At 71.1% G+C, this 57,518-nt stretch carries 48 protein-coding genes, 2 tRNA genes and 1 pseudogene; 20 read left to right on the top strand and 31 right to left on the bottom strand.

All coding sequences use genetic code 11. From position 1 onward, the window contains the following. Window positions 1–106: 106 nt before the first annotated feature. Window positions 107–922: an exodeoxyribonuclease III gene (locus AB0I83_RS20280; RefSeq protein WP_363305592.1), complete on the bottom strand. Its 816-nt coding sequence runs from the start codon at window positions 920–922 to the stop codon at window positions 107–109. A gap of 49 nt (window positions 923–971) precedes the next feature. Here AB0I83_RS20280 and AB0I83_RS20275 point away from each other — a divergent pair, with 49 nt between their 5' ends. Beyond that, entirely contained in the window at window positions 972–1,484 is a 513-nt protein-coding gene (locus AB0I83_RS20275) for a GNAT family N-acetyltransferase (RefSeq protein WP_356535164.1), read from the top strand. 10 nt (window positions 1,485–1,494) lie between these two features. Here AB0I83_RS20275 and AB0I83_RS20270 read toward each other — a convergent pair whose 3' ends face one another. From AB0I83_RS20270 to galU, 8 genes are all read right to left on the bottom strand, one after another. Beyond that, the gene (locus AB0I83_RS20270; protein ID WP_356841702.1) at window positions 1,495–2,280 is read right to left on the bottom strand and encodes an SAM-dependent methyltransferase; all 786 of its coding nucleotides are present in this window, start codon (window positions 2,278–2,280) and stop codon (window positions 1,495–1,497) included. Window positions 2,281–2,647: 367 nt separating this feature from the next. Further along, a tRNA-Ala gene (locus tag AB0I83_RS20265) sits at window positions 2,648–2,721 on the bottom strand. An 87-nt stretch (window positions 2,722–2,808) separates the two neighbouring features. Beyond that, a complete protein-coding gene (gene glpR / locus AB0I83_RS20260; protein WP_363305591.1) occupies window positions 2,809–3,930 on the bottom strand; it encodes a gephyrin-like molybdotransferase receptor GlpR in 1,122 nt (373 codons plus the stop codon). Window positions 3,931–4,054: 124 nt separating this feature from the next. After that, window positions 4,055–4,675 carry a GNAT family protein gene (locus tag AB0I83_RS20255; RefSeq protein ID WP_356535161.1) on the bottom strand — a complete coding sequence of 207 codons (621 nt, stop codon included), beginning with the start codon at window positions 4,673–4,675 and terminating at the stop codon, window positions 4,055–4,057. A 17-nt stretch (window positions 4,676–4,692) separates the two neighbouring features. Beyond that, window positions 4,693–5,217, bottom strand: coding sequence for a MogA/MoaB family molybdenum cofactor biosynthesis protein (locus AB0I83_RS20250; protein ID WP_363305590.1), 525 nt, complete (start codon window positions 5,215–5,217; stop codon window positions 4,693–4,695). Beyond that, window positions 5,214–5,714 (bottom strand): cyclic pyranopterin monophosphate synthase MoaC, encoded by a 501-nt coding sequence (gene moaC, locus AB0I83_RS20245; protein WP_356535159.1) that lies wholly within the window; start codon window positions 5,712–5,714, stop codon window positions 5,214–5,216. Before moaC ends, AB0I83_RS20250 begins: the two co-directional genes overlap by 4 nt. Before the next feature lie 125 nt (window positions 5,715–5,839). After that, a complete protein-coding gene (gene glp / locus AB0I83_RS20240) occupies window positions 5,840–7,150 on the bottom strand; it encodes a gephyrin-like molybdotransferase Glp (RefSeq protein WP_363305589.1) in 1,311 nt (436 codons plus the stop codon). Window positions 7,151–7,154: 4 nt separating this feature from the next. Then, on the bottom strand, window positions 7,155–8,057 hold the full coding sequence (gene galU, locus AB0I83_RS20235; protein ID WP_356535157.1) for a UTP--glucose-1-phosphate uridylyltransferase GalU: 903 nt from the start codon (window positions 8,055–8,057) through the stop codon (window positions 7,155–7,157). A gap of 106 nt (window positions 8,058–8,163) precedes the next feature. Here galU and AB0I83_RS20230 point away from each other — a divergent pair, with 106 nt between their 5' ends. Next, window positions 8,164–8,763, top strand: a complete 600-nt coding sequence (locus tag AB0I83_RS20230; protein WP_363305588.1) for a 5-formyltetrahydrofolate cyclo-ligase — start codon at window positions 8,164–8,166, stop codon at window positions 8,761–8,763. Here AB0I83_RS20230 and AB0I83_RS20225 read toward each other — a convergent pair. Continuing rightward, a complete protein-coding gene (locus tag AB0I83_RS20225; RefSeq protein WP_363305587.1) occupies window positions 8,760–11,504 on the bottom strand; it encodes a penicillin acylase family protein in 2,745 nt (914 codons plus the stop codon). The two genes, AB0I83_RS20230 and AB0I83_RS20225, sit on opposite strands and share 4 nt — an antisense overlap. A 244-nt stretch (window positions 11,505–11,748) precedes the next feature. Here AB0I83_RS20225 and AB0I83_RS20220 point away from each other — a divergent pair, with 244 nt between their 5' ends. The 6 genes from AB0I83_RS20220 (at window position 11,749) to AB0I83_RS20195 (ending at window position 17,849) form a co-directional block, all read left to right on the top strand. Continuing rightward, on the top strand, window positions 11,749–13,323 hold the full coding sequence (locus AB0I83_RS20220; RefSeq protein ID WP_363305677.1) for a potassium/proton antiporter: 1,575 nt from the start codon (window positions 11,749–11,751) through the stop codon (window positions 13,321–13,323). Between the two features lie 315 nt (window positions 13,324–13,638). Beyond that, window positions 13,639–14,919, top strand: coding sequence for an MFS transporter (locus AB0I83_RS20215; RefSeq protein WP_356535154.1), 1,281 nt, complete (start codon window positions 13,639–13,641; stop codon window positions 14,917–14,919). Between the two features lie 66 nt (window positions 14,920–14,985). Continuing rightward, window positions 14,986–15,345: an FmdB family zinc ribbon protein gene (locus AB0I83_RS20210; protein ID WP_363305586.1), complete on the top strand. Its 360-nt coding sequence runs from the start codon at window positions 14,986–14,988 to the stop codon at window positions 15,343–15,345. Between the two features lie 89 nt (window positions 15,346–15,434). After that, window positions 15,435–16,283 carry an S-methyl-5'-thioadenosine phosphorylase gene (locus AB0I83_RS20205; RefSeq protein WP_363305585.1) on the top strand — a complete coding sequence of 283 codons (849 nt, stop codon included), beginning with the start codon at window positions 15,435–15,437 and terminating at the stop codon, window positions 16,281–16,283. 421 nt (window positions 16,284–16,704) lie between these two features. Then, the gene (locus tag AB0I83_RS20200; RefSeq protein ID WP_363305584.1) at window positions 16,705–17,268 is read left to right on the top strand and encodes an RcpC/CpaB family pilus assembly protein; all 564 of its coding nucleotides are present in this window, start codon (window positions 16,705–16,707) and stop codon (window positions 17,266–17,268) included. A 116-nt stretch (window positions 17,269–17,384) separates the two neighbouring features. Next, entirely contained in the window at window positions 17,385–17,849 is a 465-nt protein-coding gene (locus tag AB0I83_RS20195; protein WP_363305583.1) for an MscL family protein, read from the top strand. A 68-nt stretch (window positions 17,850–17,917) separates the two neighbouring features. Here the strand turns inward: AB0I83_RS20195 and AB0I83_RS20190 are convergent, their stop codons facing one another. The 3 genes and pseudogenes from AB0I83_RS20190 to AB0I83_RS20180 all read right to left on the bottom strand — a co-directional run. Beyond that, entirely contained in the window at window positions 17,918–18,142 is a 225-nt protein-coding gene (locus AB0I83_RS20190) for a hypothetical protein (protein WP_363305582.1), read from the bottom strand. 22 nt (window positions 18,143–18,164) lie between these two features. Beyond that, a complete protein-coding gene (locus AB0I83_RS20185; RefSeq protein WP_363305581.1) occupies window positions 18,165–18,563 on the bottom strand; it encodes a hypothetical protein in 399 nt (132 codons plus the stop codon). Next, window positions 18,560–18,709, bottom strand: a pseudogene (locus AB0I83_RS20180) ((2Fe-2S)-binding protein); the annotation flags it as partial. The pseudogene AB0I83_RS20180 and the gene AB0I83_RS20185, both read right to left, overlap by 4 nt. A gap of 436 nt (window positions 18,710–19,145) precedes the next feature. Here AB0I83_RS20180 and AB0I83_RS20175 point away from each other — a divergent pair. Then, window positions 19,146–19,895 (top strand): DUF6227 family protein, encoded by a 750-nt coding sequence (locus AB0I83_RS20175; RefSeq protein WP_363305580.1) that lies wholly within the window; start codon window positions 19,146–19,148, stop codon window positions 19,893–19,895. Window positions 19,896–20,312: 417 nt separating this feature from the next. Here the strand turns inward: AB0I83_RS20175 and AB0I83_RS20170 are convergent, their stop codons facing one another. Continuing rightward, window positions 20,313–21,314, bottom strand: coding sequence for a sigma-70 family RNA polymerase sigma factor (locus tag AB0I83_RS20170; RefSeq protein ID WP_363305579.1), 1,002 nt, complete (start codon window positions 21,312–21,314; stop codon window positions 20,313–20,315). Window positions 21,315–21,461: 147 nt separating this feature from the next. Here AB0I83_RS20170 and AB0I83_RS20165 point away from each other — a divergent pair, with 147 nt between their 5' ends. After that, entirely contained in the window at window positions 21,462–22,043 is a 582-nt protein-coding gene (locus tag AB0I83_RS20165) for an N-acetyltransferase family protein (RefSeq protein WP_363305676.1), read from the top strand. On the opposite strand, the gene AB0I83_RS20160 is transcribed toward AB0I83_RS20165, so the two are convergent. Then, on the bottom strand, window positions 21,991–22,773 hold the full coding sequence (locus AB0I83_RS20160; protein ID WP_356841714.1) for a class III extradiol ring-cleavage dioxygenase: 783 nt from the start codon (window positions 22,771–22,773) through the stop codon (window positions 21,991–21,993). The two genes, AB0I83_RS20165 and AB0I83_RS20160, sit on opposite strands and share 53 nt — an antisense overlap. Window positions 22,774–22,956: 183 nt before the next feature. Here AB0I83_RS20160 and AB0I83_RS20155 point away from each other — a divergent pair, with 183 nt between their 5' ends. After that, window positions 22,957–23,469 carry a MarR family transcriptional regulator gene (locus AB0I83_RS20155; protein WP_363305578.1) on the top strand — a complete coding sequence of 171 codons (513 nt, stop codon included), beginning with the start codon at window positions 22,957–22,959 and terminating at the stop codon, window positions 23,467–23,469. A gap of 106 nt (window positions 23,470–23,575) precedes the next feature. Here AB0I83_RS20155 and AB0I83_RS20150 read toward each other — a convergent pair whose 3' ends face one another. Continuing rightward, window positions 23,576–25,105, bottom strand: a complete 1,530-nt coding sequence (locus AB0I83_RS20150; RefSeq protein WP_356535139.1) for an MFS transporter — start codon at window positions 25,103–25,105, stop codon at window positions 23,576–23,578. A gap of 303 nt (window positions 25,106–25,408) precedes the next feature. After that, a complete protein-coding gene (locus tag AB0I83_RS20145) occupies window positions 25,409–26,071 on the bottom strand; it encodes a TetR/AcrR family transcriptional regulator (protein WP_363305577.1) in 663 nt (220 codons plus the stop codon). 261 nt (window positions 26,072–26,332) lie between these two features. Here AB0I83_RS20145 and AB0I83_RS20140 point away from each other — a divergent pair, with 261 nt between their 5' ends. Beyond that, the gene (locus tag AB0I83_RS20140) at window positions 26,333–27,610 is read left to right on the top strand and encodes a M6 family metalloprotease domain-containing protein (protein WP_363305576.1); all 1,278 of its coding nucleotides are present in this window, start codon (window positions 26,333–26,335) and stop codon (window positions 27,608–27,610) included. 132 nt (window positions 27,611–27,742) lie between these two features. Here AB0I83_RS20140 and AB0I83_RS20135 read toward each other — a convergent pair whose 3' ends face one another. Beyond that, on the bottom strand, window positions 27,743–29,398 hold the full coding sequence (locus tag AB0I83_RS20135) for a class I adenylate-forming enzyme family protein (RefSeq protein ID WP_363305675.1): 1,656 nt from the start codon (window positions 29,396–29,398) through the stop codon (window positions 27,743–27,745). 496 nt (window positions 29,399–29,894) lie between these two features. Between AB0I83_RS20135 and AB0I83_RS20130 the strand changes: the two genes are divergently transcribed. After that, window positions 29,895–29,970, top strand: a tRNA-Arg gene (locus tag AB0I83_RS20130). 380 nt (window positions 29,971–30,350) lie between these two features. Here the strand turns inward: AB0I83_RS20130 and AB0I83_RS20125 are convergent. The 6 genes from AB0I83_RS20125 to AB0I83_RS20100 all read right to left on the bottom strand — a co-directional run bounded on the left by AB0I83_RS20125 (window position 30,351) and on the right by AB0I83_RS20100 (window position 38,371). Next, window positions 30,351–30,536, bottom strand: a complete 186-nt coding sequence (locus tag AB0I83_RS20125; protein WP_363305575.1) for a hypothetical protein — start codon at window positions 30,534–30,536, stop codon at window positions 30,351–30,353. A gap of 179 nt (window positions 30,537–30,715) precedes the next feature. Continuing rightward, entirely contained in the window at window positions 30,716–30,961 is a 246-nt protein-coding gene (locus AB0I83_RS20120) for a hypothetical protein (protein WP_356535135.1), read from the bottom strand. 506 nt (window positions 30,962–31,467) lie between these two features. Beyond that, window positions 31,468–32,364 carry an aminoglycoside phosphotransferase family protein gene (locus tag AB0I83_RS20115; protein ID WP_363305674.1) on the bottom strand — a complete coding sequence of 299 codons (897 nt, stop codon included), beginning with the start codon at window positions 32,362–32,364 and terminating at the stop codon, window positions 31,468–31,470. A 245-nt stretch (window positions 32,365–32,609) separates the two neighbouring features. Further along, window positions 32,610–33,530, bottom strand: coding sequence for an adhesin (locus AB0I83_RS20110; RefSeq protein ID WP_363305574.1), 921 nt, complete (start codon window positions 33,528–33,530; stop codon window positions 32,610–32,612). 71 nt (window positions 33,531–33,601) lie between these two features. Continuing rightward, window positions 33,602–35,422, bottom strand: coding sequence for an MFS transporter (locus AB0I83_RS20105; protein ID WP_363305572.1), 1,821 nt, complete (start codon window positions 35,420–35,422; stop codon window positions 33,602–33,604). 231 nt (window positions 35,423–35,653) lie between these two features. Beyond that, on the bottom strand, window positions 35,654–38,371 hold the full coding sequence (locus AB0I83_RS20100) for a D-alanyl-D-alanine carboxypeptidase (RefSeq protein ID WP_363305571.1): 2,718 nt from the start codon (window positions 38,369–38,371) through the stop codon (window positions 35,654–35,656). Between the two features lie 195 nt (window positions 38,372–38,566). On the opposite strand from AB0I83_RS20100, the gene AB0I83_RS20095 reads away from it, so the two are divergent. From AB0I83_RS20095 to AB0I83_RS20080, 4 genes are all read left to right on the top strand, one after another. After that, window positions 38,567–39,286, top strand: coding sequence for a GPP34 family phosphoprotein (locus tag AB0I83_RS20095; protein ID WP_363305569.1), 720 nt, complete (start codon window positions 38,567–38,569; stop codon window positions 39,284–39,286). A 218-nt stretch (window positions 39,287–39,504) separates the two neighbouring features. Continuing rightward, the gene (locus tag AB0I83_RS20090; RefSeq protein ID WP_356842942.1) at window positions 39,505–40,386 is read left to right on the top strand and encodes a helix-turn-helix transcriptional regulator; all 882 of its coding nucleotides are present in this window, start codon (window positions 39,505–39,507) and stop codon (window positions 40,384–40,386) included. A gap of 246 nt (window positions 40,387–40,632) precedes the next feature. Beyond that, window positions 40,633–40,839, top strand: coding sequence for a DUF397 domain-containing protein (locus AB0I83_RS20085; RefSeq protein WP_363305568.1), 207 nt, complete (start codon window positions 40,633–40,635; stop codon window positions 40,837–40,839). A 541-nt stretch (window positions 40,840–41,380) separates the two neighbouring features. Further along, the gene (locus tag AB0I83_RS20080; RefSeq protein ID WP_363305567.1) at window positions 41,381–42,964 is read left to right on the top strand and encodes a sodium:solute symporter family protein; all 1,584 of its coding nucleotides are present in this window, start codon (window positions 41,381–41,383) and stop codon (window positions 42,962–42,964) included. A gap of 180 nt (window positions 42,965–43,144) precedes the next feature. On the opposite strand, the gene AB0I83_RS20075 is transcribed toward AB0I83_RS20080, so the two are convergent. Together AB0I83_RS20075 and AB0I83_RS20070 are read right to left on the bottom strand one after the other, a co-directional pair. Next, window positions 43,145–44,260, bottom strand: a complete 1,116-nt coding sequence (locus tag AB0I83_RS20075) for an ADP-ribosylglycohydrolase family protein (protein ID WP_356535127.1) — start codon at window positions 44,258–44,260, stop codon at window positions 43,145–43,147. Between the two features lie 324 nt (window positions 44,261–44,584). Beyond that, on the bottom strand, window positions 44,585–47,161 hold the full coding sequence (locus tag AB0I83_RS20070) for a bifunctional FO biosynthesis protein CofGH (RefSeq protein ID WP_363305566.1): 2,577 nt from the start codon (window positions 47,159–47,161) through the stop codon (window positions 44,585–44,587). A 120-nt stretch (window positions 47,162–47,281) separates the two neighbouring features. Here AB0I83_RS20070 and AB0I83_RS20065 point away from each other — a divergent pair, with 120 nt between their 5' ends. Then, complete coding sequence (locus AB0I83_RS20065; RefSeq protein ID WP_356842995.1) at window positions 47,282–47,974, top strand: HAD family hydrolase; 693 nt, start codon at window positions 47,282–47,284, stop codon at window positions 47,972–47,974. An 85-nt stretch (window positions 47,975–48,059) separates the two neighbouring features. Here the strand turns inward: AB0I83_RS20065 and AB0I83_RS20060 are convergent, their stop codons facing one another. The 4 genes from AB0I83_RS20060 to AB0I83_RS20045 all read right to left on the bottom strand — a co-directional run bounded on the left by AB0I83_RS20060 (window position 48,060) and on the right by AB0I83_RS20045 (window position 54,321). Beyond that, window positions 48,060–49,544, bottom strand: a complete 1,485-nt coding sequence (locus tag AB0I83_RS20060; protein ID WP_356535125.1) for a penicillin-binding transpeptidase domain-containing protein — start codon at window positions 49,542–49,544, stop codon at window positions 48,060–48,062. Window positions 49,545–49,668: 124 nt separating this feature from the next. Beyond that, window positions 49,669–50,514 (bottom strand): LLM class F420-dependent oxidoreductase, encoded by an 846-nt coding sequence (locus tag AB0I83_RS20055; protein WP_356535124.1) that lies wholly within the window; start codon window positions 50,512–50,514, stop codon window positions 49,669–49,671. Between the two features lie 370 nt (window positions 50,515–50,884). Beyond that, the gene (locus AB0I83_RS20050) at window positions 50,885–52,804 is read right to left on the bottom strand and encodes an AMP-dependent synthetase/ligase (RefSeq protein ID WP_363305565.1); all 1,920 of its coding nucleotides are present in this window, start codon (window positions 52,802–52,804) and stop codon (window positions 50,885–50,887) included. 239 nt (window positions 52,805–53,043) lie between these two features. Next, window positions 53,044–54,321, bottom strand: coding sequence for an acetyl-CoA C-acetyltransferase (locus AB0I83_RS20045; RefSeq protein WP_356842947.1), 1,278 nt, complete (start codon window positions 54,319–54,321; stop codon window positions 53,044–53,046). Between the two features lie 75 nt (window positions 54,322–54,396). On the opposite strand from AB0I83_RS20045, the gene AB0I83_RS20040 reads away from it, so the two are divergent. Together AB0I83_RS20040 and AB0I83_RS20035 are read left to right on the top strand one after the other, a co-directional pair. Beyond that, on the top strand, window positions 54,397–55,719 hold the full coding sequence (locus tag AB0I83_RS20040; RefSeq protein ID WP_363305564.1) for a 3-oxoacyl-ACP reductase: 1,323 nt from the start codon (window positions 54,397–54,399) through the stop codon (window positions 55,717–55,719). Between the two features lie 3 nt (window positions 55,720–55,722). After that, window positions 55,723–56,553 carry a MaoC/PaaZ C-terminal domain-containing protein gene (locus tag AB0I83_RS20035; protein WP_363305563.1) on the top strand — a complete coding sequence of 277 codons (831 nt, stop codon included), beginning with the start codon at window positions 55,723–55,725 and terminating at the stop codon, window positions 56,551–56,553. Between the two features lie 33 nt (window positions 56,554–56,586). Here AB0I83_RS20035 and AB0I83_RS20030 read toward each other — a convergent pair whose 3' ends face one another. After that, a complete protein-coding gene (locus AB0I83_RS20030) occupies window positions 56,587–57,207 on the bottom strand; it encodes a TetR/AcrR family transcriptional regulator (protein WP_363305673.1) in 621 nt (206 codons plus the stop codon). Window positions 57,208–57,518: the final 311 nt, after the last annotated feature.

The following is a 57,518-nucleotide window of genomic DNA, read 5'->3' as shown; positions in this document are numbered from 1 at the left end:
GCGACCGGTGCGGGCGGCGGTGCGACCGGTGCGCCGGAGACCGGCGCGGGCGACCGGCCGCCGTCGCGTCGGAGACCGGCGCCGCGCACTCACGACCCGACGGCGGTCACCGCTCGTACGTCACGGTCACCGGCGCGTGGTCGCTCCACCGCTCACCGTGCGTCGCGGCGCGCTCCACCCACGCCTTCACGGCACGGCGGGCGATCCCCGGCGTCGCCACCTGGTAGTCGATCCGCCAGCCCGCGTCGTTGTCGAACGCCCGGCCGCGGTAGGACCACCAGGAGTACGGCCCCTCCTCGTCCGGGTGCAGGGCACGGACCACGTCCACGTACTCCGCCTCGTCGAAAACCCGCGTCAGCCACTCCCGCTCCTCGGGGAGGAATCCGGAGCTCTTGCGGTTGGCCTTCCAGTTCTTGAGGTCGGCCTCCTGATGGGCGATGTTCCAGTCGCCGCACACGACCACCTCGCGACCCTCGGCGGCAGCGCGTTCCCGGAGCCCTCGCAGATAGGGCAGGAAGGCGGCCATGAAGCGCTCCTTCTCCTCCTGCTTCTCCGTACCGACCTCCCCGGACGGCAGGTACAGGCTCGCCACCGTCACACCGGGGACGTCCACCTCGACGTACCGCCCGCTGCCGTCGAACTCCTCGGCGCCCGGGACACCGAATCCGCCGAAGCCGGTCTGGACGCGCTCCGGCGCATGACGCGTCAGGACGGAGACGCCCGCGCGCCCCTTGGCGGCGGCAGGGGCGGACACGACGTGCCAGCCCTCCGGATCACGGACCTCGTCGGGCAGCTGCTGCGGCTCGGCCCGCACTTCCTGGAGACAGATCACATCGGCCTCGGACCGCGCCAGCCACTCGACGAAGCCCTTCTTGGCGGCGGCACGGAGTCCGTTGACATTCACGGAGGTAACAGTCAGCATCCGGATACAGTACCTACACTCACTAGTGCATAGCTGTACTATCACTCGTATGCTTATCCAGCCTCGGCCGTTCGACCACCCCGACGCCGTCAAACTCAACGTCCGCGTGCAGCTCGAATACGCGGCGCTCTACGGCGACGGGGGCGACATCACCCCGCTCGACCCCACCATGTTCGACCCGCCCCACGGCCTGTACCTGCTCGCCTACGACGAGCAGGACCGCCCCGTGGCCACCGGTGGCTGGCGCAGCCAGGAGCGGAACGACGAGGGGTACTCGGACGGTGACGCCGAGATCAAGCGGATGTTCGTGATCCCCGAGGGCCGCGGCAGGGGCCTCGCCCGGCGCATCCTCGCCGCCCTGGAGGCCGACGCCCGAGCGGCGGGCCGCACCCGCATGGTCCTGGAGACCGGCGACCGGCAGCCCGAGGCGATCGCGCTGTACGCGTCGAGCGGCTACACGCGATGCGACAAGTTCGGCCACTACCGCACGTACGACAGCAGCGTCTGCATGGCCAAGCCCCTGGCCGTCCCGGCCCCCGGCCCCGCCCGGGGTTCCGCCTGACCCTCCGGCGCTACGGCACCCGCGCCACACCCACGTAGAACCCGCTCCGCTCGTACGCCGGCGCCGGCTCCTCCCGGTACCACTCGGGCGCCGTGACCAGCCCCGGCTCCACGAGCTCAAGCCCCTCGAAGAAGGGCTCGACCTCCGCACGCGTACGCATCCGGAGCGCGATGGAGCCCTTCCGGTAAGCGGACTCGGTCTCCTGCCTGAGCTCGGGGTGCTGATCGGCGGTACCGTGCGACAGCACCAGATAGCTCCCCGGAGGCAGCGCCGCGACCAGCGTGCGGGTGATGCCGTACGGGTCCTGCTCGTCGGGCAGGAAGTGCAGCAGCGCGATCAGCGACAGCGCGACCGGCCTCCCGAAGTCCAGGAACTCCGCGGCGCGTTCGAGAATCGCCTCCGGCTCCCGCACGTCCGCATGGATGTAGTCGGTCGCGCCCTCGGGACGGCTCACCAGGAGCGCCTCCGCGTGGCGCAGCACGATGGGGTCGTTGTCCGCGTAGACCACCCGGGACGCCGGGGCGACCTCCTGGACGATCTGGTGGAGGTTCGGCGCGGTCGGAATGCCGGTACCGATGTCCAGGAACTGGTCGACACCCCGCCCCGCCAGCCAGGCCGACGCCCGTTGCATGAAAGCCCGGTTCCGCGCCGCGTTGGCCCGCGCCTCGGCGGGCAGCTTCTCCGCGACCTCCTGGTCGACCGGGTAGTTGTCCTTCCCGCCCAGGAGCCAGTCGTACACGCGCGCCGGATGCGGCTTGCTGGTGTCGATGCGGGAGCTGGGTATACCGGCTGTCACAGGACGCTCCTCCATAAGGAATCGCGGACGGAGAACCCCGCACCCGATCCGGCTCGCGCCCCAACGGCGTTCCCCGGAAGGGCGGGTGGTCGAGACCACTCTAAGCGGTGCGCCCCGGACCCCTCATACATCGCCGCAACCGGCCACCGCCTCGACCGGTCCCGCCCGGCACCCGCCCGCGATCCCGGATCCGCGACGGCGACACGCAGGGAATCCAGGTCACCCGGGGGCGTGGCACCAACCGGCCCTGCCGAGCAGCCGACGTCGAACGAGGTGACCACCCGTCCGATCGGCCGTGCCGAGAAGCGGACGGAAACGACGAGATCCCGCCCGATCTGAACGATCGGACGGGATCTCGTGTGTGCGGTGGACCTGTGGGGATTTGAACCCCAGACCCCCTCGATGCGAACGAGGTGCGCTACCAGACTGCGCCACAGGCCCTTGCAACGAGTGAAACTCTAGCACCCCGGAAGGGCTGCTCGGAAATCCGTATCCCGGCAGGTCACCGAGCCGGATGCGCCGGGGGCTTCACTCGTTGGCGGCGCGGGGCCGGTCGTCCTCGTCGTACTGGTCGAAGAGCGGGGTCCGGCCCCTGTCCCGGGTGCGGCGGGGCTGGCCGGGCCTGCGGCGCGGGGCCTCGGCGGCCTCCGGGGCGGCGGTGTGCGAGGTGCCCGTGCGGGTGGGCTCGGCCTTGCTGGAGCGGGCGGCGCTCCAGGTCTCCGGGTCGCCGACCTCCACCCCTCCCGGGGCGCGCGGGGCGACCGGGGCGGTGACGTAGGTGGGGAGCGGCACCGGGACCGGCTCCCAGCTGTCGCCCTGGACCGGGCCGCGTTCACGCTGCTGGTCCACCCACTCCGCGTGGTCCGTCTGCTCGACGAGGGCGCGGCGGCCCGCTTCCTGGGGGGAGACCGTGGGGGCGGGCCCTTCGGGCTCCTCGTCCGGCTCGGCGGGAGCCGAGGCCGCTGACTGGTGCCTGCGCGGACGGTTCTCGCGCAGCCGCTGCGCGGCGTCCTCCGCGCGGCGCCGGTCCATGGTGAAGACGAAGCGCCGGCGTTCCTGTGCGCGCAGATGCACGATGTACGTGCTCAGCAGCACGGCCGGCACCGCGGGCGCCCACAGGAAGCGGAGCCCGCCCACGGCCGCGACGACGGCGCCGAGCGTGAACGCCATGAAGAGCATCGTGGTCGTACGCCGTCGGCGCGCCAGGACCTGCGAGCGGCGGCGCCGCTCCCGTTCGGATTCCGCGCCGGTGGGACGGCGGCGCCGGACCTGGGCCGGCGGCCGGTCCCGGGCGGACCGCTCGGGCTCCCGGTCGCGCACGCGCGCTTCCGTTTGTGCCGGAGGCGCGGAAAAGGCCCGGACGTCGACGGACTCCATACGGTCCGTGACGGCATCCGGGTCCACGTCGCCAGGCGCCTCCTCGGCCTCCCGCTCCCGCAGCTCCTTGGCGTAACGGCGCTCCATGGCCGCACGTCCGGACAGCAGCCGGATGGCGGTGCTGAAGCGCTCCGTCGGACGGGCTTCGTTGAGCTCGTCCTGCCTGCGGAGCCACATCGGTACCAAGTAGGCAGCCCAGGCCCCGACGATGACTGCGTAGATGAGGCCGCTGCTGCTCACTCTCACACCGTAGAGGGGTTTGCACGGCGGCATCCGCCAATTGGCCCGGTGTGTCGCACGATCAGGCTCAAATGACGGACTTTTTTTGTGATTGTTCGGATCAACAGTCGACGAAAGCGGGAGCGATTACCGTCAAGTGCCGATCAAATTCGAACACTTATATCATTTCACCGGGTGTTCGGGGCGCACCCGGCCGCACCCTGCGCCAACGCCGCAGAAGCCCGTCCGGCACCTCCTCGGCCGTGAGGGCGAAGATCAGGTGGTCACGCCACGCTCCGTCGATGTGCAGATAGCGTGGGCGCAGCCCCTCCGAGCGGAATCCGAGTTTCTCCACGACCCTTCGGCTGGGTGCGTTCTCGGGCCGAATGCACACCTCGATCCGGTGGAGTCCGACCGTACGGAAGCAGTGGTCGACGGCGAGCGCCACCGCTGTCGGCATGACGCCGCGTCCCGCGACGCTCCGGTCCACCCAGTAACCGACGTGACCCGAGCACATCGAGCCCCAGGTGATGCCGGCCACCGTCAACTGGCCGACGAGGCGCCCCTCGTACTCGATGGCGAAGGGCAGCATCCGGCCACCGTTCGCCTCGGCGCGAAGGTGGCGGATCATCTGACGGTAGGTGGGGCGCTGGGCCACGGGGCCGCCGGGTGCGGGCGGCGGGACCGTCGCCTCCCAGGGGCGCAGCCAGTCGCGGTTACGCCGGTTGACCTCGCGCCACATGCTCCGGTCGCGCAGCTTTATCGGCCGGAGCGTGACGGCGCCGTCGGTCAGGATCACCGGCCAGGTCCGGACGTTCAGCTCGGGCTCCCCGGTCGAGCGTGGTCTCCGCCGCGCAGCTGGTCGACAGCGTGCACCAGCAGCCGGCCCAGCACGGCGAGCCCGTCGCGTACGCCCCCGGTCGAACCGGGCAGGTTCACGATCAGGGTGCGGTCCGCGACTCCGGCGAGGCCGCGGGACAGCGCGGCGGTGGGGACCTTGTCCCGGCCCTCGGCACGGATGGCCTCGGCGATGCCGGGGATCTCGCGGTCGAGGACGCCGCGGGTGGCCTCGGGGGTGCGGTCGGTGGGCGAGATGCCCGTCCCGCCGGTGGTGACGATCACGTCGTAGCCCGCGTCCACGCCTGCCCGCAGGGCCGCCCGGACCGGGTCGCCGTCGGGAACGATCTGCGGACCCTCGACCGCGAACCCGAGACCGGTGAGGGCCTCGGCGATGACCGGGCCGCCCTTGTCGGCGTACACGCCTGCCGACGCACGGTTGGAGGCGGTCACCACGAGGGCGCGGTACGCCCCGGTGTCCTTCGCACTGCGGGGCGCCGTCATGCGCGCGTCCCCTCCGGCGTGGGGCGCCGGTAGTCGCCGGACTTGCCGCCCGACTTCGCCTCGACCCGTACGTCCGTGATCACCGCGCTCTTGTCGACCGCCTTGATCATGTCGATCACCGTGAGGGCGGCGACCGACACTGCGGTCAGGGCCTCCATCTCGACCCCCGTGCGGTCCGTCGTCTTCACGGTCGCCAGGATCTCCACCGCGTCGTCGGCGACGGTGAGGTCGACCTCGACGCCGGAGACGGCGAGCGGGTGGCACAGCGGGATCAGGTCGGGGGTGCGCTTCGCACCCATGATCCCGGCGATCCGCGCGGTGGCGAGCGCGTCGCCCTTCGGCACGCCCTCGCCCCTGAGGAGTTCGACCACATGCGGTGATACGAGGACCCGGCCGCTCGCGCGGGCGACGCGTGCCGTGACGTCCTTCTCCGACACGTCGACCATGCGGGCCGCGCCCGCCTCGTCGATGTGCGTCAGCCTGTTCTGCGTACTCAACTCACTCCGCCTAGCGGTAGGGCGCCGGTCGCCGCCCGTCCCGCGCGGAGGCGCGGGACGGGGGTCCGGGGGGCTTCCCCCCGGTAAGGCACAGCGCCAGATACCGTACCGCCACCGCGCGGAAGTCAGCGGAGGAGGATCACCTCGGTGTCCGCGCCGGGCTCGGCGGAGGTGATGTCCTCGGGCAGCACGATCAGCGCGTCCGCCTGTGCCAGGGCCGCGATCAGATGTGACCCGGGTCCCCCGACGGGAGTCACGGTGCCCGCCTCGGCGTCGTACGTGCCGCGCAGGAACTGCCGCCTGCCCGCGGGCGAGGAGAGCGCCTCGTCGGTGCTGAGCGCGGCACGGACCTTCGGGCGGTGTACGTCCTTGAGGCCCATCAGGGTCAGGATCGCCGGCCGCACGAACAGTTCGAAGGAGACGTACGAGGAGACCGGGTTGCCGGGCAGCGCCAGCAGCGGCGTGTGCTCGGGGCCGATGGAGCCGAAGCCCTGCGGTTTGCCCGGCTGCATGGCGAGCTTGCGGAAGTCGACGCCACCGCCGGCCTCGTCCGCGTCGCCCACCGAGGACAGCGCCTCCTTGACCACGTCGTACGCCCCGACGCTCACACCGCCGGTGGTGACGACGATGTCGGCGCGGATCAGCTGGTCCTCGATGGTGGCCCGCAGCGTCTCGGCGTCGTCGGCGACCGCGGGTACGCGATACGCGATGGCTCCCGCGTCCCGGGCGGCGGCCGTCAGCGCGAAGCTGTTGGAGTCGTAGATCCGGCCGCCGGTCAGCTCCTCGCCCGGCTGCGCCAGCTCGCTGCCGGTGGAGAGCACGACCACGCGCGGACGGGGCCGCACCCGCACCGTGGAGCGCCCGATCGCGGCGAGCAGCCCGATCTGCGGCGGGCCCACGACGGCGCCGGCACGCAGCGCCACGTCACCGGGCCTCACGTCGCTGCCCTTGGCCCGGACATGGGCGCGGGGCTTGACGGGGCGGTGGATCCGGACCTCCCCGCTCGCGCCCTCGGGCGCGTCGCTGTGGGCCCGCATGGAGACGGCCGGACCTCCGCCGGTCCCGCCGTCCGTCCACTCGACGGGGACGACCGCCTCGGCTCCCGCGGGCAGCGGGGCACCCGTCATGATGCGGGCGGCCTCGCCAGGGCCCACGGACCGGCCGTCGGCCAGGCCCACGTCGCCCGCGGCGACGTCGCCGATGACGGTGAGGACGGCGGGGAACTCCTCGCTGGCACCCTCGACATCGGAGATCCGGACGGCATACCCGTCCATCGAGCTGTTGTCGAAGGGCGGCAGGGCCACCTCCACCACGACGTCCTCGACCAGGACACAGCCCTGGGCGTCGGGGAGTTGCAACTCGATTGGCTCGAGCGGCCTCACCGCGGCGAGGATGTCGTCCAGGTGCTCGTCCACCGACCAGATCGTGCTGCTCAAGCTGCTACAACTCCTCGGTGACGTAACTGCGCAGCCAGGACCGGAAGTCCGGGCCCAGGTCCTCACGTTCGCACGCGAGTCTGACAATGGCACGCAGATAGTCGCCGCGGTCACCGGTGTCGTAGCGGCGGCCCTTGAAGACGACGCCGTGCACCGGGCCGCCGACCTTCTCGTCCTGTGCGAGCAGTTGCAGCGCGTCGGTGAGCTGGATCTCGCCGCCGCGGCCGGGCTCGGTGTGACGCAGTATCCCGAAGACGGCCGGGTCGAGCACGTAGCGGCCGATGACGGCGAGGTTGCTGGGCGCCTCCCCGGGACCGGGCTTCTCCACCAGACCGGTGACCCGCACGACGTCGCCGTCGGTGGTGCCCTCGGTGGCCGCGCAGCCGTACTGGTGGATCTGGGAGGGCTCGACCTCCATCAGGGCCACGACGCTGCCGCCCTCGCGCTCCTGGATCTCGACCATCCGGGCGAGCAGCGGGTCGCGCGGGTCGATGAGGTCGTCGCCGAGGAGGACGGCGAACGGCTGGTCGCCGACGTGCGGTGCGGCGCACAGGACGGCGTGGCCGAGTCCGCGGGGGTCGCCCTGGCGCACGTAGTGCATGGTCGCCAGGTCGCTGGACTCCTGGACCTTGGAGAGCCGTTCGGCGTCCCCCTTGCGGGTCAGCGCGGACTCCAGCTCGTAGTTCCGGTCGAAGTGGTCCTCCAGGGGACGCTTGTTTCGACCGGTGATCATCAGCACGTCGGAGAGGCCTGCGGCCACCGCCTCCTCGACGACATACTGAATCGCGGGCTTGTCGACGACAGGCAGCATCTCTTTGGGAGTGGCCTTGGTGGCCGGCAGGAACCGGGTGCCGAGACCTGCAGCTGGGATGACAGCTTTGCTGATCCTGGGGCGCGACTGAGTCATGCGGAGCACTGTAACCGGTGCGTATGGGCGGAAGATGAGCGTCCGGTTAACTTCGTCCTCATACATCCACATAAACGAGCCATGCGAGCACCCGTTGAACGATGACATGTCCCGAAAGGCACTACTGCGGCGTGAACTGCTCGCCGCACGCAGGCTTCTGACCTCCGAAGACGTGAGAAACGCCGCTTCGGTTCTCGCGTCGGCCGCGGCAGATCTTCCGGAGCTGGCCGGCGCCGGGACCGTGGCCGCCTACGTGTCCGTCGGACGGGAGCCAGGAACCCATGTGCTCCTGGACACACTGCGCGCGCGAGGCGTACGCGTACTGCTCCCGGTGCTCCTGGCGGACAACGACCTGGACTGGGCCGCCTTCGAGGGCGCGGAGCATCTCGCACCCGCCGGCCGCGGGCTGCTGGAGCCGGACGGCGCGCGCCTCGGCCCCGGCGCCGTCCTCGAAGCGGACGCGGTCCTGCTGCCCGGACTCGCCGTGGACGCGCGTGGAACACGGCTGGGGCGCGGCGGGGGCAGCTACGACCGGGTGCTGGCCCGGCTGTCCGCGGCCGGGGCCGACCCGGCCCTCGTGGTCCTGCTGTACGACGACGAGGTGGTCGCGCGGGTCCCTGAGGAACCGCACGACCACCCCGTCGATGCCGTGGTCACGCCGGCCGGAACACGGCGCTTCCCGCCCGGGCCAGGACCCCGGCCCTAGGGTTTCCTGAGCGTGAGGGTGTCGACGGTCGAGCCGTCCACCCCGTCCGCCGTGTAGGACCAGTCCAGCAGTTCCCCGTCGACCCACTTGTCGGTCTGGTCGGTGTAATGGGCGCTGAAGGCGTGACCGGAGGCACCGGTGAGGTTGATCCAGCGGGACTTGTCCCAGTCCCCCACGTTGACGACCATCCGCATCGACGGCACCCAGACGACCTCGTAGCCACCAGCGGCGTTCCAGCCGGAGGCGTTGACCGCGGCCTCGCCGCCGCCGAGGTCCCAGGGCCCACGGTTCAGGGCCCGCTGCAGGAGGGAGGGCCCCTCCTTGCCGAGGGTCTGGTTGCGCAGGGTCAGCTGGTGCAGCCGGCCCCAGCTCCAGGTGCTGATGTCCTTGCCGAGCTCGGCGGTCAACTCCCAGCGGGCGTCGCCCATGGCCCGGGCGAAGAGTTCGTCGCGACTGTCGATCGCCGCTTCGCGCCCCTTGGCCGGGACCTTCCACCAGTCGTTGTCCTGGTCGTCCAGGATGTTCTCGACCACCTCGTACCAGCGGTCGCCGCCGTCCGGCTGGGCCGCGTCCGGCGCCCGCTGGCCGCACTCCCGTACGAGCTTGTCCTGGTCGTCCACCGGCCCGGTGCCCGTGACCGGCTCGACGTAGACGCAGTCGCCCTTGGCCCGCATCTCCTTGGGCAGCTTGTCACCGAACGCCAGCTTGAGGATGTTGCGCCATACGCCGTTGAAGTAGGCCGCAGCCGCGGAGTCGGACTCCTGGGTGTAGTCCCATCCCTCCAGCAGCTTCTGGGCCTCACGGACGCTCTTGTCCGAGATCCCGATCTTCAGCAGCTCGGGCACGAGCTCCGCGGCGATGGCGCTGTGGTTGTCCATCTGGAGCTGCTGCATGTCGTCGGTCGAGATCTTCCCGCCGCCCTTGATCTTCGACTCGACGAGGTCGTTGATCCGCTGGCTGCGGGCGCCGTAGCCCCAGTCCTTGGTGAGCAGGTTGGGGTACTTGTCGTCGTCGATGACGGCCTGGTTGGCCGTGACGATGTAGCCGCGCTCGGGGTCGTACTCGTACGGCAGCTCGTCGAAGGGGATCGGCTCCTTCTCCCAGCCGTACTTGGAGGACCAGCCGGGGCTGGGCAGTGTGCCGTCGCCCTGGAGGCGGACCGGGATCGTGCCGGGCGCCTGGTAGCCGATGTGGCCCTCGGTGTCCGCGTAGACGAGGTTCTGCGACGGCACCTCGAAGTGGGCGGCCGCCTTGCGGAAGCTCGTGAAGTCCTTGGCGCGGTTGAGCTCGAAGACCGCGTCCATGGAGTGGCCGGCCTTCAGCGCCGTCCACTTCAGGGCGACCGCGTAGCCGTCGCCGCGGTCGGGCGCGGAGTTGATGACGGGAGCCTTCTTGCCGACCTTCTCCAGCTCGCCGCTGCGGTCGGAGAGCAGGGGGCCGTTGTTGGTCTCGCGGACCGTGATCTTCCGGCTCCTGCCGCCCGCGACCTTGATGGTCTCCTCACGGCTGACGAAGGGCTCGGTCCTGCCGTCGTACTGGTAGCCGTCGGCGGAGACCTTCTCCAGGAACAGGTCGGTGACGTCGGCTCCGAGGTTGGTGAAGCCCCAGGCGATGTTCTGGTTGTGGCCGATGATCACCCCGGGCATCCCGGAGAACGTGTAGCCGGCCGTGTCGTACTTGCAGCTCGCCGAGACCTTCCGGCAGTGCAGCCCCATCTGGTACCAGAGGGAGGGGAGTTGCGGCGCCAGGTGCGGGTCGTTGGCCAGCAGCGGGTTCCCGGTCGCCGTGTACTTGCCGGAGACGACCCAGGAGTTCGAGCCGATGCCGGTGCCGTTGGGCCCCAGCAGCGCGGGGATCTCGTCCAGGGTGTCGGAGAGCGCCGAGAGCTGCGTGTTCACGCCCGCGGTCGCGTCCTCGGCCGTCCGGGACCCGATGCCGCCGGACGGCTGGGCCTTCGGGTCGAACTTTCCGGTGACCGGGTCGATCCCGCCCTGGTCGACGATCGGGTCGTGGTCCTCGGGATAGGCCGGGTAGAGATCCTTGATCTGCTCGGCGTCGAGCCTGCTGGTCATCAGCGAGCGGTCGATCTCGTCCTGCATGTTCCCGCGCAGGTCCCAGGCCATCGCCTTCAGCCAGGCGACCGAGTCGACCGGGGTCCACTCGGTGGGCTTGTAGTCGTTGGTCAGCCCGAGCGCCGCGTACTCGACGGAGATGTCCTTGCCGTCCTTGCCCTCCAGGTACGCGTTCACCCCGTCCGCGTAGGACCGGAGGTTCTTCTTGGTCTCCTCGCTCAGGACCGTGTCGTACTCCTCCTGGGCGACCTTGCGCCAGCCCAGCGTGCGGAGGAAGGAGTCGGTCTCGACCTGACCCGCGCCGAACATCTCGGAGAGGCGGCCCGAGGTCATGTGGCGGCGTACGTCCATCTCCCAGAAGCGGTCCTGGGCCTGTACGAAGCCCTGGGCGCGGAAGAGGTCGCTGTCGGTGTCCGCGTAGATCTGCGGGATCCCGTAGCTGTCGCGTTTGACGTCCACGTCACCGGTCAGGCCCTTGAGCTCCGTGGAACCGGTGGTCTGCGGGTACGAGGCCCGGACCGTCGATACGGACCAGTACGCGCCGAAACCGACACCCGCGACAAGCGCCAGCACCAGGACGATCACGAACAGGCGGGCGCGTCGCCCCTTCTTCCTGCCGGCCGTCTTCGCATCGGAAGACCCGGAAGGGGCGGTTGTGTTGGCGGGCATCGCTGTCCTTCGAGGGGCAGGGTGGTCCTGGGAGTGCAGGAGCAACCATAGGCGCCCCGCCGAAGCCACTCGGACGCGGTATGGGGATGCATCCATTTGCGCACCGGTTCGCACGGACGGTCGAAGGCATCAAGAAAGCGTTAAAGATTAGGTAAGGTAACGAAGTACTGGCCGCCGGAGGCCGATCCGGAAGGCGTACGCAGGGAAGGACCGGACCCTGACTGTCCACGCGCTCAACGAACTTCTGCTCGTCTGCTCACTCGTCCTGCTGGTCGCCGTCGCGGCCGTACGCATCTCGTCCCGCAGCGGGCTCCCCAGCCTGCTCCTGTACCTCGGCATCGGGATCGCCATGGGGCAGGACGGCATCTTCGACGTCAGGTTCGACAACGCCGAGCTGACCCAGGTGATCGGCTACGCCGCCCTGGTCGTCATCCTGGCCGAGGGCGGGCTCGGCACGAAGTGGAAGGAAGTGAGACCCGCGCTGCCGGCGGCGGCCCTGCTGTCGACCGTAGGCGTGGGCATCAGCGTGGGCGTCACCGCGAGCGCGGCGCACTACCTCGTGGGGCTCGACTGGCGGCAGGCCCTGATCATCGGCGCCGTCGTGTCCTCGACCGACGCGGCAGCAGTCTTCTCCGTCCTGCGCAAGGTCCCCCTCCCGTCCCGCATCACCGGCGTCCTGGAGGCCGAATCCGGCTTCAACGACGCGCCCGTGGTGATCCTCGTGGTCGCGTTCTCCGCCGTCGGCCCGGTGGAGCACTGGTACGTACTGGTCGGCGAGATAGCCCTGGAACTGACGATCGGCGCGGCGATCGGCCTCGCCGTCGGCTGGCTCGGCTCCTTCGGGCTGCGCCATGTGGCGCTGCCGGCCTCCGGCCTCTACCCGATCGCCGTGATGGCCATCGCCGTGTCCGCCTACGCGGCGGGTGCCATGGCGCACGGCAGCGGGTTCCTGGCCGTCTACCTCGCGGCGATGGTCCTCGGGAACTCCAAACTGCCGCACTGGGCCGCCACCCGCGGCTTCGCGGACGGGCTCGGCTGGCTGGCCCAGATCGGCATGTTCGTCCTGCTCGGCCTGCTGGTCGCACCGCACGACCTCATCGACGACTTCTGGCCGGCCGTGGTCGTGGGGCTGGTACTGACCGCCGTCGCACGGCCGTTGTCGGTCTTCGTCAGCCTCGCGCCGTTCCGGCTGCCACAGCGTGAGAAGGCGCTGATGTCCTGGGCGGGACTGCGCGGCGCCGTCCCCATCGTCCTGGCGACCATCCCCATGGTGTCCGGCATCGAGGGCAGCACCAGGGTCTTCAACATCGTCTTCGTGCTCGTCATCGTCTACACGCTCATCCAGGGGCCGACGCTGCCCTGGCTGGCCAGGGCTCTGAAGATCTCCGACGACCCGTCCGAGACAGCCGACCTCGGCATCGAGTCGGCGCCCCTGGAGCGGCTGCGCGGCCATCTGCTGTCCGTCGCGGTCCCCGGCAGGTCGAAGATGCACGGCGTGGAGGTGGCGGAGCTCCGGCTGCCCGCCGGGGCCGCGGTCACCCTGGTCGTGCGGGAAGGGAAGAGCTTCGTACCCGCGCCCTCGACCGTGCTGCGCCGGGGGGACGAACTGCTGGTGGTCGCGACGGACCCGGTGCGCGACGCCACGGAGGCCCGGCTGCGGGCGGTCGGCGAGGGCGGCAAGCTGGCCGGCTGGCTGGGGGCCGGCGGCGCCGTCCGCCGGAAGGGCGGCCCGGCGGAGACGCCCCACATCGCGAAACTCGCCAAGCGCCTCGGCAGGAGCGAGGAGGACAAGGCGGGAGACAGGCCCGCCCGTAGGTGACCGGAGGCACCCGACGGGCGTATGCGCGCAATCGCAGGTGCGGGCGGGTGGAGACCTGTAAGATGAAGGACCGGATCTCCTGATCCACATGATTCGAACTTGATCGACCGATTCTGATCGACCAACTCTGCCTGACGCAGAGCTGGCGCGACCCGTATGGCGGTCGTGGCGCCTTCGCCTCTGGAGCGAGTGCCCGGCATCTACCGCAGTTCCGCGCGAAGAGGACAGCTCTCGGCAGTTCCCGCACACCCTCGCACCCCCTGGTGCGGGCGGACCCCGGGAGCACGGCCACCAGGCGGCAGAAAGGCAAGGACCGTGGCGTCCACGGTCTCCGACCGCCCCGGTTACGGGCAGTTGCTGCGCACCCCTGGTGCGTGGACCTTCCTCCTCCCGGGCTTCGCCGCCCGGCAGCCGTTCGCGATGCTGACCATCGGCATCGTGCTCCTGGTCCAGCACACCACCGGCTCCTTCGGCAGCGCGGGCGCGGTGGCCGCGGTCTCGGGCGTCTCGATGGCCCTGTTCGCCCCGCAGACCGGCAGGCTCGCCGACCGGTTCGGCCAGCGCGCCGTACTCCTGCCGGGGGTCGTGGCTCATGCCGCTTCCGTCGGCACGCTCACCGCGCTCGCCCTCGCGGACGCGCCGCTGTGGGTCCTGTTCCTCGCAGCGGTACCCACCGGGGCGTCCATCCCGCAGGTCGGGCCCATGGTGCGGGCGCGTTGGGCGGCCCTGCTCGGCTCGGCCCCGGGACGTCCCGCCTCACCGCTGATGGCCACGGCCGCCGCCTTCGAGTCCGTGACCGACGAGTTCACCTTCGTCGTCGGGCCGGTACTCGCGACCGCCCTGTGCACCGGCGTACACCCGGCGGCCGGACTGATCGCCGAGGCGGCGCTGACACTCGTCGGCGGCGTCCTGTTCGCCGCGCAGCGCTCCACCCAGCCCGCACCCCGGAGCGCGGCCACGGCGACGGAACCGCACCGCTCGGCGCTCTCGGTGCCCGGCGTGCGCGTCCTCGCGATCAGCTTCCTGGGCATCGGCGCCGTGTTCGGAGGCATGCAGGTCTCCCTGACCGCGTTCTCCGAGGAGATCGGCCGCCCGGGCGTGAACGGCCTGCTGTACGGGGTCTTCGCGGCCGGCAACATGCTGGCCGGCATCGCCTGCGGGGCCGTCGCCTGGAAGAGCAGCCCGCGGCGCCGGCTGATCGTCGGCTACGTGGCCCTGACGCTGACCGCGTCCGGTCTCTGGGCCGTGCACTCGGCTCCGCTGCTGGCGGGGCTCGGACTGCTCGTCGGGCTGTGCATCGCTCCGGCCCTGATCAGCGGCTACACCCTGGTCGAGGCGCTCGTGCCGGCATCGGCCAGGACCGAGGCCTTCACCTGGCTCACCGGCGCGGTGGCGCTCGGCCAGGCGGCGGCCGTCACCGTGGCCGGACAACTCGCCGACGCCCATGGCGCGAGCACCGGTTTCCTGGTCCCGCTGGGGGGCACCGCGCTGGCCCTGGCGACCCTGCTGGCCCTGCGTTCCCGGCTGACTCCGAGGTCCGTGGGACGGACCGTGGCACGTGGGATCGGTCACCGCGAGCCGGTCACGGTGGACTGATCGCTCGGAATACGTCAGTATGGAACGTCGTTAGCACTCACTGAGTGAGAGTGCCAGGAGGAGCAAGTGCCGACCTATCAGTACCAGTGCACCGAATGCGGCGAGGGCCTCGAGGCGGTGCAGAAGTTCACCGATGATGCCCTGACCGTGTGCCCGAACTGCGAGGGACGCCTCAAGAAGGTGTTCTCGGCGGTCGGCATCGTCTTCAAGGGTTCCGGTTTCTACCGGAACGACAGCCGTGGCTCCTCGTCGAGCAGCACGACGGCCGCCAAGACCTCGGGTTCGTCCGGCGGATCCTCGTCGGGCTCGGAGTCGAAGGGATCGGAGTCGAAGCCTGCCGCCTCGGCCTCCTCCACGTCCTCCGGCTCCACGTCGTCCGCCTCGTCGGCTTCGTCCTCGTCGTCGAGCGGTACGTCGGCCGCCTGAGGTCACCCGCGTACACCGCACGTCCCACCGGGACCCCGCCGATCGAATCGGCGGGGTCCCGGTCGTGTGCGCCCGGTTAGTGTGACCGCATGGTGAACGCAGAAGCGGCAACAGCGGATATCGGTGTCATCGGCGGATCGGGGCTGTACTCCTTCCTGGAGGACGTGACCGAGGTCAAGGTGGACACCCCGTACGGAGCTCCGAGCGACTCCGTCTTCCTGGGCGAGATCGCGGGCCGACGGGTGGCATTCCTCCCGCGCCACGGCAGCGGCCACCACCTGCCGCCGCATCGCATCAACTACCGCGCCAACCTGTGGGCCTTGCGCTCCGTCGGCGTACGCCAGGTGCTCGGGCCGTGCGCCGTGGGCGGTCTGCGCCCGGAGTACGGGCCGGGCACCCTGCTCGTGCCGGACCAGCTCGTCGACCGCACCAAGGCCCGTACGCAGACGTACTACGACGGCGAGACCAGGGCCGACGGTACCGAACCGAACGTGGTGCACCTCGGCTTCGCCGACCCGTACTGCGCCGAGGGACGCAAGGCGGCCCTGGCGGCGGCACGCGGACGCGAGTGGGAGCCGGTGGACGGCGGCACGCTGGTCGTGGTCGAGGGGCCCCGCTTCTCGACCCGCGCCGAGTCGCGCTGGCACGCGGCGATGGGCTGGTCGGTGGTGGGTATGACGGGGCACCCGGAAGCGGTGCTCGCCCGTGAACTGGGCCTGTGCTACACGACGATGACGCTGGTCACCGACCTCGACGCGGGGGCCGAGGCCGGCGAGGGCGTCAGCCACGGAGAGGTGATGAAGGCGTTCGCCGCCAACGTGGACCGGCTGCGTGCGGTGCTCTTCGACACCGTGGCGGCCCTCCCGGCGAACGAGGACCGCGACTGCGCCTGTACGCGCGCGCTGGACGGGATCGACACGGGGATCGAGCTGCCCTAGCGCGGGCGGCCGGGGCAGGACGCCCGCGGGCCCCCGACCGGCGGGTCCGGCCGGGGGGCTTCCGTGGGTACGCGGCTGATCCTTCGGCTTGAAAGACCTTGTCGCGCTCGGGACTTGGCCGGAGTGCCGGCCGGGGACACCTGCGGGTGACGGAGTTGTCCACATCATGCGGGTCGTCCACAGGCCCGAGCGGGAAATCCGCGGACGGTGGATCGTGAGGGGAGTTCGGCGGGCATCCCGCCGGGCTCCCCTCACGGCTGTCCGCGTGGGCTCCTCCGGGGCCCGCTCGCGCGGGCGCCCCTTCCGGATGTCGCGCGCGGACCTGCTTCACGGGTCCCTCGCGAACTTCCCGCAGGGGTCCCTCGCGGACTTCCCTCAGGGCTCTTCTCGCGGACTTCCCTCACGACAGGTGGTGTTGGCCATGTTCCCGTCCGTACCCGATACCCGTCCCGCGCCTCCCGCCCCGTGCGGCGTGCCGGCCTTCGGGCCCCTGAGAGTGCGCGGCGACGGGCGACGAATCCTGCGGGCGCTGCGCGGCCGGCGCCGGGCACTGGCCGCGGGGTTCGCCCTGGCCTCCGCCGTACTCGCCGCTTCGGAGCTGGGCGTGGAGAGAGGCACGGTGGCCGCTGCCGGAAGCGCGCCACCGGGCCCGGAGCGGCGGGCCCTACGGCTCGTGTCCGCCCCGGTGCGGATCGCCGACGCCGCCACGGTCGGGCTGCTGAGCCCCGGGGACCGCGTCGACGTGATCGCGGCGGCCGGCGGGGACGCGGAGGCGACAGTGGTGGCTCGCGACGCGCGTGTGGCGAAGATCCCTCGCGGTGCGGGCGCCGAAGGATCGGCGTCCGCCGGGGCCGACGGCGCGGCGGGTGGGGGAAGCGGCGCCCTGGTGGTCCTTTCCGTGGAGCGGCGGACCGCTGCGGCCCTGGCGGGCGCCGGGGCCGCAGGACGGCTCGCGGTGGCGGTGACCCATGCCGAACAGCGCTGACATGGTGTCGCCGATTCACTCGTCCGACGTAGCTGATTGGACATCGGTCCCCTCTGCAGCCTTGTGTGACAAGGCAGTTCGGTCCCCCCACGGTGCACACAGAGGAAGGCTCACATGTGAGCGAGAAGAAAGTCGGCCTGCTGGAGGGGTTCAAAGCCTTCCTGACGCGGGGCAATGTGATCGACCTCGCGGTAGCCGTCGTCATCGGTGCCGCCTTCACCAACGTGGTGAACGCGGTCGTCAAGGGAGTCATCAATCCGCTGGTCGGTGCCTTCGGCACGCAGGACCTGGAGAAGTACCGCTCCTGCCTGCAAGGCCCGTGTGCGGTGGATCCGGAGACCGGAAAAGCCCTGGGCATCGAGATCCTGTGGGGGGCGGTGCTCAGCTCGGTCCTCAGCTTCGTGATCACCGGGGCCGTCGTCTACTTCCTGATGGTGCTGCCCATGGCGAAGTACCTCGCCAGGCGCGCGGCCGCCCAGGCGGCGAAGGAGGGTGTGCAGGAGACCCTGGAAGTGAGCGAGCTGGAGGTGCTGAAGGAGATCCGGGACGCGCTGGTCGCCCAGCGCGGCCCGGCTGCCTAGGATCTCCCGCCGACGCTCGGCGGAACCGGGTCGCAGGACCCTCCCGGCCGCCCCGCACCGGGCAGGAGTCAGACGTGGTGGGGCGGCTTCTCGTCGAGGAAGCGGGCGAGGTCGGCGGCGCTGTCGCCGACCGGAGCCCGCTCGCCCCACCCTCGGTCCGTGTCGTCCGAGGACTGCCGGTCCAACGGATCGTCGAAGATCAGAGCCGACGGCTTGGGCCCGGGCTCGCGCGGCGGCTGCTGCTCCTGCGGCGGCTTCGGTTCTCTCGGTCCGGAGGTGGGGGCGGTACTCATGCCTCCAGGGTACGGCGGGCTCTCAGCGGTCCTTCGGGTCGAGCAGCCAGAGGCCCAGGACGACGACGAACGACAGGCACAGGAAGCCCGCTCCCCACCAGGCCGTGCCGGTGTCGCCCTCCATCCACACGTTCACGACCTCGGTCAGCGCCCACAGCTGACCCACGACGACGCTCATGGCCAGCACCACCAGCCGGGCGGTCAGCTTCGCGGAGCGCTCGGGTTCCTGTTCCGTGCCCGCGCCGGAGCCGGTGCGGCGCACCCGCGGATCGGCGTAACCACTGGTGGGGCGGATCTGGGGGTACCGCTCGCGGAGCGGGCGGTTCAGCTCGGCGCGCTCGCTGCCGGGGCGATAGCCGGGCGGCGTCGCGGGACGGCCGGGCGGCCGTGGCGGCTCGACCCGGTCCAGGGGCTCCGTCATGGCCGCTCCCCGGATGTCGAGGCGCGGGGTCGCGGGACCACCGGTGGCGCCTCGGCGCCTCCCCCGGTACCCGGGCAGCCGATCCGGTCGGCGAGGTCCGGGCGGCTGTCGCCGAGCCGGCGGCACAGCCCCTCCTCGGCGCTCTCTGAACCCGTCGCCCAGGTGGCCCGCACCCCGGGCCCGACGACTCGCCCCCGCCGCCCTGGTGCGCGACGGGATGCCGCGCCCCGGATCCACGCCCTCACGCCCCTGACGCACTCCCCAGGCACACACCTCCGATTCGCACCCCCCGGTTCGCGCCCCGGGCTCACAGCCTCATGTTCACGCCCCCGCACGATCGCCCTCGGCGTCGGTCCGACCTCACCCGCGCCCGGGCGCAGGAACCCGGGGGTGCCGCACACGCGACGGCCAAGGGCCGCCGCGAGAGCGCGCGTGCGGGCGGGCTCAGCACGGGCCGGGCATCGTGTGGGAACTTTCTGCGTGCGCGGTACGTTTTTCGCGAACCCCGGTCACGATGTCAGACCCAGGGACTACGTTATGCACGCATCGGGTAACACGCGGCAACGGCCTGGAGACAGCACCTTGAGCGATCCGTACGAGACAACCGAGCAGCACCTCGAGCGACTCCTGCGATGCGCCCTCAACTCCTTCGACCTGTCCGACACCACGGTCGACCGGCTCGGCACGGCCCTGGCGCACAGCAGCTCCCTCCATTCGTCCCATCACAGCTCCGCACTGCACCGCGAGACCTACCGGCACACCTACCTGCTCTCCGACGGCACGGCACTCACCCTGTGGGAGCTCGTGCACGGCGGCGGCAGGGACGACGCCGAGGCCGCACGCCGCCACGAGCTGTACGACGAGGAGAGTGACGCGCAGATCGCGGCGGCGCGGCTCGCGGGCAGTCTCTGGGACACCGCGGCGCCGGGCGACGACAGTCTGCGGGAGGACCTGGAGGCCCTCACGCTACTGATGAGCGTCCCTCCGGTGCCCACGCCCCGGATGTACGCCCAGGACAACTCGGCGGACCACGCCCGTCGCGTCCTGCGCCGCGCGGAGAACGCCGACCGGCCGGGCGCCGCCACCACCGGCCTGCTCCGGGCCGCCTTCGCCCACCACATCACCCAGATCTTCGGCCGCCAGTACCACGTCGACGGACGTGACGCCGGTTTCACCCTCTACGAGCACGCCTTCCTGCTCCTGGACGGCTCCGAGACGAGCCTGTGGGAGGTCGAGCACACGGCCACCCCGGACGGCCGTCACATGTGCGAGGTGTACGACGACGAGCAGTCCGCCCGCCGGGCCATGGAGAACCGCACCCGGATCTGCTGACCGGTGCCCGACCCGCGGACCGGGCACCGGGCAGGCCGGGAAGGTGTCCTGAAGGCGCGGCTTCCTGGTCCGGCGTACGGAGCCCGCGGGCGACCACGGCCGCCCGCGGGCTCCGTACGCCCTCCTGGGACTCCCTGGAGTGGACGGCACAGTCGGCTCGCTCGCCTGCTGAGGTGCGAGTTCGTGGCTCACGGGCCGCCGGAGCCGGTCGGGTACCTCGGCACCCTGGGCGCCCGGCTGACCCGTGCGGCGCCCTCGGAGCAGCTTCCTCAGGAGTGACGGCGGGCAGGGGCGGACATGGATGAGCCCCGGCGCCGGGGGGGGGTGGGCGCCGGGACTCAGCTCATGGGACCGGAAGGGAGACCGGTCGTCGGGCCGGTGCGAACCGGCTTGATGGGGAGATTACGGGTTATCGGCTCACGCCGCAGCGTCAAAGCCCGTGTCGTGAGCCATTCGCTTCAATTCGAGTAGTGCGTGCTTCTCGATCTGGCGGATCCGCTCCCTCGTCAGGCCGTGCTGCTTGCCCACCTCGGTGAGGGTCCGCTCCCGGCCGTCCTCGATTCCGTAACGCATTCGGATGATCGAGGCGGTGCGGTTGTCGAGCTTGCCGATCAGGTCCTCGAGCTCCTCGCTGCGCAGCAGCGTCATCACGGACTGCTCGGGCGAGATGGCCGAGGTGTCCTCCAGCAGGTCCCCGAACTGCGTGTCGCCGTCGTCGTCCACGGACATGTTCAGGCTGACCGGGTCGCGCGCCCAGTCCAGGACGTTGCCGACGCGCTCGGCGTTGGTGTCGAGTTCGGCCGCGATCTCCGCGTGCTCCGGCTCACGACCGTGCTCGCGGTTGAACTCGCGCTGCACGCGCCGGATCCTGCCGAGCTCCTCCACGAGGTGCACGGGGAGCCGGATGGTGCGGGACTGGTCGGCGATGGAGCGGGTGATGGCCTGCCGGATCCACCAGGTCGCGTAGGTGGAGAACTTGAAGCCCTTGGCGTAGTCGAACTTCTCGACCGCGCGCACCAGGCCCGCGTTCCCCTCCTGGATCAGGTCGAGGAGCGGCAGACCCGCCCTCGGGTAGCGCCGGGCCACGGCAACGACGAGCCGGAGGTTGGAGCGGATGAAGACGTCCTTGGCACGCTCGCTCTCGACGACCAGCTCCTCCAGCTCCTCACGCTTAGCTCCGCCGGCGTCGCTCTCCACCGCGCCGTCGAGGATCTGCCGGGCGAAGACGCCCGCCTCGATCGTCTGGGAGAGCTCGACCTCTTTGGCGGCGTCGAGGAGCGGTGTGCGAGCGATCTCGTCCAGGTACATGCCGACCAGGTCGCGATCGGCGATCTCCCCGCCCACGGCGCGAACACTGCTTGCCCGGTCGGTCCCGCCGGTGCTGGCGGACGAACGACGGGCGACGGCACGGGTTGCCATGCGAGCTCCCTTACTGAGTAGGTCGCGACACCCTTTCGGGTGCCCTGCATCCGATGGAAACAACGACTGGAATCCGGACAGAATTCCCACCGGGACCATTCACTTTTGAGATCATGCAGTACCCTGTCCGCCCCTACGGGAGGACACCTGGTGCGGATACCCGCAGAAGCGCTGGTCAGGCCTGGCACGGAGGCCGATCTGGCGGCGCTCACGGACATCTACAACCATTACGTCCGCGAGACGGCGCTCACGTTCGACACCGCCGCCTTCACCCCCGAGGAACGCCTGCCCTGGCTGCGCTCCCACCCGGAGGACGGCCCCCACCGGCTCCTGGTTGCCCAGGACCCCCGTACGGGTGACAACACCCGCCGGCTCCTCGGCTATGCCACCAGCAGTCCGTACCGCCCCAAGGCCGCGTACGGCACCTCGGTCGAGGTGAGCGTCTACTGCGCGCCGGGGGCCACCGGGCGCGGCACCGGAAGCCTCCTCTACGGAGCGCTCTTCGACGCACTGGGCGGCGAGGACGTCCACCGTGCCTACGCCGCGATCGCGCAGCCGAACGAGGCGTCGGCACGGCTGCACGGCGCCTTCGGCTTCCGGCACATCGGCACGTACACCGAGGTGGGCCGTAAGTTCGGCCGCTACTGGGACGTGTCCTGGTACGAGAAGCCGCTGCTCAGCCGAACTGCACCGAGCGCTTCGCCAGACCCATCCAGAAACCGTCGATGACGCTGCGCCCCTGGTCGAGCTGCCCCTCGGCGGCCCCCAGCGTGACGAACAGCGGGGCGAAGTGCTCGGTGCGGGGGTGGGCCAGCCGGCCCGCAGGCGACTTGTGCTCGAAGTCCAGCAGGGCGTCGACGTCCTGCGCCCGGAGCGCCCGGTCCCCCCAGTCGTCGAACTCCGCGGACCAGCCGGGAGTGCCCCCGCCGGCGTGCCGCAGCGCCGCCAGGTTGTGGGTGAAGAAGCCGCTCCCGACGATCAGCACGCCCTCGTCGCGCAGCGGGGCGAGCTTGCGCCCGATGTCCATCAGCTTGCGCGGGTCGAGCGTCGGCATGGAGATCTGGAGTACGGGCACGTCGGCGTCCGGGAACATCTCGACCATCGGCACGTAGGCCCCGTGGTCGAGGCCGCGGTCGGGGATGTCCTGGACGGGGGTCCCCGCGCCGCGCAGCAGCTTCCGGACGTCGTCCGCGAGCTCCGGGGCGCCCGGAGCCCCGTACCGCACCTGGTAGTAGTGCTCGGGAAATCCCCAGAAGTCGTAGACCAGCGGGACCGCCTCGGTGGCGCCGATGGCGAGCGGGGCCTCCTCCCAGTGGGCGGAGACCATCAGTACGGCTTTCGGGCGGGGCAGCCCCGCTGACCAGGCGGCGAGCTCGCCGGGCCACACCGGGTCGTCGGCGAGCGGCGGGGCGCCGTGGGAGAGATAGAGGGCGGGCATCCGGTCCGCGGTGGCTGTCATGGCACTCCCATTCCTCTGCCGATCAAGGTATGTGTGTTCTCTACAGGCACCGGGGACAGGCGTCTGCGGCGAGCACCGGGGATTCGGCAGATCGACTCGTGGAACCCATCTCTTGAATCTTCAAGTTCCTACTCCCGGAGACCTTAGCTCTATCTAGTTCAACTTTCAAGAAAAGGTCGTACAGTGGAGTACATGACCACGGCACCCACCGGCGAGCCCCGTTGGCTCACCGACGAAGAACAGAGCGTGTGGCGCGCCTACCTCCACGCCACCACGCTCATGGAGGACCACCTCGACCGCCAGCTGCAGCGCGACGCGGGGATGCCGCACATCTACTACGGGCTGCTGGTCCAGCTCTCCCAGGCACCCCGGCGGCAGAAGCGCATGACCGAGCTCGCCAAGGACGCCAAGATCACACGCTCGCGGCTCTCGCACGCCGTCGCCCGACTGGAGCGGAACGGCTGGGTCCGCCGCGAGGAATGCCCATCCGACAAGCGCGGGCAGAACGCGGTCCTCACCGACGAGGGCTACGAGATGCTCGCGCGGTCGGCACCGGGACACGTCGAAGCGGTACGCCAGGCGATGTTCGACCGGCTCAGTCCCGACCAGGTGAAGAACCTCGGCGAGATCATGCAGGTCGTCTCCACCGGTCTCCAGCCCGAGGGTATGAACGCGGATCTGCCCTGGCTCCGCTGAGCGGAACCAGGGCAGACGCGGGCGCTCCGCGGCAGGTAGGCGGATCAGTGCGCTCCAGGACCACGAGCCGCCGGGCACCACGCCCGGCGGCTCTCCGGCGCAGGGGTCAGTGCGCGACGACCGGGATCCTGAACTCGTCCTCGACACCGTCCGTGTGCTCCCCGGAGCCGCCGGACGGACCGGCCGTTCCGGTGCCGGGACGGCCGGTGTTGATCAGCGTCACCGCGATCGCCGAGGCGACGACCAGGATGCCGACCGCCCACCAGATCGCACTGGCGAAGCCGCTGACCATGGCCTGCAGCTGCAGGAGCTTCGGGTCGGTCGCACCAGCGGCGTGATCGGCGATGTACGCGGTGGTGGCACCGGCGGCGATCGTGTTGAGCAACGCCGTACCGATGGCGCCGCCGACCTGCTGCGAGGTGTTAACCATCGCGGAGGCCACCCCGGCGTCACGCGGCTCGATGCCGTGGGTGGCCAGCGACATGGCCGGCATGAAGGCCGTACCCATACCCAGGCCGAGCAGCAGCTGCCCGGGCAGGATGACACCGGCGTACGAGGTCCCGATGTCCAGCTGGGTCAGCAGGAGCATGCCTATCGCGGCCACCAGGAAGCCGGGGCCCATCAGCAGCCTCGGCGGGACCCGGGTCATGAGCCGCGCGCCGATCTGCGTGGAACCCGTGATCATGCCCGCGATCATCGGGAGGAACGCGAAGCCGGTCTTGACCGGGGAGTAGCCCTTCACGACCTGGAGGTAGTAGGTCAGGAAGAGGAACAGCCCGAACATCGCGATGATGGCGAGGCCCAGCGAGAGGTAGACGCCTCCGCGGTTGCGCTCGGTCAGGACGCGCAGGGGCAGCAGCGGCGACTTCACGCGCGACTCGGTGACGACGAAGGCGAGCAGCAGCACACCGGCGGCGACGAACATGCCGATGGTCAGCGAGTCGGACCAGCCGGCCGACTCGGCGCGGGTGAAGCCGTACACCAGCGAGACGAGACCGAGTGTGGACAGCACGACACCGGGGATGTCGAGTGTCGAGCGGTTACGGCTGCCGGCCGGGTCACGGATGACGAAGTAGGCGCCCACGGCGGCGACGATCGCGAACGGGATGTTCACGAAGAACGTCCAGCGCCAGTTCAGGTACTCGGTCAGGAAGCCGCCCAGGATCAGGCCGACCGCGCCACCGCCGCCGGCGATGGCCCCGTAGATGCCGAAGGCCTTGGCCCGCTCCTTGGCGTCGGTGAACATCACCGCGAGCAGGGAGAGGGCGGCCGGCGCGAGCAGCGCGCCGAAGACACCCTGCAGGGCGCGGGAACCGAACATCATCGCCTCGCCCTGGGCCGCACCGCCCAGCGCGGACGCCGCGGCGAAGCCGAGCAGGCCCACCACGAAGGTGCGCTTACGCCCCCAGAGGTCGGCGATGCGCCCCCCGAAGAGCAGGAGTCCGCCGAACGCCAGCGCGTAGGCGGTGATGACCCACTGCTTGTTGCCGTCGGAGATGCCCAGGTCCGTCTGGGCGGAGGGCAGGGCGATGTTCACGATGGTCGCGTCGAGCACGACCATCAGCTGGGCGAGGGCGATGAACGCCAGTGCTTTCCAGCGACTGGGATCCGGAAGTGTGTCGGCTGTTTTCGACATGGATGTGGCCACCTAAGTACGCGAGGGTCGTGAAGTCTTGGGTCGTGAGGTCTCCGGCCCAGGGGGCGTGAGACCTCTGACGCGAGGGTCGTGGGCTTCGTGAAGTCGTGGGTCGTGAGATCGAGCAGTCGTGATCGTGAAGCGGCCGCACGTCGCACGAGTCGGCGTACGGGCTCCCGCGAAGCCGGAAGAAGGCGAACGGGACCATCGGCCCGACCGTCCGGTCAGGCCCCGGTCCGCCGCATCGTGGTGGTGTCCGCCCCTGTGGGCGCGTCGGTCTGTGGGCTCTCCGGTGCGCGGGCGTCAGCGCCCGCTGCGCAGGTCCTCCAAGGTCGCCGCCGAACCAGGCAGCACCGACCGGGCCGGAGATTCCAGTCCGTCCAGGAAGAGCTGCAGATGGCGGTGGGTGAACCGGTCGATGCCCGGGCATGCGATGCCGGGCAGCGGCCGGGTGAGCTGGGAGAGGGCGACGAGTACGTCACCGACGGCGATGTCGGTGCGCAGCCTCCCTGCGGACATGGCGCGCGACACGAGCCCTTCGACGGCCTCTTCGAGGCGACGACGCTCGGCGAGCAGTTCGGAGTGGTCCGCGTCGAAGCCGCCCGACAGCATCGGGCACAGGGCGCCGATGCGTTCGTCCGCCGCGGCGTGCACGAAGCGGCTCAGGGCGGCAAAGGGGTCGGACTCGGCCGCGACGGCCTCCTCAGCACGATCGATCGTGCTGGAGGTGACGGCCAGGACGACCTCGTGGACCAGGGCGGCGCGGTCGGGGAAGTTGCGGTAGAGCGTGGCATTGCCGACTCCCGCACGCCGTGCGACCTCGTCGAGCGGCACGTCCGGCCCGAACTCGACGAACATCTCACGGGCGGCCGTCACGATCCGCTCCCTGTTGCGCAGCGCGTCGGCCCGCGGGCGGGGCGTACGGCGCCCTGCGGCACAGGCTGCGGTTTCGGCGACGGTCTTCACGACTGCGGCCCTTCTTCCGGTGTGTGGCCGACCCCCGGTCGAACCGGGGACCGATTCCCCGTTCCGCGGGGACACAGATGCAAACGGGGAAAGGATCCCCGGTTATTTCCGGCCTGAATGTGACCCGCGTCACATCACGGAAGCGGCAAAAACCCTCTATCGGCGCACCCAGCGCGCGGCACCCCGCATACCGGCAGAGGCTGATCGCCAGAGCGCAGCCAGGGCCGGCCGGCTGCCGCGGACCCGAAGGCGGCGACGCCCGTGCAGCAGCCCCGCCACCGGATACGCAGCGTCCGCCGCCCGCTCGCCCTCGCCGGAGCAACGGCCCTGGTCATCGCCACGATGGCATCGGCCAGCTCCACCCTCCCCATCGCGAGCCGCGCCTCCGCCGGACCGGTGGCGGCCCCCCGGGGCCCCGGCCTCGCACCGTGCCGAATATCGACGGCCATGGGCGTACAGATGTCGGAGGGGATACCGACACCGCCCGGCTACGCCCGCTCCACCGGCCGGATCAAGGCCCTCAACCTGATGATCGACTTCCCCGACGCACAGGCGACGGAACCTGCCGCGGACCGGCTCGCCGAGTTCTTCCCGCAGACCTCCGACTGGTTCAGCACCAGCTCGTACGGGCGGCTCACCTACCAGCCGGAAGCCCCCGTGGACGAGTGGCTGCGGATGCCGCTGCCGTTCTCGGAGTACGGCATAGAGCGGGGCTCACCGTACGAACCGGGCTACCGCAAGCTCGTCAAGGACCTCGTGACCGTCGCCGATCCGAAGGTCGACTTCTCGGCGTACGACCTCGTCAACGTGCTGGTCACCCCGAACGCCGGCCCCTCGGCACTGGACACCGTCCTGTCGGTGACCTTCTCCGGCAACGACGACGCCCCGTTCGCCGACGGGGTCCCGCTCGCCAACACGTCCTTCGTGTACAGCCGCCAGGACGACGGCTCGGGGTCGTACCCGGAGACCGGCTACCGCGTCCTGCCCCACGAGAACGGCCACGTCTTCGGGCTGCCCGACCTCTACACGATGGAGGGCGGCGGCTCCGTGGGGCACTGGGACATCATGTCCGAGGACTGGGGGGCCAACAACGACCTCCTGGGCTGGCACAAGTGGAAGCTCGGCTGGCTGGACAACGACCAGGTCAGCTGCGCCGCCGCCCCCGGCACCAGCGAGCACACCCTCGAACCGCTGGCCACGACGGGCGGCTCCAAGCTGGCCTTCGTACCGCTGACCGCACAGTCGGGCTGGGCGGTGGAGGTACGGACTCCGGAGGGCAACGACGAGGCCGTCTGCCGGCCCGGCGTCCTGATCTACGAGGTCAGCTCGGACGTGGACACCGGCCAGGGCCCCGTATCGGTGGCCGACAGCACCGAGGACAGCGGCGGCTGCACCCGGCGCCCCAATGTCCACACCGAGCTCTCCGACGCCCCGTTCGAACCCGGCGAGACGTTCGACGACCGGGCCAACGGCATACGCATCTCCGTGCTCGCGAAGGAGGACGACGGGAGCTACCGGATACGGATCACCCGGTCCTGACCCGCGACGGCCCTCCGCAGCTCCGCCCCGCTCGTTCCCACACGAGCCCCGTCGCCCCGTCGCTCACCCGGTCCTCGATGTCCACGCGAGGCCCCGGCGCCCCGTCGCCTCGATGTCCAGGAGCCCCGTCGCCTACGCCGGCCCTTCGAACGCGCCGCGCAGCCGCCGCTTGAGGATCTTCCCCGTCGCGTTCCGGGGCAGCGGCTCCGGTGACACCAGCACATGGGCCGGGACCTTGAACGCGGCCAGGCTCCGGCCCACGTGTGCCCGCAGCTCGTCCGCCGTGGCCGTGGACCCCGGGCGCAGCCTTACGACCGCCGCGACCTCCTCCCCCAGCACCGGATGCGGAACGCCGAGCACCGCCGCGTCCTCCACGTCGGGATGCTCGTGCAGGGCGGCCTCGACCTCCACGCAGTACACGTTCTCGCCGCCCCGGACCACCATGTCCTTGATGCGGTCGACGACGGCCACCAGCCCGTCCCGGACGACGGCGAGATCCCCCGTACGGAACCAGCCTCCGGCGAAGGCCACGGCGGTCGCCGCCTCGTCACGCCAGTAGCCCCGGACCAGGGACTGGCCGCGCAGCCACAGCTCTCCGGCCTCGCCGTCCGCGAGCGCCTCCCCGGCCGGACCGGCGATGCGGACCTCGGTGACGGGCGTGGGGGTGCCCACGCAGTCGGGATGGGCACGGTAAGCGGCACCGAAGTTGGCCAGCACACCTCCGCTGGTCTCGGTCAGGCCGTACCCGTTACGCGGCTCGATCCGATCGCCGTGCCGCGCGGTCAGCCGGGCGACCAGGTCCGGTGGGGCCGCGGCCCCACCGGTGTTCAGACCCCGGAGGCTCTCCAGACCGTCGCCTGCGGCGTCGGCAGCCGCGAGCAACTGCAGCGCGGTGGCGGGGACCCCCGCGTAGTGCGTGACCCCGTGCCCGCGGATCAGCCGCAGTGCCTCGTCGGCGTCCCACTTCGGCATGAGGACGAGCGCACCGCCCGCCGCCATCGCCGAGTAGAGGCTGGTGAACGCGGCGACGTGGAAGAAGGGAAAGGTCATCAGGGTCACCGGCGCGGGCCCCTGCCCCGGGACAGCTCCCCTGCCCAGCGCGGAAAAGGCCGCCTGGTAGCGGGGGTTGAGCGCGGCTCCCGCCTGTGCGAGATGAGTGGCCACGGCGCCCTTGGGCCGGCCGGTGGTACCGGAGGTGTAGATGATCGTGGCGTCGTCCTCGGGACGGATCTCCACCTCGGGAGGCGCCGCCAGCGGATCGGGATCCGGCAGATCCGCGTACCGTTCCGCCCCCTCGGGCAGCGGGCCGTCCACACCCCCGCCGTGGAACACGACGAACCGCGCGGCGGCCTCGGTACCCCAGGCCGCCACCTTGGGCAGCTGCTCCCCGTCGACCAGCAGCACACGCGGCTCGCAGTCGTCGAGGGCGTAGAGGTACTCGGCCTCGGTCCACCATCCGTTGAGCGGCACGGCGACGAGACCGGCCAACTGCACCGCCCAGAAGGCGATCTGCCACTCGGGACGGTTCCGCATCGCCACCACGGCCCGGTCGCCGGGCCGCAGCCCGTACACATCGGTGAGCCTCCGCGCCAGCGCGGAGGCAGCGGCGAAGAACTCCCCGTACGAGCAGACCCGATCACCCGAAAGCAGGAACGGCAGATCACCGAACGCCCAGGTCGCCTCGACGAACTCGCGCAGCGTGCGCGGGCCGTTGGCGTAGACGAGAGGCCCGTGCTCGGCACGCACCACGGCGAAGGGAGCACCGGGAGCGGTCAGAGCCGCCTCGATACGGGCGCGGGCAGCCGGGTCGTCGACGGGAGGGGGAGGAGGGGGCGCGGCGGGAACGGGCTCGGTCGGAACCGTGGCGGGAGGAAGGGGACGGCTGGGGTCGGTGTGCGGCACGTACGGCCTCTCCACGGCTGGCTCGACAACCCGGCGACGCTATGCCCGCACCGAGGCCTCGTCAACAGGGTCGGACGGCCCCCGCCCGGCGGTCACGCCCCGGCCTGCCTCACTCTGCCGTGGCTTACCCGCCGGGGACCGGTCCGCAGCGGGTGAAGGCGTCGGCCGGGGCGGCGCGGGCCGCTCCCCGAAGGCAGTGGGCGGTGCGAGCGGCGCGTGCCGTGCACTGCCGTAGGCCACCAGGCGATGCATACTTGCCGACTCCCCGGCCCCTGGTTCACACGGCCTGGGCGCGCGGAACGTGAACCCCAGGTGAGGACCTCGCCCCACCCGCTACACTGTCGGCGGTGACCCGGTCCTCATGGACCGGATCACCAGCCTCGCCTTCGTAGCTCAGGGGATAGAGCACCGCTCTCCTAAAGCGGGTGTCGCAGGTTCGAATCCTGCCGGGGGCACCAGGGAAAAGGCCCGGACCGATCATGGTCCGGGCCTTTCTGTCAGCATCATTTGACGGCAGTCGCGTCCCCCCTGCGAGCAGACCACGTCACCTCGCGGGCTTCATCACGTGCCCCAATGCGACAAGGCCAATGCCGATCACCAGCAGCGACGGGGATCCTTGGTTCCAGCTCACCACCATGAGCAGGGCCCCCGCTCCCCACACTCTCGGCTGTCGCACCAGCCGAGGGAGCCAACGTCCCGGCATCCGGCCGAGAAGCAGCGCATGTACTCCGAGGACAGCCCAGGCGAGGGCTATGGCAATCACCAAGAACAGGGCACCCACCACGATCATCCCGAACATTCCCACCCCTGGGCTCGCCGCGATTCCACCGGCAGTCTCTCAGGCGGTTGGCAGAAGGCGCTTGAGCGCTCGGTCCATGTGGCTGATCGCCTCCCACTGCGTGTCGTGGACGATGTCGTAGTCGTGGCCGCGCTCGAGAAGGCTCAGCAGGACGGCCCACGCGTTCAGGCTTTCAGCGACCGCGAATGCCGTCCGCCAGCCGCGCCGGTGCAACAGCTCTCCCACATCGGTTCAGTGGTCACATGCATGAAACTCGCACGCCGGAGCCGGTCTGGCGGACGAGATCTGTCAAGGAATCCATGCCGACCAACACCCCCATGCCCGCCAGGTGCCGATCCGAGAGGCACCCGCGGAACGTCGGGCCGGACCGGAGGTCTGCCGGCGCTCCGTGCCAGGTTCGACGCCTATTGGGCCGCGAGTGTTCGGGTCCTCCGGTAGGCCATGAACTCCATTCCGAACCCTGCGACGGCGACCGCGACACCCAGCCAGAAGAACGAGTCATGCCGTTCCAGCGCACCGAACAGCATCAGATCGATCCCCAGGACGGGCAACAGGATCCCCCCGGCCGTGTACCACTTCCCTTGCCGCGCCTGGTTGATCGCCGAGACCACACCGAGCAGCAGGAGCACGCCGAGCACTGCTGTCCACATAAAGATTCCTCCCCGAAGACGATCCATCTCACCACGACGGGCACGGAAGGCGTGGTGTCTCAACGGCAGTCGTGTACCGCCGACTTCCGCGATCGGTGTGTCAGCGGCGCCGACGAACGACGTTGGTGGCAGCGGTGAGCGTCGCGGCTCCTGAGAGGACAGCCGCCACGCGGTAGTCGCCCGATCAGCAGCGAAGCACACCGGCCGGCCCGCCCGCAGCTGATTCCTCTCCCGGCCGCGCAGAGCTGAAGGTCGGGGAGACCTCAGGTTGCCCGGGACGGAATCGTCATCAGGTGCTCCTCGGACCGGGCGCACTGCGCCCTGCACGCTTCTCAGGCGCCTTCGGAACACCGCCGCAGGATGCCGGAAACCGGAGACAGCCACGGGTCCGACTCCCTCGCGACGCCCGGCCGGCGTGAGCTGGCGGCAGACCTTGCCATACGTGGTCCGGAACCCTCCATCGGGCACCTGGAGATGTTCCCGGGGGCGTGGAAGCGCCTCGTACCTCACTCGCCCCGCCGTCCACCGGCACCGTCTTCCCCGTCCGACAGGATCTCGGCGATCACGTGCCGGGCCGTGGCAGCCATCACCGGGTTCGACGTCCGGTAGTACGAGAGTTCCATGAGCGCGATCGACAGGGCCCAGCCCCGGCCCCGCGCCCAGGCCGCCGGGTCCGCTCCCGTCTCTTCACGCAGGGTCCGTCTGGCCCCGGCCGACAGCAGGTACCAGCCTGCGATCAGGTCGACCGCCGGGTCCGCCAGCCCCATGCAGCCGAAGTCGATGACCGCGCTCAGCCGGCCGGCCGAGACCAGGACGTTTCCGGGCTGCAGGTCGCCGTGGACCCATGTCGGCGGGCCCTCCGGGCCAGGAGTGCGCAGGGTTCGGGCCCAGATGTCGGCCGCCGCGGCTGTGTCGATCACGCCGTGCAGCGCGTCCAGGGCGCCGCGGGTCGCCGTGTCCCGGGAGGCAAGCGGTTCGCTGCGGTAGGCAGGTGGGCCGTCCATGGGGTCGACCGCGCACAGGGCTCGGACGAACTCCGCCAGTTCCAGGGCCAGTTCGGTGCCACCCGAGCCCGCCGACGGGTTCGTGCCGTCGAGCCAGCTGCATACCGACCAAGACCACGGGTATCCTTCCCCGGGCGCGCCTCTGCCCAAGGGGGCGGGGACGGCGTAAGGGAGGTGCGGCGCGAGGCGGGGCAGCCAGCGGTGTTCCGTCGCCACGTCCTTCGAGCCGCCCTCGATGCGGGGCAGCCGTACGGCCATGTCCGGGCCCAGCCGGTAGATCGCGTTGACCGTCCCGTTGGACGCCACCGGCTCGACCGGCAGGTCCGCCCAGGCGGGGAACTGGGCGGCCAGCAGGCGTCGTACGAGCGCCGCGTCGCTCTTCGTCTCGTCGGCGTGCATCACATCGTGCGAGTCCGTCCCGGTGTCGGCGTGCGTCGTGGCGCGGGTGTCCGTCCCTCCGTCGGTCTGCATCACATCGTGCGAGTGCGTCCCGCCGTCGGCATGCGTCGCTTCGCCGGAGTGTGTTCCGTCGTCGGCATGCGTCGCTTCGCCGGAGTGTGTTCCGTCGTCGGCGTCCATCCGGCCGATGGAAGTCGCCCTGGCACGGAGCGTCAAGCGGGATTCGCGTCGGGCGGGGTCGCGCGTCAGCGGCAGGAGGCCTTGAGCTGCGCCGCCGCGTGGTGCGCGCCCACCAGCGCCTCGTCGCCCCAGTCGCGGCCCCGGTCGGTCATCTGGACGGCGAAGGTTTCGCCCTTGACCGGGTAGCTCCGTACGTCGACGGCGCTGCCCCGGTGTTCCGGCTGGCGCACGGCGAAGCCCGTGTAGGCGGATTCGGCGTCGTGCGGGTCGGAGAGCACCCGGTACACGGTGGGGTCGCCCGCCACGTCGCGGTCGCGGACGCTGCGCGGCACGAAGACCGTCAGCGCGCACTCGTGGAAGCCCTTTCCCAGCCGCCAGGACCAGACCGCGCTGCTCCCACGGTCCTCGGTCGGGCTTCCCGACATCGGGACCGCGCTGAAGCGGCCGTCGCAGTCCGTGCCCTCGAAGCCGCCGGACTCGACCGTGTACCAGCCGGCGTCGCCGTTCTCGAAACGCCCGCGCTCCACGTAGTCGCCCGTCGTACAGCCAGGACCCGCCCACTCCGAGAAGCGGTAACTGCCCGGTTCAGCAGGTGACTCCGAGGTCCCTGGCTCCGGATCCGCAGGAGATCCGCCGCCCCCCGGATCGGGGGCGCCTCCCGCGTCACCCGGTCCGATGCGGGTCGGGGCCCCGCCGCCGATCGGTGCCGGTACGGCGCCGGCCCGGCCCGCCGCCTCGGGACGCCCGGTCCCGCCCCCCGCGGCCAGCAGCGACACCGCGGTGGCCAGACTTCCCGCGGCCACCACGACTCCTGCCGCCAACAGGGCCTTTCGCCTCCTGGTGAGCGTGGAGACCCGGCCCATCAACGTCTCCTGCGCGATCCAGGAACTGCTCCCGCGAGGCGAACGGACCACCGAACGGCACTCCGGGCAGACCATGCCCGGCAGCGGTCCTATGCGTTCGCCGCCGCAATGTTGGCACTTCATGGCAGCACACCTTGCCAGTGCGGCGCCCCGGGAGCGAGGGTTCCCGCACTATCCGCGGACGCCGGCCTTCGTCAGCGGAGTTCCTCGGGGCACGGTGTGCCGGGCTGCAACTGGTAGGGCGCCGCGAGGCGGTAGACCCCCGGACGAGGTGCGAGCAGTTCGGTCCACTCGTCACCGTCCCCGTCCTCGTCGACCTTGATCAGACAGCCGTGGTCATTGACGAAGTCCTTGGTCACGCTCTCGTCCTCCGCCGACCGCTTCTTGGAGGCCTCCGTCTCCTGCGGGCGCTCCACGCTCCTGCCCTCGCCGTCCACGACGGCGAGCCAACGGGAGTACGGGATACGGATCAGGACCCGGCCGGCGGTCTGCACCCGGATCGTCAGCTCGTCGTCACCGGCACGCTCCACCGTCGCGGGCGGATCCGCGAGCGGCACCGGGTCCAGGACCCGGAAGAGCTTCCAGTTGGCGTCGCTCCAGACCGCCTTGAGATACGGCTGCCCCCTCTCGACGAGCCCCGCCTCCTGCTCCGCCCCGCTGTCCGGCTTCCCCGTCGGCAGCACCACGTAGTGCACGGCCCAGCGGTCGAGCCACTCGCGGTAGTTCACTGCGTCGAGGGTGTCGTCGTAGAAGAGCGGGTTGCGCTTCATGTCGGCCTGCCGGTTCCAGCCGCGGGCCAGGTTGACGTACGGCGCGAGCGCGGAGGCCTCGCGGTGGCTGCTGGCGGGGACCACCTCGACCCGGCCCCGCTCCGCCCCTGCCTTCTGGAGCTGGTTGACCAGCGGGGCCAGTTCACGGTTCCAGGAGGCGGTGGGGGCGGTACGGACGATGTCGTCGACGCCCTTGAAACCGATCCAGAAGTTCAGCCCCGCGAAGACGACGAGCAGCGCGTACCAGCGCCGGGTGCGGGGCGCCGTGTACGGCAGCGCGGCGAGCAGGACGACACCGGCGAACAGCATCGCCATGCGCGACACGTTCGAGCCGATCTGGGAGTCGACCACGTACGTCAGCAGTGTCCCGACGCCGTACACCGCGGCGGCCGTGCGCACGGTGTGCCAGTCGCGGGGCACCAGGAAGAAGACGAACACCGAGTACAGGAACGGCAGCGACAGGGTTCCGATCGCCATCGGCTGCGTGCCCGAGAACGGGAAGAGCCAGGCGGACAGGACCACCACCGCGACGGGCGCGAGGCCGAGGGCGTACGACCCGGGGCGCCGTTTGTTCAGGAAGAGTGCCGCGGCGACCACTCCGAGGAAGAGCCCCGCGACCGGGCTGCCCGCCGTCGCGAGACCGGCCAGCGGCGCGGCGACGACCGCCTTCGCCCAGCGCTTGTACCGCCAGCGGTGGGGCCAGCAGAAGACGGCGGCGACGGCACCGAGCGCGAACATCATGCCGAGCCCGAACGTGACACGGCCGGACAGGGCGTTGCAGAGGTAGGCGAAGACTCCGGCGAGGGCGCAGGCGAGCGGGTTGCGGACGGCGGGCACCCGCACGAGGATCAGCGCGGTGAGCGCCGACGACACGGTGCCGACGACCATCATCGTCGTGCGGACGCCGAGTACGGACATGAGGTAGGGCGACACCACGCTGTACGAGACCGGATGCATGCCCCCGTACCAGGCGAGGTTGTACGCCGTACCGGGATGGCGGCCGACGAACTCGGCCCAGGCGTCCTGCGCCGCGATGTCTCCACCGCTGTTCGCGAAGAAGAGGAACCAGAGCAGGTGCACGGCGGCGGCGACGAGGGTCGTGAAGAGGACCGGGTGGCGCCGGATGCGGCTTCGTATCGAACGGTCCGGTCCGCCGCCGTCCCCGGCGGCCTGCGCCGGGATGCGGACGGAGAGACTCTCGGCGGGCGGCCTGCGGTCAGCCCGTGTCGGCTCAGCGGTGGTCACTGCGACTCTCCCCGTCCCTGCCCGGGCCTGCCGAACCGTGGATGCACTGCACGGGCCCCGTCCGTACCCGGGAAGACGCGTCCCGACGCCCGCCCGTTGCCTTCGGACGCTAGCACGCGGCATTTCGCCCGCGCTGCCCCGTCGTCGGACGGCCTCCGCCCCTGAGGGCTGCCCCGCCGCCAGGGAGTACGACGACAGCCCTCGGCTGCGGGGTGGAGGCCGCCCGGCCGGTCAGGTGATGCGGGTGAGCTTGTCGCCGAAACCGGGCTCCGTCATCGCGTCCTGCAGCGCGACGGGGGCCGCGACCTTGCCGGTACCGGTACCGACCGTCACCTGTCCGACGACCGTGCCCGCCTTCGCCGTCTGCTTGAGCGGCTCGTCACCGGCACCCAGATCGAGCTCGACCTCCAACCCGCCCCAGCCGACCGCCTTGAGGTCCTTGGTGGCGACCACGGGCGTACGGACCCCGAAACCGTTGTCGACGTAACCGACGACCTGCCCCTTCTTCACGACCGTGGCGGAGTCGACGCCCTTCTGCGCGGCCTTGATCAGCTTGAGGCTGTTCTGCCTCGCGCGTTCCAGCTTCGCGTCCAGCGTGCCCTCGAGGGTGGAACCCATCACCGCACCGATGATGCGGCGGGACTTGCCGTCGACGACGGTGTCGGCCGTCCAGAGCAGGTTTCCGCCGGCCGGGGTGGACGAGCCGGTCTTGATTCCGCTGACGCCGGGCTCCAGCAGGATGTAGTTGTTGTTGTAGATCCTGCCGACGTCCGGGATGTCTGCCTGGGGCATGTTCACGATCTCCCGGAAGACGTCGTTCTGCATGACCGCCTTGCCCAGCTTGATCTGGTCGGCGGGCGTGGAGACGGTGGAGGACTTGAGACCGCTCGGATCCGTGTAGGTCGACTTGGTCATCCCGAGGTCGTCGGCCGCCTTGTTCATCTTCTCGACGAAGGCCTTCTCGCTACCCGCGTCCCAGCGGGCCAGCAGCCGGGCGACGTTGTTGCCCGAAGGGATCATCAGCATCTCGAGCATCTGGTGCTCGGAGTACTTCTGGCCCTCCTCGATCGCCACCCGCGACTCGTCCTCGAGGCTCGCCTCCTCACCGGCCCGCTTGTCCACCGCGATCTGCTCACCGGTCTGCTTCCCGGTGATCGGGTGCCCCTGGAGGATCACGTAGGCGGTCATCACCTTCGCCATGCTCGCGATCGGCGCGGACTTCTCCTTGCCGTAGGAGCCGATGGCGCCCACGCCCTCGACCTCGACGGCGCCCTGTCCGTCCTCGGGCCACGGCATGTCCAGCTTCTCGCCGCCGAAGGTGAACGTCGGGTCCGCGGAGAGGGCCAGCGTGGGCTCGGGCAGCGGGCGCACCGACTGTGCGATCGCAAATATGATCAGCGCAAGCAGGACCAGCGGCGTCCAGATCTTGACCCGCCGCACCGCGGTGCGGACAGGGGTCTCCTCCGGCGGCGGGGTGTTCGTCAGCTCGGCCAGCAGGTCGAGCGGCGGCTTGGGCGGCATGGGCTGCTGCCTGGTCCGCTCGGCCTCGGTCAGCCCGGCCGCGGATCCGGCGGCGGCCGCGGATCCGACCGTGATGTCCGGGGTGACGGTGGGACCGACGACGGGAGAGGCGGGACGTACGTCGTCCGAGCGCAGCGGCACGAACTTGCTGGTCCGCTCCCGGGGGGACTCGGGGACGCCCGCTGCCCCGGAGGTCCCGGAGGTCCCGGATCCGCCGGGGGCCGGCTGCTTGCGCCCGGTGTCCGGCTTCTCCTTCGACTGCAGCTTCGGCGGGAGCTTCAGCGCGGTCGTCGGCTGGTCGAGGCGTTCCGCGCGCGGTGCCTTGAAGACGGCGGTCGGATGGTCGATCCCCCGCTCGTCCGCGGCGGGCTCCGCCTCGTCGGCCGGGGAGGACTCCTCGCGGGTCCTCGGGACGCGGGGGGCGTCGGCGGCATCGGACGTGGCGGAGGCGGCCGGGACCTCTGCGTCGGCTCCCTCTGCGGGGGCGGCGCCGGTGGCGCTGTCCTCGGTGGCGCTGTCCTCCGTGCCGGCGCCCCCGGTGCCTGCGCCTGACTGCGGGTCCGCGTCCGGGTCCGGGCTGTCGGGACCGTCGGCGCTCGCCGTCGCACTGGTGCCAGCGGCTTCGGCTTCGGAGTCCGTGTCTCCGTGGGACTTCGCGTCCTCACTCTTGGCGGCACCACCCTGGCCTGCGGTTTCCTCGTCCGGCTCGCCCGCGACCCACGCCGCGACAGCGGCGCGCAGCCGGGTGTCGGTCGGCGCTGGTCCCGCCTCGTCGCCGGAGCCCGAAGCGGCCTCGGGCCGCTCCTCGGGTTCGGCTTCCGCGCCGGCGTCGCCGTCGGAGTCGGGAGTGCCAGAGACGTCGGAGGCCTCAGAGGCGTCAGATTCGGGGGTGCCAGAGGCGCCGGAAGTGGGAGCCGGGCCGGAGTCCGCCGCTCCGCCCGCGACGCCGGCATCGCCCGCGGCGTCGGAGTCGCTGCCGGAGTCGCTGTCGGGCTGCTTCGCGGCGGCAGCGGTGTCCGATTCCGGGGCGGCCTCAGGCGCCGTGGACGGCTCGGCGGCCGTCCGAGCCCGGTCGGCCGCCCGGCCGGTGCCCTTCTCGGCCTCTCCGCGGGGCCTGGAGGCCCCTTCAGGGCTCTCCGAGGGTGCCGGGGACCCTGCGGGCCCCTGGGAGCCCGCAGGCGCCGGGGTGCCGTCGGACACGTTGCCGCTGTCGGAGGCACCGGCGTCCTCGGACGTGTCGGCGTCCGCGGAGCGCGGTACCCGGAAGACCGCCGTCTTGCTGTCCGCCTCGGCTCCTGTCGTTCCGCCGCCCGGTTCACCGTCCGCCACGGCGACCGGTTCACGGAACACGGCGAGACGCGGATCGCGTTCCTCGGCCGTCCCCGACGACTTCCGCTGTTCCGACCTGCCGGGGGACTCGCCCGCCACCGATTACCTCCTTGATGCGCAGCGGGGCCATGCCCGCACTGTCCGAACCATCTACCAGTGTCCTGTGTGAACCCTTGACCTAGCCGCTAGACGAGAACGACATACCTAACGGTTCCCTCACAAAGCACCCAGGCACCCTCGACAGACCAATGTGAGAGGGGTCACCCTGTCACTCATCCACGCGGGGAGGCATGGATGGGCAGGAGCCGCAGAACAATCCCGGAGGAGCTTTTGCTGCTCGCTCTGGACCCGACCACGGGTACCACAGCGCAGCCGCAGTCGCTCGACCTCGGCCTGGCCGGGGCACAGCTAGTAGAGCTGGCTCTGGCAGGACGGATAGCCCCTGACGGGGATCGTATAGCCGTGGTGATGCCACGGCCGACAGGAGATCCGACTCTGGACTCCGCACTGGAACTGCTGCGCCGTCGTGGCAGTCCGGTTCGGGCGGTCCACTGGATCGGCGGGCCCCGGCTGGGACTCCGCCAGATCTACCTCGCTCATCTGGAGCGGTGCGGCATGGTGCATGCCGTGGCGGGCCAGATGTGCGGAGTGCTGCCGACGACTCGCTACCAGGCGACGGACACGGCAATCAGCCGGGACATCAAGGCCCGGCTGGACAGCGCGATCCGCACCGGCGTACCGCCGGACCCGCGGACCGCGGCGCTCGCCGCACTGGCCCACGCGGTCGGACTCGGCAAGCACCTGTACCCCGGGAACGAGGGGCGCTCTTCGCGCTCCCGGCTCCGGGACCTGATCAGACACGACCCGATGGGCGGCCTCGTGGCGCATGCCGTGATGGACGTCCAGAACGGCGCGGCCGTCCAGCCACGCCGTAGTCAGCAGGCGGCAGGCTTGCCGTTGCAGCCGCAAGCGCAGGCGCGGCACGGCAGCATGGCGCAGACCTCCGTGCACTGACCGCGCGAGCCCCTCGCGCGGACAACCGAACACCGCCGCACCGACGTCCCCATGACCCGGTTCGGGAGCCGCACCACGCGCGGGGCAGCCGGATCCACCGGCTGCCCCGCGCGCTTTGGTGTCGCCGTTTCCCAGCGCGCCCGGGGCCGCGGGTGGCAATCTGCTGAGCAGTAGATACGCACAGCTACAACAGCTGCATAGCCGGAGGTGCCGTTCCCGTGCCGACCAACGTCAATCCCACCGTCAGGCGACGCCGGTTGGGCCAGGAATTGCGCCGCCTCCGCGAGATCAAGGGCATGACGGCCGAGGAGGTGGCGGAGCGACTGCTGGTCTCGCAGTCGAAGATCAGCCGCCTGGAGAACGGCCGCCGCTCCATCAGCCAGCGCGACGTCCGCGATCTGTGCGGGGTGTACGAGGTCGAGGACCACCGCATCGTCGACTCACTGATGCAGATGGCGAAGGACTCCCGCCAGCAGGGCTGGTGGCACGCGTTCGGAGACATCCCGTACAGCGTGTACATCGGCCTGGAGACCGACGCCGAGTCCCTCAGGGTGTACGAACCCCAGGTCGTTCCCGGGCTGCTGCAGACACGGGGTTACGCGGAGGCCCTGATCACCGGGGCGCTGCCCGAGGCGCCCCCGAGCGACATCGAGAAGCGGGTCAACGTCCGGGCCCGCCGCCAGGACCGCGTCAACTCCCTCGAACACCCTCTGCGCCTGTGGGCCGTCATCGACGAGTCCGCGCTGCGCCGGCGGGTCGGCGGCAAACAGATCATGATCGAGCAGCTCGAGCACCTCATCGAACAGTCCCAGCTGCCTCATGTGACCGTGCAGGTCCTGCCCTTCGACATGGGCGCGCACCCGGGTATCAGCGGGCAGTACGCGATCCTGGAGTTCCCGGACGCCGCGGACTCCAGCGTCGTGTACATCGAAGGGGTCACGAGCGACCTCTACCTGGAGAAGGCGAACGACGTGCAGCGCTACAGCGTCATGTACGAGCACCTGCGTGCACAGGCACTGAACGTGGACCAGACCCGGCAGTTCATCGGCGACATCGTCAAGGAGTACACGCGCCTCGACCGCAGGCCCGACGGCGAGTGAACGGCGGCCGGAGTCAATGCGACCAGGACGCCACCGACACTCCTGGCAGTCGGGACGTACGGTGACGCAGGCGAGCTGGGGGCGGGATGATACACCGCCTCCACCTCGCAGCGGAAGACCCCTGGGGAATAAGCCATCCGGTCGAGTGAACGGCCGCACCACCGGGCGATGTTGGCGAGTAGCGTCGATCACGCCAACAGGACGAAGTTGGTGCCCCACACATCAACTCTCTGAACCGGAGTGAACATGGCTATTCTTCAGGGCGCTACCGACAACTGGACGAAGTCGTCGTACTCCGGCGGCAACGGCGCGTGCGTCGAGGTGAAGTCGCCCGTCACCCAGGCCATCGCCGTGCGTGACTCGAAGGCCCCCGAGGGCCCCTCGCTCGCCTTCGTGCCCGGGGCATGGAACACCTTTGTACGCGATGTCGCGTCGGGTTCGATCAACGCCTGACCGGCACACCGAACAGCACGCGCCACAGTCGCATCCGGCTGGTCGCGCACGACCACCGCGATCCCTCTCGACCGGCCCGCCGTCCTGGCCGAGGGGGGCCTCGCGCACTACCGGATCCAGCGCCGCCATCGACGTACCGCACGCACCGGGACGTCAACGAAGGTCGCGGCAGCCCCGATCGTGCGTAAGCGTCACGTGGTTCAGCTCATCCTCTTCTCCGGCCGCACGGGACCCGCATCCCGTGCGGCCGTTCTGCGTTCTCGGGCGCTCCTGCGTGGAGTCGGTCTCTGCACAGCCTGACGAAGTGCCCGCTCATCGTGTGGCCGTGGTCACGTTCACGACAACGCCCCGCAAGGTCAAGAAAAAGCAAAATCGTTCGACTTGCTGATTAGCGTTCACATTTATGACCGAGGAAACCTTGACCGAGGACCCTGACAGGCGGTTCAATCCCCGAAGTCCCCGTTCCCGCACGGGGCCCCGCTGAACGGCCGTACTGACGAAGTGCGTTCCCGTTCACAAGGCGGACCCCTGGAGGGGGCACATGAACAGTCTCGACTGGGCCGTGCTCATCGGCTACTTCGGTGTGATGGTCGCGATCGGACTCTGGTCGCACAAACGCGTCGACAACGTCAGCGACTTCTTCACGGCCGGCGGCAAGATGCCGTGGTGGCTCTCGGGCATCTCGCACCACATGTCCGGGTACAGCGCGGTGATGTTCACCGGATACGCCGGTATCGCCTACCAGTACGGCGTCACGTCCTTCGTGACCTGGTCGCTGCCCATCGCGATCGGTATCGGCATCGGGGCGAAGCTCTTCGCGCCGCGGCTCAACCGGCTGCGCTCGCGGCTGCACGTGGCCTCGCCGCTCGAATACCTGAAGAACCGCTACAACATCCAGACCCAGCAGGCCCTGGCCTGGTCGGGGCTGCTGCTGAAGATCGTGGACGTCGGCGCCAAGTGGGCCGCCATCGCCACCCTGCTCTCCGTCTTCACCGGCATCACCCTCACCCAGGGCATCTTCATCACCGGTGCCATCACCGCCGTGTACTGCACGGTCGGCGGGCTGTGGGCCGACGCCCTCACCGAGCTCGGGCAGTTCATCATCCAGCTCTTCGCCGGTGTGGCCATGCTCGTCATCGCGATGAGCAAGCTGGGCGGCTTCAGCTCGCTGTGGACGGTGTGGGACAAGCTGCCCGAGGGCCACACCGACCCGACGGCGGGTCCGTACACCGTGACCTTCCTGCTGGCCTATCTGTTCATCAAGACCTTCGAGTACAACGGCGGCATGTGGAACCAGGCCCAGCGCTACATGGCCACGGACTCCGCGCGCTCCGCGACCCGTTCGGCCCGCCTCTCCGCCGTCCTGTGGCTGGTCTGGCCGACGGTGCTCTTCTTCCCGATGTGGGTGGCCCCGCTGCTCGTCGAGGCCAAGAAGCCCGACGCCTCGGACAGCTACGCCCTGATGACCGAGCAACTGCTCCCGCACGGGCTGTTGGGCCTGGTCGTCGTCGGCTTCTTCTCGCACACGATGGCGATGTGCTCATCCGACGCCAACGCCATCTCGGCGGTCTTCACCCGGGACATCGCACCGGTCTTCTCGAGGGCCGCCCGCACCTGGAGCAACCGCAGCGGCCTGCTGGCCGCGCGGCTGTCCACGCTCGCGTTCCTCGCGCTGTCGATGGCGCTGGCGACCCAGATCAACTCACCGGCGTTCAAGGACATCATCTCGGTGGTCATCAAGTGGGTGGCCGGCCTGATGGGACCGATCGCGATCCCGTTCATGCTGGGCCTGCTCCGCAGGTTCCGCCGCTCGGGTCCGACCGCGGCGCTCACGAGCTGGGCGGCGGGGCTGCTCGCCTTCTACTTCACCAACTACAACTTCGACGGCTCGGTGAAAACCGACGTCGCCCTGCAGTACCAGGTGGCACTGCCGCTCGCCATCTCACTGGTGCTGTACGTCGTCATCGGGTTCATCAAGCCCGAGGACACACCGGAGCGCGACGCCCTCATCGAGATGATCAACACGGACGACGGTGGCCCCGCGGGTACGGCCGCCACGGCCGGCGTCCCCACGCAGAAGACGGGCCCCGAGGGCACGGGGGTTCCCGAGGAGGTACGCGACTGACCGCACCCGGCGCGGCCGGTACTCACGGGGGTGGGACCCAGGAACGGTGGGCGGGCGCGGCGGCGCCCGCCCATCTCCGTCCGCCCGCCCATCTCCGACCGTCCGCCACCTCTCCGACCGTCCGCCACCTCTCCGTCCGCCCGCCACCTCCCAGCGCCCGTCCGCCCCGCGCCCGTCCGTTCAGTCCCGCGGGTAGCGCGCCAGCCACCCGGGGGCGACCGCGGCCGGGCTGTGCAGGGCGGGGCCCTGCGTCATCTCCATGGCGAAGTCGTCGGAGAGTTCGAGGAGGGTGGACCGCCCCTCCAACTCGGCCAGCCAGGCGGGCGGCAGCGCCGTCTCTCCGTGCAGCGCGCCGAGGAGGGCCCCGCAGACGGCACCGGTGGCCGCGGACGGCCCTGAGTGGTTCACGGCGAGCCGCAGGCCGTGCCGTACGTCCTCGCCGACCAGCGCGCAGTACAGCGCCACCGCGAGGACCTCCTCCGCGGAGTCGGTGTCGCCGAGCGCCTCGATCAGCGCGGGGCCCGGGATCCCCTGCCGTACGGAGCCGAGGGCCTGCCGGAGGGCGTCGGTGACCTGCTCGTTGCCGGGCCGCTCGGCGAGCAGTGCCAGGGCGTGCTGCACGGAACCGTCCAGGGTCTCGCCGCGGGCCAGGCCGTGCACCATGACCGCGAAGGCGCCGGCGGCGAGCTGGGCGGTGGCGTGGCCATGGGTGTGGGCGGCGCACTCGACGGCCAGCTGGAGCACGAGTTGGGGCTCCCAGCCGACGAGCAGCCCGAACGGCGCCGAGCGGGTGAGCGCGGCCGAATCGCGTGCGGCCGGGTTCTTGGGTACGGCGAGGGTGCCCATGGTGGTGTCCCCGAAGCCGATCAGGCACTCCCGGGTGGGGGCGCGGCGCTTGTAGAGCCACTCCTCCCTGGCCAGCCAGCCGTTGTCCTTGCGGCGCTCGTCCGGCCCCCAGGCGTTCTGGGTGGCCGCCCAGCGCAGATGGGCGCGGTGCACGTCGGTGGGCGGGTGCCAGGCGCCGGTGTCGCGCCTGACCTGCGCCCTGATGAGCCCGTCGACGGTGAAGAGGGTGAGCTGGGTGACGGCGGTGACGGCGCCCCGTCTGCCGTGGACGGGGACGAAGTCCACGACCCCGTCCACCCCGTGCGCGGCGCGGATCTCCTCCAGGGTGAGCCCGGAGACGCCCGCTCCGACCGCGTCCCCGACTGCGGCGCCGAGCAGGGCGCCGCGCACCCGGCTGCGGAAGTCCTGCTGTTCGGCACGGCCCCAGACAGCTGTGGTCCCTGTGGTCACCGTGCCCCTTCCTCGACGAATACCGGGGTGTTACCGGCAGTGCGACCGCGCAAGCACTGTAATCGAAGGGAATGCGGTGTCTCCGGGGTCGAACGGAATGTACTCAGTAACTCCTCAGATCCCCTTTGAAAGGCATTCCTCAGGGTTATCCGGACCGTCCGCCTTCTCCCGACGCGGGACACCGTGCGGGACGCGGAGCGCGACACACAGCGCGTCGATCCGGATCCTGGTGCCGCCGCCTCCTTGATCAGGGCGAGGTCCGCGTCATCGGCGTACACCTCGGTGCGGCGTGTGTTCCATGACGGCGATTCCCGGCCGGGGCCGTCACCCGGGCAGCACCGGGAGCAGCTCAGGGAGGTGGCCGTCCGACGCGGCGGCGGCCTCGACGCGCTCCTCGGGCACCTCGCCGTACAGGGTCGTACGCGGCTTCGCCGGCCGGCCCGCGAGGTCGGCGATGGCCACGAGGTCCTGGACCGAGCGGGACGAACCGTAACTGGATCCGGCCATCCGGGAGATGGTCTCCTCCATCAGGGTCCCCCCGAGGTCGTTCGCGCCCGAGCGCAGCATCTCGGCGGCCCCCTCGGCGCCCAGCTTCACCCAGCTGGTCTGGATGTTGGTGATGTGCGGGTGGAGCAGCAGGCGGGCCATGGCCGTGACGGCACGGTTGTCGCGGTCGGTGGGGCCGGGGCGGGCGATTCCGGCCAGGTAGACCGGGGCGTTGGTGTGGATGAACGGCAGGGTGACGAACTCCGTGAAGCCGCCGGTCTCCTGCTGGAGGCGGGCCAGTGTCCTGAGGTGGCCGAGCCAGTGGCGGGGCTGGTCGACGTGGCCGTACATCATGGTGGACGAGGAGCGCAGGCCCGTCTCGTGCGCGGTCCTGATGACCTCCAGCCAGGTGGCCGTCGGCAGCTTGCCCTTGGTGAGGATCCAGCGGACCTCGTCGTCGAGGATCTCGGCCGCGGTGCCCGGGACGGAGTCGAGCCCGGCCTCCTTCGCGGCGGCCAGCCAGTCGCGGATGGACATGCCGGTGCGGCTGGCGCCGTTGACGACCTCCATCGGCGAGAAGGCGTGGACGTGCATGCCGGGCACGCGTTCCTTCACGGCCCGCGCGATGTCGAAGTACGCCGTGCCGGGCAGGTCGGGGTGGATGCCGCCCTGCATGCACACCTCGACCGCGCCGACGTCCCAGGCCTGCGCGGCACGGTCGGCGACCTGGTCCAGGGAGAGGGTGTACGCGTCGGCGTCCGTACGCCGCTGGGCGAACGCGCAGAAGCGGCAGCCGGTGTAGCAGACGTTGGTGAAGTTGATGTTCCTGGTGACGACGTAGGTGACGTCGTCGCCGGCCACGTCGCGGCGCAGGGTGTCCGCGATCCGGCACAGCTCGTCCAGCGCCTGCCCGTCCGCGTGGAGCAGGGCGAGGGCCTGGCCGTCGGTGAGCTTCGTGGGGTCGTCGGCCGCCTGGCTCAACGCCTGGCGTACGTCGGTGTCGATGCGGGACGGGACCATCCCGGGGGCGGCCGCCTCGCGCAGGGCCTCCCAGTCGCCGTACACCTCGTCGAAGTCGTCGCGCCGGTCCCCGGTGCGTCCCTCGGTGTCGATGGTGCGGTGCAGATCGGTGCGGCCCGACGCGTTGAAGCCCTCGTCGGGCTCCTGCCAGGGCAGCCCGACCGGGATGGCGCCCTCCTTCGCGAGGCCGGTCTCCGGGTCGGCGAGCGCGCGCACGTGCGGCAGGAGGCGGGGGTCGAGCCAGGGCTCGCCGCGCTGGATGAACTCCGGGTAGATGGTGAGGCGTTCGCGGAGTCGGAAGCCGGACTCGGCTGTGCGCGCCGCGAGTTCGTCGATGTGCGGCCAGGGGCGTTCGGGGTTGACGTGGTCCGGGGTCAGCGGCGAGACGCCGCCCCAGTCGTCGATGCCCGCGCCGATCAGCAGCGCGTACTCGGCGTCGACGAGGTTCGGCGGGGCCTGGATGCGGGCCGACGGGCCGAGGATGTGGCGGGCCACGGCGACAGCGGCCGCCAGTTCCTCCAGCTCGGCATCCGGCATCCCGCGCATCGCGGTGTCCGGCTTGGCCCGGAAGTTCTGGACGATGACCTCCTGGATGCCGTGATAGGCGCGGGCCGTCCTGCGCAGCTCGAAGAGGGAGTCGGCGCGCTCCTCGTAGGTCTCGCCGATCCCGATCAGGATGCCGGTGGTGAACGGCACGTTGGACCGGCCGGCGTCCTCCAGGACCCGCGACCGGACCGCCGGCTCCTTGTCGGGGGAACCGTGGTGCGGGCCGCCCTTCTCGGACCACAGCCGGGTCGCCGTCGTCTCCAGCATCATGCCCATGGACGGGGCCACCGGCTTCAGCCTCTGCAGGTCCGTCCACGTCATCACGCCGGGGTTGAGGTGCGGCAGCAGCCCCGTCTCCTCCAGGACCCGGACCGCCATGGCCCGGACGTACGCGAGGGTGTCGTCGTACCCCTCGGCCTCCAGCCACTCCCGCGCCTCGGGCCAGCGGTCCTCCGGCCGGTCCCCCAGCGTGAACAGTGCCTCCTTGCAGCCCATCCCGGCACCCTTGCGGGCGATGTCGAGGACCTCGTCCGGGGAGAGGAACATCCCGTGGCCGGCCCGGCGGAGCTTGCCCGGCACCGTGACGAAGGTGCAGTAGTGGCAGGTGTCGCGGCAGAGCCGGGTCAGCGGGATGAAGACCTTGCGGGAGTAGGTGATGACGCCGGGCCGGCCCGCGGCCTCCAGCCCCGCGTCGCGCACCCGGGCGGCGGACGCGGCGAGGTCGGTGAGGTCCTCGCCCCGCGCCCGCAGCAGGACGGCGGCCTCGGCCACGTCGAGGGCGACACCGTCGCGCGCCCTCCGCAGGGCGCGCCGCATGGCGTTGGTCGTGGGGCGCTGAGGATCGGTCATGGACCGAGCATACGAGCGTGGCACTCCGCCCGGACCAGGGCCTCTGTCGGGTGGAACCTGCTGGCCGACGCTGGCGCCTTGGCCGTTATGTACCGGTTGGCCCGTAGGCTCGGAGGGGTGATGGAAACGATCGTCTTCGACATCGGAGAAACCCTCGTCCGCGACGACCGCCACTGGGCCTCCTGGGCCAACTGGCTCGGGGTCCCCGCGCACACCGTCAGCGCCCTGGTCGGTGCCGCGGTCGTACAAGGCCGCGACTGCACGGACGCACTGCGCATCCTGCGCCCCGACATGGACGTCGAGGAGGCGTCCCACGCCCGTACGGCGGCGGGACGCGGCGAGCACCTGGACGAGACCGACCTCTACCCCGACGTCCGCCCGGCGCTGGCCGAACTGCGCGCGCTCGGTCTGCGGGTGGTCGTCGCGGGCGACCGGTCGGTACGCGCCGGCCAACTGCTGCGGGCCCTGGACCTGCCGGCCGACCTGGTCGTCACCTCGGAGGAGTGGGGCGTGGACAAACCGGACCGGGAGTTCTTCACGCGCGTGATGGAGGTGTCGGGCGCGGCGCCGGAGTCGACCCTGTACGTGGGCGACCATCCGGCCGACGACCTGTTCCCCGCGAAGTCCTCGGGCCTGCGGGCCGCCCACATCCGACGCGGGGCGTACGGACACTGGTGGGCGGACCACCCGGACGTCATGGAGACGGCGGACTGGCGCATCGACACACTGACCGAACTTCCCGCGCTGCTGGGCGGAACCGAACTCCGCAGGAACAGAGCCGTCGCCCCGCGCGCCGAAGCCCCGGAGGTCTGAGCCGCCGGCACCCCCGTACGACGTGTCCGCCCGCCCGGCGGACACCGGGCGGGCGGACACGTGGCACCTGCGGGACTGCGGCGCGCTACTTCCCCAGCACCGCCTTCATCACGTTGCGGGCGATCGGGGCACCGAGGCTGCCGCCCGAGATGTCGGAGCGGGAGATGTCCATGGCCGTCGGGTCGATGAAGACCGCCACCGCGACCGCCCGGCCGTCCGGGTTCTTGCCGTACGACACGAACCAGCCGTACGGCACCTCCTTGGTCACGTCGTCACCGCGCTGCGCGGTGCCCGTCTTGCCGCCCACCGTCACGCCGTCGATCAGCGCCTTCTGCGCGCTGCCCTCCTTGGCGGTGAACTCCATCATCTCCTGGACCTTCTTCGCGGTCTCCTCGGAGACGGCCTGGCTCTTCAGCTTCGGCTCGTGCTCCTCCAGCGTGGAGAGGTCCGGCCCCTGCAGCTTGTCGACGACGTAGGGCTGCATCAGCTTGCCGTTGTTGGCCAGGGCCGCCGTGACCATCGCCATCTGCATCGGCGTGCTCGTGAGGCTGCCCTGGCCCATGCCGGTGAGGGCCGTGCCGGGCTTGTCCAGCTCCGTGGGGTAGAGGCTCTTCGTGGCGAGCATGTCGCCGAACTCCTCCGAGTAGACGTCCTCGTTGAAGCCGAACTTCTCCGCCGTCTCCCGCATCTTGTCGACGCCCAGCTTGGAGGCCATGTCGAGGAAGACGTTGTTGCAGGAGTACTGCATCGCCCTCTTCAGCGAGGCCTTGTTGCAGACCGCGTCGCCGGCCTCGCTGCCGATCTTGTTCGTGGAGAGCGGAAGCGGATACGGGGAGACCGCGTCGGACGGGGCGTCCACGTCCGTGACGACACCGTGCTCCAGGGCGGCCGTCGCGGTGAGGATCTTGAAGGTGGAGCCGGGCGGGAAGGTCTCGCGAAGCGGGCGGTTGGCCAGCGGCTTGCTCTTCTTGTCGACCAGGGCCTGGAACTTGTCGCCCTCCTTGAAGGAGTTGCCGGCGAAGACCGAGGGGTCGTACGAGGGGGTCGACACCATGGCGAGCACCTTGCCGGTGGCGGGGTCGAGCGCCACGACCGCACCCCGTGCGTCGAGGTCGGTCAGCCCCTTGTAGGCCGCCTCCTGCGCCTTGGGGTCGATGGTCGTGATGACGTCGCCGCCACGCCGGGGCTCACCCGTGAGGATGTCCTTGGCGTGCCGGAAGGCGAACCGCTCGTCCTGGCCGCTGAGGATGCTGTCGTACGTCTTCTCCAGGAGGGACATGCCCTGGGCCTGGGAGGCGTAGCCGGTGACGGGGGCGTACATCGGGCCGTTCTTGAAGGTGCGCTGGTACTTGAAGTCGGTGCCCGACACCTCCTTCGATCCGGTGATCGCCTTGCCGCCCACGATGATGTCGCCGCGCGGGGTCGCGAACTGGGTGATCTTCACCCTGCGGTTGTGCTCGTGCCCGGCGAGCTCCTCGCTCCTGGCGAACTGCAGCCAGTTGGTCCGCACCAGCAGGGCCAGCATCAGGATTCCGCAGAAGATGGCTATGTGCCGCAAGGGTCTGTTCATCGAGCTCCCGCTCCCCGGCAGCCGGGCACACGCACAGGCCGCACAATCGATGTCCGTAAGTGAAAGATGCGGTTCCGGCGCCGCCGGTTCCGTCCCGGGAGGTTCCCCGGCCGCCGCGCTCCCGTCACAGGTGCGCCGCGTAGGCGTCCAAGGCCCGAAGCACCTCCGCCTCGCCCGCCGGGGGCAGTTGCAGGACGACCTCCTCGACGCCCAGCTCCGCGTAGTACGCCAGCTTCCCGGGGGTGGGCACGACGGCGTACGGCACCACCTGGAGCTGCTTCGGGTCCCGGCCCGCCTCCGCCCAAGCCGTGCGCAGCGCGGGGATCGACTCGGAGAGGCCGCGTCCGCCGATGGGCAGCCAGCCGTCCGCGTCCCGGGCGATCTGCGCGAAGAGCTTCGGTCCGGCCGCCCCGCCGATCAGGGTGCGGGGGCCGTTCACCGGACCGCGCGGCCGCTGCACCGGCTTCGGATAGGCGTGGCTCGCCCGGACCGAGCCGAACTCACCCTCGTAAGCGGTCGGTTCGTCCGCCCACAGGGCTCGCATCAGGGCCAGCCGCTCGCTGCCGAGCGCGCGCCGGCTCGACCACTCCACACCGTGGTCGGCGGCCTCCTCGACGTTCCAGCCGAAGCCGACGCCGAGCGTGAAGCGCCCGCCCGACAGGTGGTCGAGGGTGGCTGCCTGCTTGGCGAGGTCGATGGGGTCGTGCTGGGCGATCAGCGTGATCCCGGTGCCGAGAGCAAGCCGCTCGGTGACGGCCGCCGCCTGCCCGAGGGCGACGAACGGGTCGAGGGTGCGCCCGTATTCGGCCGGGAGCTCGCCACCCGCGGGGTAGGGCGTCTCCCTGCTGACCGGGATGTGGGTGTGCTCGGGCAGATACAGCCCGGCGAATCCCCGCTGCTCCAGCTCACGCGCGAGCCGGACCGGCGTGATCGTCTCGTCGGTGAGGAAGATCGTTGTGGCGATCCGCATACCAGGGCACCTCCGTCGTCGTCCGTGACGGCTCCAACGGTATGCGGTACGGCGGGCCGGTGAGTCCACTCCGAAAGGATCATGGCTCCGATTCGCCCACAACTCACCGCAGAACTCCCCCGCAATCGCACCGTACGTGTGACAGCCGGGCCCGGTTCCTCCGCCCGTGCCCGCGAAGCGCCTGCGCGTCCGCAGGCCGCTCAGCCGCGAACGCCGGGGTCTCCTTCGTCAGCACCTCGCCGCGGAAGAACGCCGGGGGAGCGGCGCCGCACGGCCTCCATCAGCACCACGCCGAGCAGCAGCGGTCCGACCCCGATCCTCCCGGTAGCCCTCTGGGCGACGCGGCCCTCCGCGACGCCCCGTCCGGCTCCTACTTCCGGTACAACTCCTCGATCTCCGCGTCGAAGTCCCGCGCGACCGCGTCCCGCTTCAGCTTCAGCGAAGGGGTCAGATGACCGCTCGCCTCGGTGAAGTCCCCCGGCAGGACGGTGAACTTGCGGATCGACTCCGCCCGCGAGACCAGTCTGTTCGCCTCGTCGACCGCGCGCTGGAGCGTCGCACGCAGCTCCTCGTCCTGGACCAGCTCACGCAGGGGGACGCCCTCCTTCTTCCGCATCCGGCGCCAGTGGGCGAGCCCGTCCGGTTCCAGGGTGATCAGGGCGCCGATGAAGGACCGGTTGTCGCCGACCACCATGCACTGGCTGACGAGCGGGTGGGCGCGCAGCCAGTCCTCCAGCGGGGCGGGGGTGACGTTCTTTCCGCCCGACGTGATGATGATGTCCTTCTTCCGGCCGGTGATCGTGAGGTATCCGTCCTCGTCCAGCGCGCCCAGGTCGCCCGTCGGGAACCAGCCGCCCTCCGCGTGAGGGACGGCCTCGGCCCGCTCGGTGTCCCAGTAGCCGCGGAAGACCTGGCCACCGCTGAGCAGGACCTCACCGTCGTCCGCGATCCGTACTGCGGTGCCCGGCAGCGGCCAGCCCACCGTGCCGAGGCGGGGTTTCAGGGGCGGGGTGACCGTGGCCGCCGCGGTGGTCTCGGTGAGGCCGTAGCCCTCGAAGATCTCGACGCCCGCCCCCGCGTAGAACGCCGCCAGCCGGCGCCCGAGCGGGGATCCGCCGCAGATCGCGTACCGGACCTGGCCGCCCAGTGCCGCACGGATACGGCGGTAGACGAGCGGGTCGTAGAGGGCGCGGGCGGCGCGCAGTCCGAGGCCGGGGCCGGGGCCCGTGCCGTGTTCGGCGGCCTCCACCGCCTCGCCGTAGCGCCGCGCGATGCGGGCCGCGCGGTCGAAGGACGAGGCGCGGCCCATCTTCTCCGCGGTCGCCCGCCCGGTGTTGTAGACCTTCTCCAGGACGTAGGGGATGGCCAGCAGGAACGACGGCTTGAAACCGGCCAGGTCGCCGAGCAGGTCCTCGGTCCGGATGGACGGCGCGTGCCCGAGCCTGACCCGCGCGCGCAGGCAGCCGATCGCCACCATCCGCCCGAAGACGTGGGACAGGGGGAGGAACAGGAGGGTGGAGGCCGGGTACTTCGAGACCGACTTGAACACCGGGTGGAGCAGCTCGATGGCGTTGTCGACCTCGGCGAAGAAGTTCGCGTGGGTCAGGACGCAGCCCTTCGGGCGGGCCGTGGTGCCCGAGGTGTAGATGAGGGTGGCGGGAGCACCGGGCTCCAGGGCGGCACGGCGGGCGGTGACGACAGCGTCGGGGACGTCCTTGCCCAGCGTCTTGAGCCGGCCGACCGCCCCCGTGTCGAACTGCCAGAGGTGGGCGAGGTCGCCGAGCTGCTGCCGCTCCAGGCTGACCAGCCGGCCCTGCTCCTTCGTCTCCACCGCGCACGCCACGGCTCCGGAGTCCTGGAGGATCCAGCGCGTCTGGAAGGCCGAGGAGGTGGGATAGATGGGTACGGTGACCAGCCCGGCCGCCCAGGACGCGAAGTCGAGCAGCGTCCACTCGTACGTCGTCCGGGCCATGATCGCGAGGCGGTCACCGCTCTGCAGCCCCTCGGCGATCAGGCCCTTGGCGACGGCGTGGACCTCCGCGGCGAACTCCTCGGCGGTCACGTCCTGCCAGCTCCCGTCCGCCTGCTTGCGGCTGAGGACGGCCTCCGAGGGTGCCTCGCGGGCGTTGTCGAAGGGGATGTCGGCGAGCGAGCCGTGCCGCACCGTCGGCGCGAACAGCGGCACGGACACTTCCCGTACGGTGCCGTCGGCCGCCCTGACCCTGGTCGGCTCGACCAGGACGGGCTCGGTGGGCGCGGCGGTTACGGCGGCGGGGTCGGGCGTGGACACGAGCGGCTCCTCGACATGGGGGTTCGGCGCCGGGCCCCGTCCCTGGGGCCGGCGCCGAGCGGATGCTGGATGCGCGGGGTCGTTGACGTGTGGACGGGCGGCGGGGTCGTGGACGTTCCCGGGGGCGTACGTTCGGGCGTTCGGGCGTTCGGGTTCGGACTCCTGGCACCGAGATTCGGGGGCGCCCAGGTTCAGGAGCGCCCAGCTTCGGAGGCGTTCGGCTTCGGAGGCGTTCGGCTTCAGGGTCGTTCCAGGATGGCGGTGACTCCCTGGCCGCCCGCGGCGCAGATCGAGATCAACCCCCTGCCGGGCGCGTCCCGCTCCGCGAGGAGGCCTGCCAGCGTCGCCACGATCCGGGCGCCGGTCGCGGCGAAGGGGTGTCCGGTGGCGAGGGACGATCCGGCCACGTTCAGCTTGTCCCTGTCGACGGGGGCGAGCCCCTGCTTCTCCCAGGAGGCGAGGGTGGCGAGGACCTGGGAGGCGAAGGCCTCGTGGATCTCGAAGAGGTCGAAGTCCCCGACCGTCAGCCCGGCACGCTCCAGCATGCGCGGCACGGCGTACGCGGGCGCCATCAGCAGCCCGTCCTCACCGTTCACGTAGTCCACGGCCGCCGTCTCGTACAGCGACAGGTAGGCCAGCGGCTCCAGGCCGCGCGCCTTCGCCCACTCCTCGCTCGCCAGCAGCACCGTCGCGGCGCCGTCGGTGAGCGGGGTCGAGTTCCCGGCGGTCATCGTCGCGTCGGGACGGCCGGCGCCGAACACCGGTTTGAGCGTGGCGAGTTTCTCCGCCGTGGAACCGGGGCGCAGGTTCTGGTCGCGCTCCAGGCCGAGGTACGGGACGACGAGGTCGTCCAGGAAGCCGCGCTCGTACGCCGCGGCGAGCCGCTGGTGGCTGGTGGCCGCCAGCAGGTCCTGGTCCTCGCGGGACACGCCCCACTTCCGGGCCGTGACCGCTGCGTGCTCACCCATCGAAAGACCGGTTCGGGGCTCGGAGTTGCGCGGGATGTCCGGGACGAGATGGCTCGGGCGCACCGCGGCCAGGGCCTTGATCCTGGCTCCCGTCGACTTCGCGCGGCGCGCGTCCAGCAGGATCCTGCGCAGCCGGTCGTTGACGCCGAGGGGCGCGTCGCTCGTGGTGTCCGCGCCGCCGGCGATCGCCGAGTCGACCGCACCCAGGGCGATCTTGTTGGCGGCGGCGACGACCGCCTGCAGACCTGTGCCACACGCCTGTTGGATGTCGTACGCGGGTGTGCGCGGGTCCAGTGCGGACCCGAGGACGGTCTCCCGGGCCAGGTTGAAGTCACGGCTGTGCTTGAGGACGGCGCCGGCGACGAACTCGCCGACCCGCTGTCCCCGCAGGCCGAACCGCTCGACGAGTCCGTCCAGCGCGGCGGTCAGCATCTGCTGGTTGGACGCCTGCGCGTAGGGACCGTCGGAGCGGGCGAACGGGATACGGCTGCCGCCGACGACGGCGACCCGGCGCGGCTGGGGAAGCGCGAGGGGAATCAACTCGACCAACTCATCTCGACCTACTCCTGACCCTTGAGTAACCTTACTCAAGAGTAAATCTACGACCGAGCAGGAGTCTGGACAATGGCCGACCGCTATCTGCACTTCGCCGGCACGGCAACCGGCCGCTTCATGACCCGCAGGACCGGGCTTCCGCAGCCCGCACGACTGCGCCGCCGGACGCTGGAGACACCCGCACTCGACGGGCCGTTGCTGCACCTCACCGCCGGTGTGTCCGCCCACCCCGGAGCCCTCGCCCCGGTGCTCGCCGCGACCGGGCTGGAGGTCGGCGGACACGCGGAGCGCCCGGCCGGCATCGTCCTGGACGCGACCGGGATCACCACGGCCGCCGGGCTCGCCGACGTACACGCCGCGCTCCACCCCGTCGTACGGTCGCTCGCCGGCGGCGGCCGCGTCGTCGTCCTCGGCACCACGCCCTCCCCCGACGACCACCACCAGGCGGCGGCCCAGCAGGCGCTCGAAGGGTTCGTGCGCTCGCTCGGCAAGGAGATCGGCAGGGGTTCCACCGCGCAACTGGTGCGGCTCGCCCCGGGGGCGCCCGTCGCGTCGGCCGAGTCCACGCTCCACTTCCTGCTCTCCCCGCGCTCCGCGTACGTCAGCGGCCAGGTCATCGCACTCACCGCCGACGCCCCCGGCGAGACAGCGGACCGGATGGCCCCGCTGTCCGGCCGCACCGCGCTGGTCACCGGGGCGGCGCGCGGCATCGGGGCGTCCGTGGCCTCCGTGCTGGCCAGGGACGGCGCCCAGGTGATCTGCCTCGACGTCCCCCAGGCACAGGAGGAACTGGCGCGCACCGCCGACCGGCTCGGTGCCACCGCCCTGCCGCTGGACATCACCGCGCCAGACGCCGCCGGGCTGATCGCCGCGGCCGCCCCTTCCGGCCTGGACGTCCTCGTCCACAACGCGGGCATCACCCGCGACCGGCGGCTCGCCAACATGCCGGCCGACCGCTGGGCCCCGGTCATCGACGTCAACCTGGACAGCGTCCTGCGCACCACGGACGCCCTGCTGAGCACTGGCGCGGTGAACCGCGGCGGCCGGATCGTCGCCACCGCGTCCATCGCGGGGATCGCGGGGAACGACGGCCAGACCAACTACGCCGCCGCCAAGGCCGGAATCATCGGCATGGTCCGCTCCCTGGCGCCGCGCGCCGCCGCCGAACACGGCGTCACGGTCAACGCCGTCGCGCCCGGATTCATCGAGACGAGGATGACGGCCGCCGTGCCGCTCCTCATCCGGGAGGCCGGGCGCCGGATGAACTCCCTCTCCCAGGGCGGCCTCCCGGTCGACGTCGCGGAGACCGTCGCGTGGTTCGCCCAGCCCTCGTCGGGCGCTGTCAACGGCCAGGTCGTCCGCGTATGCGGCCAGAGCCTGCTGGGTGCCTGACCCGTGACCAGCCTCGGCCTGTCCCTGGTACGCGGCGCCGTGACCTCGCCGTTCAAGCGGGTGGGGCGCCCCGGCGCCGTCCTGCCCACCGGGCGCGTGACACTCCCGCCCACCCGGATCGCCCCCGGCCCGCTCGCCGCGTACAGCAGGGTCTGCGGCTTCACCGAATCGGGCGTGCTGCCGCTCACCTACCCGCACGTACTCGGATTCCCGTCGGCCATGCGGATCATGACCGGGCGTGACTTCCCCCTGCCGGTGCTCGGCCTGGTCCACACCTGGATCGAGATCACCCGGCACCGGGTGCTCCAGCCGACGGACGAGCCCGAACTCCGCGTGTACGCGGCTGAACTGACGGCCCATCGGCGCGGCACGGAGGTCACCGTGGTGACCGAGGCTCGCCTCGACGGCGTACTCGCCTGGGAATCCCGCAGCGGCTACCTGGCCCGGCACCCGACGGACACGTCCGGAACACCGGCGCCCCGGCCGCCCGAGCTGCCCGCCGTGGCGGACTGGCGGCTGCCCACCGACCTGGGGCGCCGGTACGGCGCCGCGTCGGGCGACCGGAACCCCATCCACCTCCACCCGCTGACGGCGAGGCTCTTCGGCTTCCCCCGGCACATCGCGCACGGCATGTGGACCGTCGCCCGCTGTCTGGCCGAGGCCGGGAGCGGCAGCGGAGTCACCGGGCCGGGCCGGATCCGTTCCGTACGGGCCGACTTCAAGGCGCCCGTACTGCTGCCCGCCACCGTCACCTACGCCGCCGCCGGCACGGACTTCCAGCTGCGCGGCGGCGGTCGCGTCCACCTCGACGGCCGGCTGACCCGGGAGGACTGACGCACGGGCCCGGCCGGAGCGGGGCCGGGCCGTTCAGTCGGTCCTGGACTGCCAGCCGCGTCCGTGCATGAGGTTCTCCAGGCCGGCCCACGAGAAGTTCATCAGGGTGGACGCGGCCTCCTTGGCCGAGACCCCGGGGGTGACGTTCGCCCACCCCGCGAGCGCCTCGGCCGCCCCCACCAGGGCCTGCGCGAGCCCCGCGACGTCCCGGTCGGGCAGCGCCGGATCATGGTGCGCCTCCCGGGCCGCCGCCCCGATCAGACCCGTCACGAAAGCAACGATCTCCCTGCGCAGCGCCCCGACCTCGCTGACGAACGGCTCCCCGTGCGAGCTCGCCTGCTGGTGCAGCACCGCCCAGCCGTCCGGGTTCTCCGCGGTGTGCGTGAAGAACGCCCGCAGCCCGGACCAGAGTTGCCGGTCCGCCGGGATGCCGGGCTCGACCGCCGCCGTCACGGCCTCCACCAGCGCCTTCGACTCGCGGCGGATGCACGCGGTGAAGAGCTCCTCCTTGGAGTTCAGGTAGAGGTACACCAAGGGCTTGGAGACACCGGCCAGTTCCGCGATCTCGTCCATCGACGCGGCGCGGTACCCACGCTGCCCGAAGATCCGCACGGCCGCGTCCATCATCTGCTGCTCACGCACCGCGCGCGGCATCCGTTTGCTCTTCACTGCACTCACGTCAGACATCCCCTCCGCCCCCACTGCGCCACTCCCCGGTAAGACTACGGCGCGGGACGGGCGCGCACCGTGCCCCACGGACGGGAACCGGCCCCTGTGGCCGGTTGCCCGCGCATCAGCAGCGGGCCTCCCCCACCCGCCGCGTACAGCACCCCGGTCCGTGCGGCGAGGGCCGTGCAGCCCTCGGCCCGGTCCGCGCCCGCGCCCGCGTCAACGAGGACGGCCCGCGCACCGCGCACACGAGAGCGTCCCCCCGCCCGGTGGGCGGGGGGACGCTCTCGGGTGCG

It is taken from the genome of Streptomyces sp. NPDC049970 (genome assembly GCF_040660235.1).
GTDB lineage: Bacteria > Actinomycetota > Actinomycetes > Streptomycetales > Streptomycetaceae > Streptomyces.
Note: the sequence above shows the minus strand (reverse complement) of the source record. Positions and strands in the feature narration are given on the sequence as shown.

Excerpts from the sequence above, each read along its gene's own strand:
- AB0I83_RS20230 (WP_363305588.1), top strand. The coding sequence starts at position 8,164 with ATGTCCCGAAAGGCACTACTGCGGCGTGAACTGCTCGCCGCACGCAGG.
- AB0I83_RS20275 (WP_356535164.1), top strand. The coding sequence starts at position 972 with ATGCTTATCCAGCCTCGGCCGTTCGACCACCCCGACGCCGTCAAACTC.
- AB0I83_RS20065 (WP_356842995.1), top strand. The coding sequence starts at position 47,282 with ATGGAAACGATCGTCTTCGACATCGGAGAAACCCTCGTCCGCGACGAC.
- AB0I83_RS20080 (WP_363305567.1), top strand. The coding sequence starts at position 41,381 with ATGAACAGTCTCGACTGGGCCGTGCTCATCGGCTACTTCGGTGTGATG.
- AB0I83_RS20115 (WP_363305674.1), bottom strand. The coding sequence starts at position 32,364 with ATGCACGCCGACGAGACGAAGAGCGACGCGGCGCTCGTACGACGCCTG.
- galU (WP_356535157.1), bottom strand. The coding sequence starts at position 8,057 with ATGACTCAGTCGCGCCCCAGGATCAGCAAAGCTGTCATCCCAGCTGCA.
- AB0I83_RS20030 (WP_363305673.1), bottom strand. The coding sequence starts at position 57,207 with ATGCCGCGCGCGGTGCGTGAGCAGCAGATGATGGACGCGGCCGTGCGG.
- AB0I83_RS20110 (WP_363305574.1), bottom strand. The coding sequence starts at position 33,530 with ATGAAGTGCCAACATTGCGGCGGCGAACGCATAGGACCGCTGCCGGGC.
- AB0I83_RS20170 (WP_363305579.1), bottom strand. The coding sequence starts at position 21,314 with ATGGCAACCCGTGCCGTCGCCCGTCGTTCGTCCGCCAGCACCGGCGGG.
- AB0I83_RS20060 (WP_356535125.1), bottom strand. The coding sequence starts at position 49,544 with ATGAACAGACCCTTGCGGCACATAGCCATCTTCTGCGGAATCCTGATG.
- AB0I83_RS20040 (WP_363305564.1), top strand. The coding sequence starts at position 54,397 with ATGGCCGACCGCTATCTGCACTTCGCCGGCACGGCAACCGGCCGCTTC.
- AB0I83_RS20185 (WP_363305581.1), bottom strand. The coding sequence starts at position 18,563 with ATGACGGAGCCCCTGGACCGGGTCGAGCCGCCACGGCCGCCCGGCCGT.
- glpR (WP_363305591.1), bottom strand. The coding sequence starts at position 3,930 with ATGCCGCCGTGCAAACCCCTCTACGGTGTGAGAGTGAGCAGCAGCGGC.
- AB0I83_RS20055 (WP_356535124.1), bottom strand. The coding sequence starts at position 50,514 with ATGCGGATCGCCACAACGATCTTCCTCACCGACGAGACGATCACGCCG.
- AB0I83_RS20200 (WP_363305584.1), top strand. The coding sequence starts at position 16,705 with ATGTTCCCGTCCGTACCCGATACCCGTCCCGCGCCTCCCGCCCCGTGC.
- AB0I83_RS20205 (WP_363305585.1), top strand. The coding sequence starts at position 15,435 with ATGGTGAACGCAGAAGCGGCAACAGCGGATATCGGTGTCATCGGCGGA.
- AB0I83_RS20070 (WP_363305566.1), bottom strand. The coding sequence starts at position 47,161 with ATGACCGATCCTCAGCGCCCCACGACCAACGCCATGCGGCGCGCCCTG.
- AB0I83_RS20225 (WP_363305587.1), bottom strand. The coding sequence starts at position 11,504 with ATGCCCGCCAACACAACCGCCCCTTCCGGGTCTTCCGATGCGAAGACG.
- AB0I83_RS20150 (WP_356535139.1), bottom strand. The coding sequence starts at position 25,105 with ATGTCGAAAACAGCCGACACACTTCCGGATCCCAGTCGCTGGAAAGCA.
- AB0I83_RS20160 (WP_356841714.1), bottom strand. The coding sequence starts at position 22,773 with ATGACAGCCACCGCGGACCGGATGCCCGCCCTCTATCTCTCCCACGGC.
- AB0I83_RS20280 (WP_363305592.1), bottom strand. The coding sequence starts at position 922 with ATGCTGACTGTTACCTCCGTGAATGTCAACGGACTCCGTGCCGCCGCC.
- AB0I83_RS20190 (WP_363305582.1), bottom strand. The coding sequence starts at position 18,142 with ATGAGTACCGCCCCCACCTCCGGACCGAGAGAACCGAAGCCGCCGCAG.
- AB0I83_RS20250 (WP_363305590.1), bottom strand. The coding sequence starts at position 5,217 with ATGACGGCGCCCCGCAGTGCGAAGGACACCGGGGCGTACCGCGCCCTC.
- AB0I83_RS20095 (WP_363305569.1), top strand. The coding sequence starts at position 38,567 with ATGGGCAGGAGCCGCAGAACAATCCCGGAGGAGCTTTTGCTGCTCGCT.
- AB0I83_RS20085 (WP_363305568.1), top strand. The coding sequence starts at position 40,633 with ATGGCTATTCTTCAGGGCGCTACCGACAACTGGACGAAGTCGTCGTAC.
- AB0I83_RS20120 (WP_356535135.1), bottom strand. The coding sequence starts at position 30,961 with ATGTGGACAGCAGTGCTCGGCGTGCTCCTGCTGCTCGGTGTGGTCTCG.